Below are 55821 nucleotides of genomic sequence, written 5' to 3'. Positions count from 1 at the left end.
GACGCCCACGCCGATCACGCCCGCGAGGCCGCCGGAGAGGCGGGAGTCGGTGATGTCCTCGACGCCGTAGTCGGCGAGCGGGGAGTCCGCGGTGGCGTGTTCCTCGGCCTTCTTGTCGATGCCCTTGTCGTGGGCGACCTTCTCCAGGCCGTCGGGGTCGGCCGAGGCGTAGAAGCTGACGAAGCCCGCGAGGACGAGGGAGGCGACGATGCCCGCGATCCAGACCGGGCGGGTCGAGCGGGCGGCGGTGACCGGCACGGGGGCCGCGGCGGGCGCGGGCGCGTCCACCAGCTCTCCGCCGATCCGCAGCTGCAGCCGCTGCGTCAGGCCCCTGGCCCCGTACACCAGGTCCGGTCGTACGGCGATGACGGCGCCGACCGTGAGCGCGGTGATCGCGGCCTCGCCGATGCCGATGAGGATGTGGACGCCGACCATGGCGGTGGCGACCTTGCCGATGGAGACGTCGGTCGTACCACCGATGGCGTAGATGAGGGTGAAGGCGACCGCGGCGGCCGGCACGGACAGCAGCGCGGCGACGAAGGAGGCGACGGTGACGGAGCGGCGGCCGCGGGGCAGCACCTTCACCAGGCCGCGGAAGGCGAGGTAGGCGACGACGGTCGTGACGATCGCCATGTCGGAGATGTTCACGCCGAGCGCGGTCAGGCCGCCGTCCGCGAAGAGGACGCCCTGCATGAGCAGGACGACGGAGACGCAGAGGACGCCGGTGAAGGGGCCGACGAGGATCGCGGCGAGCGCGCCGCCGAGGAGATGTCCGCTGGTCCCGGCCGCGACGGGGAAGTTCAGCATCTGCACGGCGAAGATGAAGGCGGCGACGAGACCGGCGAGCGGCGCGGTGCGCTCGTCCAGTTCGCGCCGGGCGCCCTTGAGGCTGACGGCGACGGCGCCCGCCGCGACGACCCCGGCGGCGGCGGAGACCGGGACATCGATGAACCCGTCGGGGACATGCATGCGCGCGCTCCTGGGCAGGCGCCCTGACAGGGCGGAAGGCTCGTGAACCGTTCGATGCTCGTGAACCGTTCAATGATAGGGCCTTGTTGCAAACGGTTTGCAAGAGCGCGACTGTCCCGAATCGGCTACGCACCTCCGCGCGCCCCCACCGCGCCCGCCGCCGCGGCTGTCCACCCGCAACGAAATATCGTACATATGGGACATTGGTGAGGGAATGCCCGCAGGAATGAGGAGTCCAGCGATGCCCGCAGTAGAGCAGTACGCACGCGCCCACCTCGTCACGGACTCCTCCGAGGGCCACCGCGCCGTCCCCGTCGTCCTGCGCTACGACCCGGAGGCCGACCCGCACGCGGTACGGATCGACCTTCCCGACGCACCGCACCGCGTCTTCGCCCGGCAGCTCCTGGAGCGGGGACTGCGGGCCCCGGCCACCTCCGGCGGCGTACACGTATGGCCGTGCGGCCGGGTCCAGACGGTCGTGGAGTTCCACGAAGGCGACGGGGTGACGGTCGTGCAGTTCGACGCGTCGGCGCTGATCCGCTTCCTGCGTCGTACCCGCACGACCGCCACCCCGGTCACCCGCTGACAGTCAGCCGCTGACGGTCACCCGCTGACGTCACACCAGTTCAGACGCGGGTGAGCTCCCGCTCGGTGCCTGCGTCCTTCTCCGCCGCCGTCCGCAGCCCCTCACCCTCGACGTCGACGTTCGGCAGCGCGCGGTCCAGCCACCTCGGCAGCCACCACGCCTTCTTGCCGAGCAGCGCGAGGACCGCGGGCACCAGCGCCATGCGGACCACGAACGCGTCGAAGAAGACGGCGATCGCGAGACCGAAGCCGATCATCTTCACCATCTGCTCGCTGGAGCCGATGAAGCCCGCGAACACCGCGATCATGATGACGGCCGCCGCCGAGACCACGCGCGCCCCGTGCCGGAAGCCGGTCACGACCGCCTGGGCCGGGCGTTCCCCGTGGACGTACGCCTCGCGCATCCGCGTCACGAGGAAGACCTCGTAGTCCATCGCGAGGCCGAAGACGACGCCCACCATGAAGATCGGCATCATCGACATGATCGGGCCGGTCTGCTCGACGCCGAAGAGCGAGCCGAGCCAGCCCCACTGGAAGACCGCGACGACCGCGCCGAGGGCCGCGAGGACCGAGAGCAGGAAGCCGAGGGCCGCCTTGAGCGGGACCAGGACCGAGCGGAAGACGATGATCAGGAGCAGGAAGGCGAGGCCGACGACCAGGGCCAGATAGGGCAGCAGGGCGTCGTTGAGCTTCTGCGAGACGTCGATGTTCATGGCCGTGGTGCCGGTGACCATGATCTCGGCGCCGGAGTCGGACTTGATCTGCGCACCGGTGTCGCGGATCGAGTGGACCAGGTCCTCGGTCTCGATGCCGCTGGGCTTGGAGGACGGCACGACGCTGATGATCGCGGTGTCGCCGGCCTTGTTGACCATCGGCGGGGCGACGGTCAGCACGTCGTCGAGCTTGGAGATCGTCTTGCGGATCTCGCCCGCGGCGGCCTTGGGGTTCTCGGCGCCCTTCAGGTCTCCGACGACCATCAGCGGGCCGTTGAACCCGGGGCCGAACCCGTCGGAGACCAGGTCGTACGCCTTGCGCTGGGTCGTGGACGTCGGCTGCGCGCCGTCGTCCGGCAGGCCGAGTTCGAGCTGGGCGACCGGGATGGCGGCGGCGCCGAGGCCCACGATGCCGACGAGCAGCACGGCGACCGGGCGGCGGACCACGAAGCGGGCCCAGCGGGTGCCCATGTTCGGCTTCTCGCCGCCGTCGGAGTCGGCGGCCTTCTCGTTCGCGGCCTTCTCGTTCGCGGCCTTCTTCTTGGCGCCGCCGAACAGCCTGCTCTTCTCGCCCATGGGAAGGACGCGCTTGCCCGCGTACCCGAGCAGTGCAGGGATGAGCGTGAGGGCGATGAGGACGGCGATCACGACCGTGCCGGCCGCGGCGAAGCCCATCTTCGTGAGCATCGGGATGTTGACGACGGCGAGGCCGACCAGCGCGATGACCACGGTGAGTCCGGCGAAGACGACCGCCGAGCCCGCGGTGCCGACGGCCCGGCCCGCCGCCTCCTCGCGGTCGCGGCCCTCGGCGAGTTCGCCGCGGTAGCGCGAGACGATGAAGAGCGCGTAGTCGATGCCGACCGCGAGGCCGATCATCATGGCGAGCGTCGACGTGGTGGTGCCGAGGTCGAGCGCGTTGGCCAGCGCAGTGATCGTCGAGACGCCGATGCCCACGCCGATCAGCGCCGTGAGCAGCGGAAGTCCGGCCGCGATGAGCGAGCCGAAGGTGATGACGAGGACGACCGCCGCGACCGCGATGCCGATGATCTCGGTCGACCCGGTCTCCGGCATGGTCTGGAGGGCGTCGCCGCCGACCTCGACCGTGAGCCCGGACTCGCGCGCCTGGTCGGTGGTCTTCTCCAGCGCGTGCCGGTCGTCCTCGGTCAGCTCCATCGAGGTGACCTTGTACGAGACGGAGGAGTACGCCGTCGAGCCGTCCTTGCTGACCGTCTTGGTCGCGAAGGGGCTGTCCGCGCGGGCCACCTGGTCCGAGCCCGACTTGATGGCGGCGACGGTCTTCTCGATCTCGGCCTTGTTGGCCTTGTCGGTGACCTTCTCGCCGTCCGGCGCCTTGAAGACGACGCGGGCGCTCGCCCCGTCCGCGCTGGCCTCGGGGGCCCGCTTCTCCAGCAGGTCGAAGGCCTTCTGGGCCTCCGTGCCGGGTATGGAGAAGCTGCTGGAGGCGGCGGTGGGCGCCGAGGCCGCGCCGACTCCTGCGAGGGTCAGGAGCGCCACCCATATGAGGGCGGCGAAGTGGCGTCGCCGGAAGGCGAGTTTGCCGAGTTTGTAGAGGAAAGTGGCCACGGGGGCGTACTCCCGGTCAGGTCGTGTGTCCGGATGTGGGCAGGGGGGATCAGCCCGACGACGTGAGCGGTTGACGTCAGGTAGAGGGGGTGGGGAGGTAGGTGGGGAGGTCAGATGCCGAGAGCGGGGAGGATCACGGCATCGATGTACGAGGCGAGGAAGTCGCGGTCGACCGGGCGGTCCTCGATGAGGTCCCGGGCCACGAAGGCGCCGACCATCATGTGGACGGCGAACTTCAGCGCCGGATTGTCCGCGGCGATCTCGCCGCGGTCCACCGCTCTGCGCAACAGGTCGTTGAGGCCGGTGAGCTCCGGCTCGATGAGCAGGTTGCGCAGCGCCTGGTGGAGTTCGGGGTTGTCGTGGACGGCATGGAACAGGCCCCGCATCAGCGCGGCGTCCTTCTCCATCTGGCAGTCGTCCGAGCGGGCCACCATCTCGTACAGGTCGCCGCGGAGCGAACCGGTGTCGATCTCCGCCAGGGACGTCGGCTTGTTGTGCCGCAGCGCCTTGGCGATGAGCTCCGGCTTGCTCCCCCACTGGCGGTAGAGGGTGGCCTTGCTGGAGCGGGTGCGGGCGGCGACGGCGTCCATGGTGAGCGCGTCGTAGCCGACCTCGCGGAGCAGGTCGAGCACGGCCTCGTACAGCTCGGCCTCGCGCTCCGGTGTGATCCTGCTGCGCCGCGCCGGTGCCGCTTCAGTCATGATCTCCACCTCCTCCGGGTGCCCCGGTCCTCTCGTACGAAACTGTTTCGTACGCCATGACATGCGCTGACTGTACGCCCCTCGGCTAACGAAACGAAACCGTTTCGTACGTGTGCTGCATCACGTGCCCGGCTCGGCCCCGCGCGGCACATTCCGTGCCCGGCACAAGTTGCCGCGGCCCCCGGAGCGGAAAAGCATGGACAGGTGACCGACGCGCGCGAAGACACCCAGGACGACCACGCCTACCTGCGTTTTCCGCACCTCAGCGGCGACCGCCTCTGTTTCGTCGCCGAGGACGATCTGTGGGTGGCGCCCCTCAGCCCCGAGGGCACCCCCGCCGACCGGGCCTGGCGGCTCACCGTCGACCGGACCAAGGTGAGCCATCCCCGCTTCTCACCGGACGGCCGCCACATCGCGTACACGACCTGGCGCAGCCTCGACCCGGAGATCCATCTGGTCCCGGTGCGCGGCGGGCCCTCGCGCCGCCTCACCTACTGGGGCAGCACCGACACCCGGGTCTGCGGCTGGTCCCCCGACGGCGACATCCTCGCCGTCTCCTCGCACGGCGAGCCCTTCTCGCACCTGTGCTGGGCCTACAGCGTGCCCGTCGACGGCTCCCCGGGCGGCAAGCTGCCCTGGGGCCCGGTCTGGGACATCGCGGTCACCGACTCCCTCGCCGACCCCCTCGCCGACGGCGAATGCGACCGCAAGACGCTGCTCCTGACCGGCAAACCGCCGCACGAACCGGCCGCCTGGAAGCGGTACCGGGGCGGTGCGACGGGCCGCCTGTGGATGCACGGCCGACGCATCCTCGCCGACCTGGAAGGACACCTGGACGCGCCCATGTTCGTGGCCGGGCGCATCGCCTTCCTCTCCGACCACGAGGGCATCGGCAACCTCTACTCCTGTCTGCCCGACGGCTCCGACCTGCGGCGCCACACCGACCACGCCGACTTCTACGCCCGGCACGCGGCGAGCGACGGCACCCGCGTCGTCTACCAGTGCGCGGGCGACATCTGGCTGGTCGACGACCTCGCTGCGGACTCCGTGCCGCGCCGCCTCGACGTGCGGCTCGGCGGGCCGCGCGCCGGCCGGCGGGTCTATCAGGTGCCGGCCGCGCAGCACCTCGACGCGCTCTCCGTGGACGCGACGGGCCGGGCGAGCGCCGTCGTCGTCCGCGGCTCCCTCTACTGGCTCACCCACCGCGACGGCCCGGCCCGCACCATCACCGACACCCCGGGCGTGCGGGTCCGCCTTCCCGAGATGCTGGGCACCGGCGGGCAGGTCGCCTACGTCACCGACGCCGAGGGCGAGGACGCCATCGAGATCGCCTACCTGCCGCGGGCCAGCGGCGCCCGCGAGCCGCGCAGGCTGGCGAGCGGCCGGCTCGGCCGCGTCCAGGAGATGGTGGCCGACCGCGACGGCGGACGCCTCGCCATCGCGTCGCACGACGGCCGGCTGCTCCTCGTCGACACGTCGGAGGACTCCGAGGGCGAGGTCAGCGAGCTGATCCGGTCCGTCAACGGGCCCGTCCGCGACCTCGCCTTCTCCCCCGACGGCTGCTGGCTGACCTGGTCCCACCCCGGCATCGGCCGCTCCCTGCGCCAGATCAAGCTGGCCCGCATCGCCGGGCCGGGTGCCCGCACGATCGTCGACGTCACCAACGGCCGCTTCGAGGACGAGAACCCCGTCTTCACCCGCGACGGCCGCTACCTCGCCTTCCTCTCCTGGCGCGGCTTCGACCCGGTCTACGACGTCCACACCGGCGACCTGTCCTTCCCGCTGGGCTGCCGCCCCTACCTCGTACCGCTGTCGTCGGCGACCCCGTCCCCGTTCGCGCTGCTGCCCGACGGGCGCCCGGCGGCCGGCGGCCTCGACCCGGCCGAGGGTGCCGCGGGCGACGGCACCACGACGGTGGAGGTGGAGGGGCTCGCGGCCCGGGTCACGCCGTTCCCGGTCGCCGCGTCGAAGTACTCGGCACTGCACCCCGTCAGCGGCGGCGGCCTGGTCTGGCTGCGCTGGCCGATCTCGGGCGCGCTCGGCGAGACCTTCGTCAACCCGGCCGACACCTCGGGCCGCCCCACCCTCGAACACTTCAACATCACCAAGGCCAAGAAGTCCCAACTGGTCGACCACCTCGACTGGTTCGCGCTCAGCGGCGACGGCTCACGGCTCGTGGTCGTCGACGAGGGCGACCTGAGCGCCGTGCCCGCCACCGAGCAGGGCGACGGCGACACCACCGTCTGGATCGACCTGCGCCGCATCCTGCACGAGGCCGACCCGGCAGCCGAGTGGCGCCAGGCCTACGAGGAGGCGGGCCGGATCATCCGCGCCTACTTCTGGGACCCCGGGATGTCCGGCATCGACTGGGACGGGGTGCTCGCGCAGTACCGGCCCCTCGTCGAACGCGTCGCCTCCCCCGACGAGTTCGCCGACCTGCTCCGCGAGGTCCTCGGCGAACTGGGCACCTCGCACGCGTACGTCTCCGCCGCCCGCCGCAACGAGGGCCCGCCGCACTACCAGCGCGCCATGGGCCTGCTCGGCGCCAACCTCGTGCACCGCGACGGCGGCTGGACGATCCAGCGGATCCTGCCCGGCGAGTCCTCCGACTCCAAGGCGCGCTCACCGCTGGCCGGCGCGGGCATCAGGGAGGGCGCGATCCTCACCCACATCGACGGCCGCCCGGTCGACCCGGTCACCGGGCCCTTCCCCCTCCTCGCGGCGGCGGGCGGCACGACCGTCGAGCTCACCTTCGAACCCGCGGAGGGCGAGGGCCCGCCCCGCCGGGTCGCGATCGTCCCGCTCATCAACGAACGGCCCCTGCGCTACCAGGACTGGGTGGCCAAACGCCGGGAAGTCGTACGGGAGCTGAGCGGTGGCAAGTGCGGCTATCTGCACATCCCCGACATGGGCGGCTCGGGCTGGGCGCAGTTCAACCGCGACCTGCGCATGGAGGTGTCCCGGCCCGCCCTCATCGTCGACGTGCGCGGCAACGCGGGCGGCCACATCAGCGAACTCGTCGTGGAGAAGCTGACGCGCAAGATCCTCGGCTGGGACCTGACGCGGAACGCCCAGCCCGTTTCGTACGCCTCCAACGCGCCCCGCGGCCCGGTGGTGGCCCTCGCCGACGAGGCGACGTCCTCGGACGGCGACATGATCACGGCGGCCTTCAAGCTGCTCGGGCTCGGCCCGGTCGTCGGGCAGCGCACCTGGGGCGGTGTCGTCGGCATGACCGGACGGCACGCGCTCGGCGACGGCACGGTGATCACGGTGCCGATGAACGCGGGCTGGTTCGACGCGTACGGCTGGGGCGTCGAGAACCACGGCGTCAGCCCCGACCTCGAAGCCCTGCGGACGCCGCTGGACTGGGCGGAGGGGCGGTACGCCCAACTCGACGACGCGGTACGGCTCGCCCTGGACCTCCTGGAGCAGAACCCGGCGGTCACGCCCCCCGACTACTCGGACGTACCGGACCGCAGCCGGCCGCCCCTGCCGCCCCGCCCCTGACCTGGCTACATGATCGAAATGCGAAGTATGCCCGCCCATGTAAATCTGATCGAGGCCCCATCCCCCACCCAACAACGGGAGTGAACCGCATGGGCATCAAGGACCAGTTCCAGGACAAGGCTCGGGACCTCGCCGACAAGGCCCAGGACTCCACGGGCGGCGCCCGGGACAAGGCGCGCGACCGGGCCTCGCAGGCCCAGGACCAGGCGCGCGACCGAGCCTCGCAGGCTCCGGACGAGGCCCGTGAGGCCGCGCAGGAGCAAGAGGACAAGTTCAACCGGTAATACGACGCCTGACGTTGAGCTCGTACGGAGGCCCCCGGGACGCCGGGGGCCTCTTGCGTTCACAGTGCCGTCAACTCCCCGCGCGCGCCGCCTCGTCCGCCGAGCCGCCCGCCCCGACCAGCCCGGTCGACACGCTGCCGAGCCGCGGCTCGAACCGCCGCATCTCGCGCTGGCCCACCGACCCGATGACCGCGGGCAGATAGCCGCGGACGCCCTGCATGCCCCGCAGCCACCACTGCGCGTACACATGGCTTGAGCGCCGCTCGATGCCCGCCACGATCCGGTCCACGGCGGGACCCAGCGGATACGTCTTGTTGGACGGCCACGGCAGCCGCTGCCGCAGCTCCCGCATCACGTCGTCCTGGTCGGCGCCCCGCACCATGTCCGTGTCGGTCCAGGACAGATAGCCGACGCCGACCTTGACGCCCTTGTAGCCGACCTCGGCCCGCAGCGCGTGCGCGTACGCCTCGACGCCCGACTTCGACGCGCAGTACGCCGTCATCATCGGCGCCGGGGTGATCGCGGCGAGCGAGGCGATCTGCAGCAGATAGCCGCGGCTCTCCATCAGGACGGGCAGGAAGGCCCGGCCGGTCACCGCGCTGCCTATGAGATTGACCTCTATGACGCGCCGCCACGAGTCCGGGTCGGACTCCAGGAAGGGCCCGCCGCCGGCCACGCCCGCGTTGGCGACGACGATGTCTACCTTGCCGAAGTGCTCCTTGACCTCCTGCGCGACCCGCGCCATCGCCGCGTGGTCGGTGACGTCCGCGTACCAGTGCGCGGAGTCGGTGTGCAGCCGCTCCGACACCTGCTTCAGCTCGTCCGGCTCCAGGCCGACGAGCGCGACCTTCGCGCCGCGCGCCGACAGCTTGCGCGCAAGCAGCTCACCGACTCCGCGCGCGGCCCCCGTGACGACCGCGACCTGTCCTTCCAGGCTGACCCTGCTCATGCGCCCTCCTTGACCTGTACGTACGTGGTGACGAGCTCCTGGATCCGTCCCGTGACGGCCTCCGGCGCCTCGATGGGCGTCATGTGTCCGACCCCGGTCAGCTCGGTGAGCCCCAGGCTCTCGGGCAGCGCGGCCGCGATGCGCCGCGCGTGCACGACGGGCGTGAGCCGGTCGGCCGTACCGGCGATGACGGCGGTCGGTACCCGCAAGGCGCCGACTTCGGCGTCCAGTTCGAGCGCGTCCAGCACGTGCGACCACCCGAAGCGCACCGCTCGCGGGCAGGCGTGCACGATCCGCGCGCATGCCTCGACCTTTTCCGGCGCCGCGCCGGGGCCCATCGTCGCGTACTTGAGGACGCGCTTGGCCAGCGGCGTCACGGGGCCGAGCGGCGCCCGCGAGCCGAGCACCGACCGGGTGATCCGGGTCCGTACGCGGCCGGCCCGCAGCAGGGGCACCACCAGGGACTCCGCGACGAGGGACGAGCTTCCGGTGCTGCACAGCAGGACGGCCGCGGCGTGCTCGCGGAAGCCCTCACGGCCGCCCGCCGCCATGATCGTCATGCCGCCCATGGAGTGCCCCACGAGCACGGCCTTCTCGCCCGGCGCGAGCGTCGCCGCGAGAACCGCTTCGAGGTCGTCGGCGAGCGCCCGGGTGCTGTACCCGTCGGCGCCCTCCGGCGCGGCGCTGCGCCCGTGCCCCCGCTGGTCGTACGCGATGACGCGGTGGTCGGCGCCGAGTTCGCGTATCTGCTCGGCCCAGAAGGCCGTGGAGCAGGTCCAGCCGTGGGCGAGCACCACGGCGGGCGCTCCCTCGGGGCCGTGCACCTCGACGTGGACGCGGGCCCCGTCGGCGGAGACGGCGGTCAGTTCGCGCGGCAGGCTCATGCCCCTGCCTCGACCTTCTCCGTCTCGGACTTCTCATCCGTACGGGAATCGGGCACCGCCTGGAGCGGCTTCGGGGCGCGCAGCACCTCGTACTCGGAGAGGTCGACGCGTCGCGTGGCCGCCCGGAACTCGGTGGTGGTGCCGGGCCAGACGGTCGTGTTGACGCCGTTCTCGTCGAGGTACCAGCTGTTGCAGCCGCCGGTGTTCCACACGGTCCGCTTCATCCGCTGCTGGACCCGCTCGTTCCAGGCGCTCACGGCGGCGGGCCGCGCGGCGAGGGCGCCACGCCCGCCCAGGACGTCCAGCTGCCGCAGGTAGTCGGCCATGTAGTTCAGCTGGGACTCGATCATCAGGATCATGGAGGAGTTCCCGAGCCCGGTGTTGGGGCCGATGATCGTCATCCAGTTGGGGAAGCCGGCCGCGGTCGCGCCGCGCAGCGCGTTCATGCCGCCCTTCCAGCTCTCCATGAGCGTCTGTCCCTCGTCACCCACCACGCGCTCGGCGATCGGCATGTCCGTGACGTGGAAGCCGGTGCCGAAGATGATCGCGTCGACCTCGGCCTCCGTGCCGTCCGCGGCGACGACGGTGTTGCCGCGGATCTCGCTCAGACCGCTGGCGACGACGTCGACATTGGGCTTGGCGAGCGCCGGATAGTAGGTGTTGGAGAGCAGGATGCGCTTGCAGCCGATGCGGTACGTCGGGGTCAGCTTGGCCCGCAGCGCCGGGTCCTTGATGGCCCGGTACATGTTGCGCTTGGCGATCTGCTCGACCATGCCGAGCTCGTTGGGCCGCTTGGTGAACGCCTGGACCTGCAGCTCCCTGATGCCCCACAGGATGCCGCGCCGCGCCTGGGTGGTGAACGGCAGCTGCTTGTGCAGCCAGCGCTCGGCGCCGGTGATGGCGCGGTCGGCGCGCGGCATCACCCACGGGGGCGTGCGCTGGAAGAGGGTCAGCTTGCCGACCTTCTTCTGGATCTCGGGCACGATCTGGATGGCGGAGGCGCCGGTGCCGATCATGGCGACGCGCTTGCCGCGCAGGTCGTAGTCGTGGTCCCAGCGCGCGGAGTGGAAGACCTTGCCGGGGAAGGTGTCGATGCCCGGGATGTCGGGGGTCTTGGGGTCGGAGAGCGGTCCGGTGGCCGAGACGACGACGTCCGCGGTGTACGTCCCGTTGCTGGTCTCGATCAGCCAGTGCAGCCGGTCCGCGTCCCAGGTCATCAGCTTCACCTCGGTGTCGAGGCGGATGTGCGGGCGGAGCCGGAAGGTGTCGGCGACGTGCTCCAGGTACTCCTGGATGTGCTCCTGGCCGGAGAAGGTGCGCGGCCAGTCCGGGTTGGGCGCGAAGGAGAACGAGTACAGGTGCGAGGGCACGTCGCAGGCGCAGCCCGGGTAGCTGTTGTCGCGCCAGGTGCCGCCCACCGCGCCGGCCCGCTCCAGGACCACGAAGTCGGTGATGCCCTCCCGGCGCAGCCGCACGGCCGCGCCGAGTCCACCGAACCCGGATCCGATCACCGCCACCCGTACGTGCTCGTGCTCTGCCATTCCGCCGCCTCCCGGAAGTTCGCGAACCGTGCCAGTGGCTACTGGCGCAATTGGAGAGTAGGGCAGTTCCGTACTCATGGGTAGGGGTCGAGCGGATTCGGGCCCCGTAAGGGGCGCGGGGAACTGCGCGAGCAACCGACGACAAGCCGCACCCGCGGTGGAACCCGCCGCGGCAGACGCGACCGCGCCTCGGAGGAGGCCGAGCGCTCAGTTCCCCGCGCCCCCGCCGGGGCACGGCATAGGCTTCCCTCCGTGGCAGACGAACGTGAGACCGAACCCGGGGACGTACGCGAATACCGCATGGCCGAGCTGGCCGAGGCAGCCGGCATCACCGTGCGCACCGTCCGCTTCTACCGCGAGCGCGGCCTCATCCCGCCACCGCGCCGCGAGGGCCGCATCGCCTGGTACGACGAGCACCACCTGGCCAGGCTCCGCACCATCGCCGCCCTCCTGGAGCGCGGCCACACCCTCAACGGCATCGCGGAGCTCGCCGACGCCTTCGAGAAGGGCCGCGACGTCGGCGAACTCCTCGGCCTCGGCGCGCCGACCGAGGAGCAGCCGGTCCGCCTCACCCCCGAGGAGCTCGCCGACCACTTCGCGGGCGAGGTCACCCCGGAGAACCTCGTCGCCGCCCTGGACCTCGGCTACCTCGGCACCGACGGCGACGAACTCGTCCACATCAGCCGCCGTCTGCTCGACGCCTCCTCCACGTTCGTGCGCAAGGGAGTTCCGCTCGCGGCGGTCCTGGAGGCGGGGCAGCGGGTGCGCGAACACGCCGACGCGCTCGCGGAGTTGTTCATCACGGTCATGCGCACGCACACGCCCGATGCCGCGGACGTGGACATCGAGCAGCTGCGCCCGCTCGCCAAGAGCGTGGTGGAGGCCGAGCTGTCGATGGCCATGGACCGCCGCCTCAAGAAGCCGTGATCAGCGGCTCGTTCAGCGGGGCAGCCACCAACGCGCCTTGTAGATACCGCCGTTGACGAGCTTGTAGCTGCTCGCGGGTCGGTGCACGCTCACCGTCGTGGTCCACCAGGTCTCGTCGAGCCCGCTCTCCGGCACCGTGCTCACCACCTGCCCGGTGCGCGGATCGTCGCCGACCGCCTTCACGGACTTGCGGGAGATCTCCCCGGCCCCGGCGAAGTCCTGCCGGAAGGCCCCGCTGCTCACCTCGTACTGGAAGACGGCCGCGTTGGTCGTCACCCACAGCCGCCCGGGGCGCCCGGCGACCGGGAACAGGTCGTGCCCGCCCGGCGTCCGGCCCGGCGTCCCCACCGGCAGCCCCACCGCCGACCTCCGCGCCAGCGTGGGCCGCGCCGCCGTGCCGCCCACCTCGTACGCCACCAACTCGTCGTCGCCGACGGCCCACAGCACCCGGCGCGCCCCGTCCCAGTGCAGCCCGTGCGCGCCCTTGAGCCCGGCCTCCGCGTACCGCGTGGCCCGCGGCCCCAGCGACGCCGCGTACAGCCGCACCAGCGCGCCCGTGCTGCACGCCACGGCCACATTGCCGTCGGGCAGGATCTCGGCGCTGTGCGGGTTGAACAGATCGTCGCCGGGACCGAGCGCCGCGCCCCAGTACCGCCGGCCCGAGGGGTGCTCGACGACGGCCACGAAGCCGAACGACGCCGTCGTCAGGACGTACGCGCGCCGCCGGTGCACCCGTACCTTCGCCTCGCACGGGTACACCCAGCTCTCGTCCGGCCGCAGGTCCTGGTAGCGCGGGTCGCCGAGCGGCGAGAACTGCCAGCGCACGACGGACGGATCGGCGGCCGGGTCCCAGACGCGGCGCCGCGGGTCAAGCACGAGGAGGCGCCTGCTCGCCTGCTCGGTCAGCAGCACGGGCGGCGTACCGGCGGGGACCCCGCCACCGCCGCCCGTCGCATACGCCTGCGCGGCGGGCAGCGCCGCCGCGATCCCGGCACCCGCCGCGCCCAGCACGACGGCACGTCTCGATGGCACGGCGGAGATGGGCGCTGACGACATGAAGTCCCCCCGACAGCTCGGCAGTTGGTCATGTACGCGACCGCAATCTGCCATGCCGGGCGGACCCCGGACAGTCTTCTGCCGGACTTTGTGCCCGTGTCCCGCCGCCGACCACCCCGATGGCCGTCCCGGGGAGCCCGGGGAGCCCTACAGGTCGTAGACCACCGTCACGGGCGCGTGGTCGCTCCACCGCTCGGCGTGGGTCGCGGCCCGCTCCACGTACGCCTTCACCGCGCGCTCGGCGAGCCCGGCCGTCGCGACGTGGTAGTCGATGCGCCAGCCCGTGTCGTTGTCGAAGGCGCGCCCGCGGTACGACCACCACGAGTAGGGGCCCTCGACGCCCGGGTGCTGCGCCCGTACGACGTCCTCGTACTCCGCGAAGACCTCGTCCATCCAGGCGCGCTCCTCCGGCAGGAACCCGGAGTTCTTCTTGTTGCCCTTCCAGTTCTTGAGGTCGGCCTCCCGGTGGGCGATGTTCCAGTCGCCGCAGACGACGACATGCCGCCCCTCGGCGGCGGCCCGCACCTTGAGCTCCTTGAGGTAGTCGAGGAACTCCTTCATGAACCGGACCTTCTCGTCCTGCCGCTCGGTGCCGACCTCACCGGAGGGCAGATACAGGCTGGCCACCGTGACACCCGGCAGATCGGCCTCCACATAGCGGCCGCTGCCGTCGAACTCCGCCGACCCGAAACCGATCCGCACCCGGTCCGGCTCCCGGCGCGTGTACAGCGAGACACCGGCGCGCCCCTTGGCGGCCGCGGGCGCGTGCACGACGTGCCAGCCCTCGGGGGCCCGCACCTCGTCCGGCAGCTGATGCGCCTCGGCGCGCACCTCCTGAAGGCAGAGCACGTCGGCCGAGGTCCCGGCGAGCCACTCCACGAAGCCCTTCTTGGCGGCGGCGCGCAGGCCGTTCACATTCACGCTGGTCACAGTGAGCATCCCGGCACGATACCGGCACACTGGACGACACCACTCTCATCCGTTACGCATAGAAGTACGATGGAGCGCATGTCTATCCAAGCCCGTGACGCCGCCGCCCCCATACCCGCCCAGGGCCGCGACACCACCGCCCCCGCCCGTACCTCCGTCGAGCTGCGCACCGTGACCTTCGCGCACCCCGACGCGGTCCGGCTCAACGACCGCGTCCAGCTCGAGTACGCGGAGCGCTACGGCGACGACGGCGACCTCACCCATCTCGACCCCACCATGTTCGAGCCCCCACGCGGCCTCTACCTCATCGCGTACGACGACGAGGGCACCGCCCTTGCCACCGGCGGCTGGCGCGCCATGGACGAGAACGAGGAGAACTACCAGGACGGCGACGCCGAACTGAAGCGCATGTACGTGACCCCCGAAGCCCGGGGCCTGGGCCTCGCCCGCCGCATCCTCGCGGCCCTGGAGGCCGACGCGAAGGCGGCGGGCCGGACCCGCATGGTCCTGGAGACGGGCACGAAGCAGCCGGAGGCGATAGCCCTCTACACCTCCAGCGGCTACACGCCCGCCCCGGAGAAGTTCGGCTACTACCGCTTCGACGACCTGAGCCGCTGCTACGTAAAGCTCCTCTAGCCCGCCCGGCGGCGGGCTACTCCCGCACGGCCGACCCGAGATCGAACTCGGCCAACGCCCCGCCCCCGGCCGGATTGCCGAACCGCAGCCCCGCCCCGAGAACCCGCGCCTGCCCCTGCGCGATCGTCAGCCCGAGGCCGAGCCCCACGCCCTTCTCCCCGCACCCGCTCCGGAACCGCTGCGGCCCGCCGGACAGCAGGGACTCCGGAAAACCGCTCCCGGAGTCCCGCACCCGCACCAGCCCGCCGTCGACCTCCACCACCACCGGCGCGGCCCCGTGCCGCAGCGCGTTGCTGACGAGGTTGGCGACCACCCGCTCCACCCGCCGCGGATCCGTCACCACCTCCGCGTCCCGCACGACGTCCACCGTCACACCGGCCGCCCCCGCGGCCCCGACCGCCGCCGACCTCCGCACCAGCGCGCCCAGTCCGCACCGCTCTGCGGCGACCCGCTCCCCCGCCCCGTCGAGCCGCGCCACCTCGATGACGTCGTCGACGAGCTCCCGCAACCGCCCCGCAGACTCCCGCACCAGCTCGGACGGGCGCCCGGGCGGCAGCAGCCCGGCCGCCGTCACCATCCCGGCCACCGGCGTACGCAGCTCGTGCGCGATGTTGGCCGTCACCTCGCGCTCCGCCTGGAGCCGGGCGGCGAGCGCGTCGGCCATCGTGTTCACGGCGGCCGCGAGCCGGGTGATCTCGTCCTTGCCGTGCAGCGGGAGCCGCGCCGTCAGGTCCCCCTCCGCGATGCGCTGCGCCGCCCCGGCCTTCGCCCTGAGCCGCCGCCCGAGCCGCGTCGCCACGAGCAGCCCCGCCACACACGCGAGCGCCGTCCCGATGCCGCCGGAGATCCACAGCACCCGGTCCAGATCCCGTACGGTCTCCACTTCCCTGTCGTACGGGCGCTTCAGCGCGACGACCTCCTTGCCGTACTTGCTCGCCGCCCACAGCTGCGGCACCCGCCCGCTCCGGTCCAGATAGACGCCCCACCGCCCCTTCGCCACGGCGCCGGCGAGCGGTCCCGGCAGGTCGACGGGGTCGATGAGGGTGCGGTCCCCGTCGATCCCGGCCGCGTGGTCCTGCACGGCGGTCTGCAACCGGTCCCCGATCTGGCTGCGCGCGCCCGCGTACTGCGCCTCGACGGTGCGGTGATGCACGAGGAGCCCCATCACGACGGCCACCACGGCCGCGGTGGCCGCGATGGCGAGACCGATCTTGGCGCGCAGCCCCATCCCCATCGCCATCCCCATCCTCGCCCTCATGCCCTCAGAGGTCCGGAGCCGACAGCCGGATCCCCTGGAACTGCACGTTCACCGCCGCGGCGGGCAGTTCCTCCGGCTTCTCCGGCTCGACGGTGGCCCGCCGGTAGTACGCCACGCCCTCCGGCCGCTCCAGACCGCTGAGCGTCAGCGTCGCGTCGTACGGCTCGGCCCGGCATCCGGGGCGGCACCACGGGCCCGCGAGCTTCCCGGTGGCCCGCGCGGTCGGGCCGCCCCAGTCCCGCCAGCTCAGCTCGGAGACCACGACGGACTCGGTGAGCTCCACGGCGGTGGGCTGTTGCAGGGGCTGTCCGGACGCATCGGCCACGTAGACGGGCCCTGCCATCCTCGACGGCCGCAGCGCGGGCCCCTCCACCCGCAGCCCCCGCGGTTCGGCACACCCGCCCGCGAGCACGGCGGCCAGCACGGTGCCGCAGATCACAGCGACCCTCGTAGCCCTCAAAGGGGACAGCATGGATCAAATGTATCCAGCCACACATAAACCACACGCGGAGCGCGGCTTCCCGGAAGGCAACGCAAAGATCCCGCCCAGTTCGATGAACTGGACGGGATCTCATGTGCAGTGGACCTGTGGGGATTTGAACCCCAGACCCCCTCGATGCGAACGAGGTGCGCTACCAGACTGCGCCACAGGCCCTTGCAACGAGTGAAACTCTAGCATCCCGATCGGGGTGGTCGGAAATCCGGTCCTGGCTGGTCAGCCCGGACGACCTCACGGTCCTTCACTCGTTGGCCGCGCGCGGCCGGCCGCCGTCCTCGTACTGGTCGAAGAGCGGCGTGCGGCCGCGCTCGCGAGCCCGCCGCGCGGACGCCGCACGGCGCTTGTCGCTGCGGCCGCCGCCGGCGTCGGCGCCCTCGGCCCCGTCGATGTCCCCCGGGCCCGCGGCCGGTTGCTCCCGCCCGGCCGCGCGGTCCGCGGCCGGCTCCGCCGTGCTCGACCGCACGGAGCTCCAGACGTCGGGTGCGCCCAGGTCGACGCTGCCGGTGGCGCGCGGGGCGACCGGCGCGGTCACGTACGTCGGCAGCGGCACCGGGACCGGGTCCCAGCTGTCGCCGCGGCCCGGGCCGCGCTGCCGCTCGCGCTGCTGGTCGACCCACTCCGCGTGGTCGGTCTGCTCGACGAGGGCGCGGCGGTCCGCGGCGAGCGCGGAGAGACCGGTCTCCGTTCCGGGCGCCGCTCCCTCGTCCGCCGTGTCGTCGGCGGTGTGCTCCGCGCCCGCGGGCCTGCGGCGGGGCTGCCGCTCGCGCAGCCGCTGCGCCGCGACCTCGGCCCTGCGCCGGTCCATCGTGTACGTGAAGCGGCGCCGCTCCTGGCCGCGCAGATAGACGATGTACGCGCTGAGCAGCACCGCGGGGACGGCGGGCGCCCAGAGGAAGGCGAGCCCGCCGACCGCGGCGACGACCGTGCCGGCCGTGAAGGCGAGGAAGAGGAGCACCGTCGTGCGGCGGCGCCGGGCGAGCACCTTGACGCGGCGGGCGCGCGCGGCGGCCTCCGCCGACGCGGCGCGCTGTGCGGGCGTCGGCCTGGCCGGGGCGTGGGCGCGGGGCGCGGGTTCGGGTTCCCGCGTGCGTTCGGGTTCGGGTTCGCGCTCCGCCCGGTCGGCCCGGGACGCCGCCGTGTCGGTCAGGGGCGCGACGAAGGACCGGACGTCCACCGAGCCGGTGATGCCGTCCGGGTCGTCGAGCGACTCCCCTTCCTCGGGCGAGCGCGCTTGCAGGTCCTTGGCGTATCGGCGCTCCATGCCCGCCCGTCCGGACAGCAGCCGGATGGCGGTGCTGAAGCGTTCCGTCGGACGGGCTTCGTTCAGCTCGTCCTGCCTACGGAGCCACATCGGCACCAAGTAGGCGGCCCAGGCCCCGACGATGACTGCGTAGATGAGGCCGCTGCTGCTCACGCTCACACGGTAGAGGGGTTTGCGTGAGGCCATCTGCCAATTGCGCCGGTGTGTCGCACGATCTGGCTGATATCTCGAACTTTTTTTGTGACTGATGCGATCAACGAGGCGTCCAGAGGCGGAAATTTAATGCCTGAGACAAGTCTCATACGGACCTCGGACGGTCCATCACCGATCAATTTCGAACACTTATTTCATTTACGGGGATGGCGCCGGTCTAGGCCGTGTTCCGAGGTCGTGCCTGGTGCCAGCGGCGCAACAACCCTTCCGGGACCTCTTCGGTCGTGAGCGCGAAGACGAGATGATCCCGCCACGCGCCGTCGATGTGCAGATACCGCGGACGGAGCCCCTCCTCGCGGAATCCGAGTTTCTCCACGACCCGTCGACTCGGCGTGTTCTCGGGGCGAATACAGACCTCGATACGGTGCAGCCCGACCGAGCGGAAGCAGTGGTCGACGGCGAGCGCCACGGCGGTCGGCATGACCCCGCGGCCCGCGACGGACTCGTCGACCCAGTAGCCGACGTGCCCCGAACACATCGATCCCCAGGTGATCCCCGCGACCGTCAACTGCCCGACGAGACGCCCTTGGTACTCGATGACGAATGGCAGCATGCGGCCCGCGTTGGCCTCCGCGCGCAGGTGACGGACCATCTGGCGGTAGGTGGGGCGGTGCACGATCGGGCCGGTGGGGGTGGGCGGCGGGATCGTGGCCTCCCAGGGGCGCAGCCAGTCGCGGTTGCGCCGGTTGACCTCGCGCCAGGCCCGCTGGTCACGCATCTTTATGGGACGGAGGGCGATGTCGCCGTCCGTCAGCTCGACGGGCCAGGAGGAGCCGTTCAGCTCGCACCCCCGGGCGGACCGGGATGGTCGCCGCCCCGCAGCTGGTCGACGGCGTGCCTCAGCAGCGGCTCCAGGACAGCGAGTCCGTCGCGTACGCCTCCGGTGGAGCCAGGCAGGTTCACGATGAGCGTCCGGCCCGCGACCCCGGCGAGTCCCCGCGACAGCACGGCCGTGGGGACCTTGTCCCTGCCGTACGCGCGGATCGCCTCGCCGATGCCCGGCACCTCGTGGTCGATGACGCGGCGGGTGGCCTCGGGGGTGCGGTCGGTGGGCGAGATGCCGGTGCCGCCGGTGGTCAGGATGACGTCGTAGCCGGCCTCCGCGCCCGCGCGCAGGGCCTGTTCGACGGGCTCGCCGTCGGGGACGACCCGCGGACCGTCGACGGCGAATCCGAGCGCGGTAAGACCCTCGACGAGGATCGGGCCTCCGCGGTCGGCGTAGACGCCCGCGGCGGCGCGATTCGACGCGGTCACGACGAGCGCGCGGTACGGAGCGAGAAGGGCACCGCCGCACGACGGGTCCGGAGCTTGCGACGGTGCCTGCGCCCGCGCATGCGTCTGTCCGGCGGGCTGCGCCTGCCCGAAGGGCTCCGCCCCGGAGGGCTGCACCCCGGAGGGCTGCACCCCGGAGGACTGCGCCTGCCCGAAGGGCTGCACCCCGGAGGGCCGCGCCTGCCCGGAGGGCTGCGTCTGCTCGTCGCCGGGCTCGCTTCCGTCGCTCACGCCTGCGTCCCTTCACGGCTCCAGTCCCCGGACTTGCCGCCGGTCTTCTCCTCGACGCGTACGTCCGTGATGACGGCGCCCTTGTCGACGGCCTTCACCATGTCGACCACCGTGAGGGCGGCGACGCTCACCGCGGTGAGGGCCTCCATCTCGACGCCCGTGCGGTCCGTCGTCTTCACCGTGGCGAGGATCTCGACGGCGTCATCCGCCACGGAGAGGTCGAGCTTCACTCCGGAGACGGCCAGCGGGTGGCAGAGCGGGATCAGGTCCGGCGTGCGTTTGGCGCCCATGATCCCGGCGATCCGCGCGGTGGCCAGGGCGTCGCCCTTCGGCACGCCCTCGCCGCGCAGCAGCTCGATCACGCGCGGCGAGACCAGGACGCGGCCGCTGGCGCGGGCGGTGCGCGCGGTCACGTCCTTGGCGGACACGTCGACCATGCGGGCCGCGCCCGCCTCGTCGATGTGGGTCAGTCGCTGCTGGTCAGGGGCTCCGGGGGTGTCCCCCCGGGAAATCGCGGTCATGTGCTTGGCGCTCCCGGTCCGGGCTCCGCGCGGTGCGGCGCGCGGGCCTGTTGTGCGCGACACGGTACCGCGCGGACGGCCTGCTCAGCCGAGCAGGACCACCTCGACGTCCGCGCCCGGCTCCACCGACGTGGTGTCCTCGGGGACGACGATCAGCGCGTCCGCGTGCGCCAGTGCGGCGATCAGATGGGAGCCGGACCCGCCGACGGGCGTCACGGCGCCCGCCCCGGCGTCGTACCTCCCCCGGAGGAACTGGCGGCGCCCCTCGGGCGAGCGCAGCGGCTCGTCCGACTCCAGCTTCGCGCGCGTGGCGGGCCGGTGGACCTCCGGGAGGCCCATGAGGGTGCGGATCGCGGGGCGCACGAACAGCTCGAAGGAGACGTACGAGGAGACGGGATTGCCCGGCAGCGCGAGGAGCGGGGTGTGGTCGGGGCCGATGGAGCCGAAGCCCTGCGGCTTGCCGGGCTGCATGGCGATCTTACGGAACTCGACGCCGCTGCCCGCCCCGATGCCGTCCTCGGTGTCCGGGTCGCCGATGGAGGTCAGGGCCTCCTTCACGACGTCGTAGGCGCCCACGCTGACGCCGCCGGTGGTGACGACGAGGTCGGCGCGGATCAGCTGGTCCTCGATGGTGGAGCGCAGCGTCTCGGCGTCGTCGGCGACCGCGCCCACGCGGTAGGCGATGGCTCCGGCGTCGCGGGCGGCCGCGGTGAGGGCGAAGCTGTTGGAGTCGTAGATCTGGCCGGCCGCCAATTCCTCGCCGGGCTGGACCAGTTCGCTGCCGGTGGACATGACGACCACGCGCGGGCGGGGGCGGACCTTGACCGTGCCGCGGCCGATCGCGGCGAGCAGGGCGATCTGCGGGGGGCCGAGGACGGTCCCCGCGGACAGCGCCCGGTCGCCCGCCCGGACGTCGCTGCCCCGCTCGCGCACGTGCGCGCGTGCCTCGGCGGCGCGGTGCACGCGGACCTCTCCGGAGGCGCCCTCGGGGGCGGCGCTGTGGGCGCGCATTCCGGAGACGGGGCCTTCGCCCAGGCCGCCGTCGGTCCACTCCACGGGGACGACGGCCTCGGCGCCGGGCGGCAGCGGGGCGCCGGTCATGATGCGGGCGGCCTGGCCCGCGCCGACGGTGGGCTGCGCACCCGCGCCCGCGGCCACGTCGCCGATGACCGTCAGGACGGCGGGGAACTCCTCGCTCGCGCCCGCGACGTCGGCGACCCGCACCGCGTAACCGTCCATGGAGCTGTTGTCGAAGGGCGGCAGCGAGACGGGCACCGTGACGTCCTCGACCAGGACGCAGCCCTGGGCGTCGAGGAGTTGGAGCTCGATCGGTTCGAGCGGGCGGACGGTCGCGAGGATGTCGTCCAGATGCTCTTCCACCGACCAGAACTGGTCCCGGCCGGTGGTCGGTGTCGTCGTGCTGCTGCTCAAAGTGCTACATCTCCTCGGTGACGTAACTGCGAAGCCAGGACTGGAAGTCCGGTCCCAGATCTTCACGTTCGCACGCGAGTCTGACAATGGCACGCAGATAGTCACCGCGGTCACCGGTGTCATAGCGGCGGCCCTTGAAGACCACGCCGTGCACCGGACCGCCGATCTTCTCGTCGGCCGCGAGCTGCTGGAGGGCGTCGGTGAGCTGGATCTCGCCGCCGCGGCCCGGCTCCGTCGTGCGCAGGATGCCGAAGATGTTCGGGTCCAGGACATAGCGGCCGATGATCGCGTAGTTCGACGGGGCGTCCGCCGCGTCGGGCTTCTCGACCAGGTCGGTGACCTTGACGACGTCGCCGTCCTCGGTGGCCTCGACCGCCGCGCAGCCGTAGAGGTGGATCTGCTCGGGGGCCACCTCCATGAGGGCGATGACGCTGCCGCCGTGCCGCTCCTGGATCTCGACCATGCGGGCGAGGAGCGGGTCGCGCGGGTCGATGAGGTCGTCGCCGAGGAGGACGGCGAACGGCTCCTGGCCGACGTGCGGAGCGGCGCACAGGACGGCGTGACCGAGCCCCTTGGGGTCGCCCTGGCGGACGTAGTGCATCGTCGCGAGGTCGCTGGACTCCTGGACCTTGGCGAGCCGGGCCTCATCGCCCTTCTTCAGGAGGGCGGACTCCAGTTCGTAGTTGCGGTCGAAGTGGTCCTCCAGGGGACGCTTGTTGCGGCCCGTGATCATGAGGACGTCGTCGAGACCGGCGGACACGGCCTCCTCGACCACGTACTGGATCGCCGGCTTGTCGACGACCGGCAGCATCTCCTTGGGGGTCGCCTTGGTGGCCGGCAGGAAGCGCGTTCCAAGACCTGCGGCAGGGATGACCGCCTTGGTGATCCTGGCGTGGGGGGGGTGAGACTCAGTCATGGCGCCCACCCTATCCGGTGCGTATGTGCGGAATCTGTGGGTCCAGATAATTCATCGGCATATGCGCCGACGAGGAAGGATTTGTGAGATCTCTATGAGCCGAACCGGCGGAACCGGACCAGACGGCCAGCCAACCAAGCGCATGTTGCGGCGAGACTTCCTCGCGGTGAGAAGCGGGTTGACTGAGGATGACGTGCGGAAGGCCGCCGCGGTTCTCGCCGACCGCGCCCTGGAGCTGCCCGAGCTCGCCGACGCGCGGACCGTCGCGGCGTACGTCTCCGTGGGGAGCGAGCCCGGCACCCGCGCGCTCCTCGACGCCCTGCACGCGCGCGGGACTCGTGTCCTGCTGCCGGTGCTGCTGCCGGACAACGACCTGGACTGGGGCGTGTACGACGGGGAGGGCTCCCTCGTCCGCGTACAACACCTCGGGAAGATCGAGCTGTTGGAGCCCGCGGGGACACGGCTCGGGCCCGACGCCGTCCTGGAGGCGGACGCCGTGCTGCTGCCGGGGCTCGCCGTGGACACGCGCGGGATGCGGCTCGGGCGGGGCGGCGGATCGTACGACCGGGTCCTCACCCGCCTCGAACGCTCGACCGCCGACCCCGCTCTCGTGGTGCTCCTGTACGACTCCGAAGTGGTCGAACACCTCCCCGAAGAGGCGCACGACCGGCCGGTGCACGCCGTCGTGACGCCGATGGGGGCACGCCGCTTCCGCTGAGGCCTTCGAGGCTTTGGAGCAGCCGAAAGGGCCCTCCACGCGTGCGTGGAGGGCCCTTTCAGGAGGTGCCGTGCGCGGCCGTCAGGGACGCAGTACCAGCTTGTCGCTCGTACTGCCCTCGACCGCCTTGTCCGAGTAGGCCCACGGCAGGAGCTCGCCCTTGGACCACTTGTCGGTCTGGTCGGTGTAGTGGGCGTTGTACGCGTGCCCCGAGGCGCCGGTGAGGTTGATCCACTTGGACTTGTCGAAGTCCTTGAGGTTCACCACCATCCGCATCGACGGCACCCAGAGCACTCCGTAGCCGCCCGCCGCGTTCCAGCCGGTCGCGTTGACCGCGGCCTCGCCGCCGCCGAGCTTCCACGGGCCGCGGTTGAGCACGTACTGCAGCCAGCCGGGGCCTTCGGTGCCGAGTGTCTGGTTCTTCAGCGTGAGCCGGTGCAGGCGGCCCCAGCTCCAGGTGTCGATGTCCTTGCCGAGCTTGGCCGTCAGGTCCCAGCGCGCGTCCTCCAGGGCCCGCGCGAACAGCTGGTCGCGGGTCTTGGTCGCCTTGTCGGTGCGGGTCTTCGGCGACTTCCACCAGGCGTTGGTCTCGTCGTCGATGATCTTGCGGACCACCTCGTAGTAGCGGTCGCCACCGTCCGGCTGGGCCGTGTCCGCGTCACGCTCACCGCACTCGCGCACCTTCTTGCCCTCGTCGGCGGGACCGGTGTTGCCGGCCGGCTCGACGCTCAGGCACTGTCCCTTGACGCGCAGCTCCTTGGGGAGCTTGTTGCCGAAGGCCAGCTTGAGGATGTTGCGCCAGACCGAGTTGAAGTACGCGGCGGCCGCCGAGTCGGCGTCCTGGGTGTAGTCCCAGCCTTCGAGGAGCTTCTGCGCCTCGCGGACGTACTTGTCCTTGACGTCGATCTTCAGCAGCTTGGGCACGAGCAGCTTGGCGATCTCGCTGCTGTTGTCCATCTGCATGAGGCGCATGTCCTCGGTGGAGATCTTGCCGCCGTTCTTGATCTTCGACTGGATGAGGTCGTCGATCCGCTGGCTGCGCGCTCCGTAGCCCCAGTCCGAGGTGAGCTTGTACGGGTACTTGTCGCTGACCACGGCCTGGTTGGCGGTGACGATGTAGCCGCGCTTGGGGTTGTACTCGTAGGGCAGCGCGTCCTGCGGGATGTAGCCGTTCCAGCGGTAGTCGCGGTCCCAGCCGGGGGCCGGGAGCGAGCCGTCGCCCTTGCCGCGGGTGGGGATCTTGCCGGGCGCCTGGTAGCCGATGTTGCCCTCGGTGTCGGCGTAGATCAGGTTCTGGGACGGCACTTCAAAAGAAGCGGCCGCCTTGCGGAACTCCGTGAAGTTCTTCGCCCTGTTCAGCTCGAAGACGGCGTCCATGGACTTGCCGGGGGTCAGCGCGGTCCAGCGCAGCGCCACTCCGTAGCCGTCGCCCCGGTCGGGGGCCGCGGTGTCGACGTGGGCCTTCTTGCCGACCTTGACGAGCTCGTCGTTGCGGTCGGAGATCAGCGGGCCGTTGTTGGTCTCGCGGACGGTGATCTTCTTCTCCTTGCCGCCGGCGACCTTGATGGTCTCCTCGCGGGAGGTGAAGGGCAGCACCTTGCCGTCGTACTGGTAGCCGTCCCCGGTGAACTTCTCCAGGTACAGGTCCGTGACGTCGGCGCCGAGGTTCGTCATGCCCCAGGCGATGTCCTCGTTGTGGCCGATGACCACGCCCGGCATGCCGGAGAAGGTGTAGCCGGAGACGTCGTACCCGCACTTCTCGGAGACCGACCGGCAGTGCAGGCCCATCTGGTACCAGACGGAGGGCAGCTGCGGCGCCAGGTGCGGGTCGTTGGCGAGGAGCGGCTTTCCGGTGATGGTGTGCTTGCCGGAGACGACCCAGGAGTTCGAGCCGATGCCGTTGCCGTTCGGGCCGAGGATGGCCGGGACCTCGTCCAGGGCGCCGGAGAGGCCGTTGAGCTGCGACTGCAGCCCGTCGGGCGCCTCGGTGCCGCCCGCGAGGCCGGTGCCGGCAGCGCCGCCGGTGCCGGTGCCAGTGCCGGTGCCTGTGCCGGTACCCGTACCGGTGCCAGTGCCCGTACCGGTGCCCGTGCCCGTGCCGCCGGTCCCGGTCTGGGTGTCGGTGGGCGTGGCGTCGGGGTCGTACTCCTCGGTGACGCCGTTGTAGGCGCCCTCGCGGACGATCGGCTTGTTCCGCTTGTACGGGTACTTCGGGTACAGGTCCTTGATCTGCGACGGGCCGAGGCGGCTCGTCATCAGGGAGCGGTCGATCTCTTCCTGCATGTTGCCGCGCAGGTCCCAGGCCATGGCCTTGAGCCAGGCCACGGAGTCGACCGGGGTCCACTCCTGCGGCTTGTAGTCGTTCTTGAAGCCGAGCGCCGCGTACTCGACGGAGATGTCCTTGCCGTCCTTGCCGGCGAGGTAGGCGTTGACTCCCTTGGCGTACGCCTGGAGGTACTTCTTCGTCTCCGGCGAGAGCTTGGAGTCGTACTCCTTCTTCGCCACCCGGTGCCAGCCGAGCGTGCGCAGGAATTCATCGGTCTTGACCTGGCTCTTCCCGAACATCTCGGAGAGCCGCCCGGAGGTCATATGACGACGGACGTCCATCTCGTAGAAGCGGTCCTGCGCCTGGACGAAGCCCTGGGCCATGAAGAGGTCGGTGTCGGAGTCGGCGTAGATCTGCGGGATCCCGTTCCCGTCACGCTTCACCTCGACGTTGTCCGAGAGGCCGTCGAGCTTGATCGATCCCTTGGTCTGCGGGAAGGAGGCGCGCACGGTGCTGATGCTCCAGTACGCGCCGAAGCCGATGCCTCCGACGATGGCCAGGACCAGGACGATCACGACGAGTCGGGCTCGGCGCCCCTTCTTCTTGCCGGACTTATGACCGGAAGAGGCGGTGGTGTTGGAGGGCATCGCTGTCCTTGCTGTCCTTACGCGAGCGGCAGGGCGGGCTGTGCTGTCGACTGGGCGGCTCTGGGAGCGCAGGAGCAACCATAGGCGCAGGGCGTTGCGGCTCCGGACGCGGAGTCAGGAACCTGCACCCTAAAAGATCGAATAGCCATTCGACGGCGTCAAGGAAGCGTTAACAATTAGGTAAGGTAACGAAGTACTCCTACGTAGTGCACGACGTCCGCTACGTAGTGCACGAAGCACCCCCTACGTAGTGCTCGGCTCCGCGGCGGAAGGAACGGCCCCTGACTGTCCACCACCTCAACCAGCTCCTGCTCGTCTGCTCGCTCGTCCTGCTCGTCGCCGTCGCGGCGGTCCGCATCTCGTCGCGCAGCGGGCTCCCCAGCCTGCTGCTGTACCTGGGCATCGGCGTCGCCATCGGCCAGGACGGCATCGGCGACGTCCACTTCGACAATGCCGAACTGACGCAGGTCATCGGCTATGCGGCCCTGGTCGTGATCCTCGCCGAGGGCGGCCTCGGGACGAAGTGGAAAGAGATCAGACCGGCCCTCCCTGCGGCGGCTGTGCTCTCCACGGTCGGTGTCGCGGTGAGCGTCGGCATCACGGCCGCGGGAGCCCACTACCTCGTCGGGCTCGAGTGGCGGCAGGCGCTGATCATCGGCGCGGTGGTCTCGTCCACGGACGCGGCCGCGGTCTTCTCGGTGCTGCGGAAGGTACCGCTCCCCTCGCGCGTGACGGGCATCCTGGAAGCGGAGTCGGGGTTCAACGACGCCCCTGTGGTGATCCTCGTCGTGGCGTTCTCCACAGCGGGACCGGTGGACGACTGGTACGTACTGCTCGGCACGATCGCCCTGGAGCTGGCGATCGGAGCCGCGATCGGCATCGCGGTCGGCTGGCTCGGCGCCTACGGCCTGCGCCACGTGGCGCTGCCCGCTTCCGGCCTCTACCCCATCGCCGTCATGGCGATCGCCGTCACCGCGTACGCCGCGGGAGCCATGGCCCACGGCAGCGGCTTCCTCGCCGTCTACCTCGCCTCGATGGTGCTCGGAAACGCCAGGCTGCCGCACTGGCCCGCCACCCGCGGCTTCGCCGAAGGGCTCGGCTGGATCGCCCAGATCGGCATGTTCGTCCTGCTCGGGCTGCTCGTCACCCCGCACGACCTGCTCGACGACACCTGGCACGCGATCCTCATCGGCCTGGTCCTGACCGTGGTGGCACGCCCCCTGGAGGTCGTGCTCAGCCTGCTGCCGTTCCGCACGCCGTGGCAGGAGAAGGCGCTGCTGTCCTGGGCCGGACTGCGCGGCGCCGTGCCCATCATCCTGGCCACCATCCCGATGGTGAACGGCGTCGAGGACAGCCAGCGCATCTTCAACATCGTCTTCGTCCTGGTCGTCGTCTACACCCTCGTCCAGGGCCCCACACTGCCCTGGCTGGCCAGGAAGCTGCGGCTCGGCGACGCCTCGGAGGCCGCCGACCTCGGCATCGAGTCCGCGCCCCTGGAGCGGCTGCAGGGGCACCTCCTGTCGGTGGACATCCCCAAGAGCTCCCGCATGCACGGCGTCGAGGTGGGCGAGCTGCGGCTGCCCCAGGGCTCGGCGGTCACGCTCATCGTCCGCGAGGGCGAATCGTTCGTGCCGCTGCCCACGACGGTGCTGCGGCGCGGCGACGAGCTCCTGGTGGTGGCGACGGACCCGGTGCGGGACGCGGCCGAGAAGCGGCTGCGCGCGGTCGGACACGGCGGAAAGCTGGCCGGTTGGCTGGGAACCGACGGAGAAAAACACCAATCGTAGGTGGCGGGGGTCTCATCGGCTGCGAATACAGGGGCTGATGGGACGTTCCCCTGTACGATAAAGGCACCAGATCGAACCAACTCTGCCTGAAGCAGAGCTGGCGCGACCGTATGGCGGCCGTGGCACCCTCGCAGTGGCGCCCGGCATCTACCGCAGTTCCGCGCATGAGGACAGCTCTCGGCGCCGTCCCCCTGAAGAAAAGGGGGCCGCGCTACCAGGCGGCAGAAAGGCACGGGCCGTGGCATCCACGGTCACCGAATCCCGCCCCGGCTACGGACAGCTCCTGCGCACACCCCGCGCCTGGACGTTCCTGCTGCCCGGCTTCGCGGCACGACAGCCATTCGCGATGCTGACCATCTCCATCGTCCTGCTGGTGCAGCACACCACCGGCTCGTACGGTGCCGCGGGCGCCGTCTCGGCCGCCACCGGCGTCTCCATGGCGCTCTTCGCCCCCTTCAGCGGCAAGCTCGCCGACCGGTTCGGGCAGCGCGCCGTCCTCCTGCCCGGTGTGCTCGTCCACTCCGCGTCCGTCGTCACGCTGACGGTGCTCGCGCTCTCCGACGCCCCCTTGTGGGCGCTTTTCGTGGCCGCCGTGCCCGCGGGCGCCTCGACGCCGCAGATCGGCCCCATGGTGCGGGCCCGCTGGGGCGTCAAGCTCCAGGGCTCACCCCTGGCCACCACCGCGGCCGCCTTCGAGTCGGTCACCGACGAGCTGACCTTCGTCCTCGGCCCGCTCCTCGCCACCGCCCTGTGCACCGGCATCTCCCCCTCCGCCGGACTCCTCACCGAGGCCGGACTCACCCTGGTCGGCGGTCTGCTGTTCGCCGCGCAGAAGGGCACCCAGCCGAAGCCGTCCGCGCACGACGACGCCCACGCGCGCGTGGAGCACGTCTCGGCGCTCCGCATCCCCGGAGTGCGGGTCCTGATCGTCACGTTCCTCGGGATCGGCGCCGTCTTCGGCGGCATGCAGGTCTCGCTGGCCGCCTTCACCGAGTCGATCGGCGAGCCCGGCCTGAACGGTGTCCTGTACGGCACGTTCGCGGCGGGCAACATGCTCTCCGGTGTCGCCTGCGGCGCCATCGCCTGGAAGATCTCGCCGCAGCGCCGGCTCCTCGTCGGGTACGCGGCACTGACCCTGATGGCGTCCGGCCTGTGGGCCGCGCACTCCGTGCCGCTGCTCGCCGGGCTCGGCCTGCTGGTCGGTGTCTGCATCGCGCCCGCCCTGATCACCGGCTACACGCTGGTCGACAAGCTGGTCGCGCCGAGCGGCCGCACGGAGGCCTTCACCTGGCTGACCGGCGCGGTCGCCCTCGGCCAGGCGGCGGCCGTCACGGTCGCCGGACAGCTGGAGGACCGCCTCTGGGACGGGGCCGGATTCCTGGTCCCGCTGGGCGGCACGGCACTGGCCCTCGTGGTCCTCGTGACGCTGCGCTCGCGGCTCGCCCCCAAGGCCCCGGGCCGCACCGTGGCACGTGGCGTCGGTCACCGCGTGCCGGTGTCAGTGGACTGATCCCGCGGAATACGTCACTATGGACCGTCGTTAGCACTCATCGAGTGAGAGTGCCAGGAGGAAGCAAGTGCCGACGTACCAGTACCAGTGCACCGAGTGCGGCGAGGGCCTCGAGGCGGTGCAGAAGTTCACCGATGACGCCCTGACCGTATGCCCCAACTGCGACGGACGCCTCAAGAAGGTGTTCTCGGCGGTCGGCATCGTCTTCAAGGGCTCCGGCTTCTACCGCAATGACAGCCGCGGTTCGTCGTCGAGCAGCACCCCGGCGAACGCGTCGTCGAAGTCGTCGGCCTCGTCCTCCTCGGACTCCTCGGCCCCGAAGGCTTCGTCCTCGTCGTCGGATTCCAAGTCGACCAGCTCGTCCTCGACGTCCACGTCGTCGAGCTCGGCCGCCTAGGACCTCCCGCAGGCTCTTCCACAGCTCTTCCGTGTGACCCCGCCGTCCTGGACGGCGGGGTCGTCGGCGTGTTCCGCCCCGGCTACTGTGCGGGCCATGGTGAACACGGCGAAGGTGAACGACGCGCGGGCCGACATCGGCGTGATCGGCGGCTCCGGCTTCTACTCCTTCCTCGACCACGTCACCGAGACGCAGGTCGACACCCCCTACGGAGCCCCGAGCGACTCCCTCTTCCTCGGTGACGTCGCCGGGCGGCGGGTCGCCTTCCTGCCCCGGCACGGCCGCGGCCACCACCTTCCGCCGCACCGCATCAACTACCGCGCCAATCTCTGGGCCCTGCGCTCCGTCGGCGTACGACAGGTCCTCGGACCGTGCGCGGTCGGCGGGCTGCGCCCCGAGTACGGGCCCAGCACTCTGCTGGTGCCCGACCAGCTCATGGACCGCACCCAGACACGGGCGCAGACGTACTTCGACGGCGTACCCCTGCCCGACGGCGGCGTGCCGAACGTCGTGCACGTCTCGCTCGCCGACCCCTACTGCCCCGTGGGCCGCGCGGCGGCGCTGAAGGCCGCCCGCGGCCGCGACTGGGAGCCGGTGGACGGCGGGACGCTCGTCGTCGTCGAGGGGCCGCGCTTCTCGACCCGGGCGGAGTCGCGCTGGTACGCGGAGCAGGGCTGGTCGGTGGTGGGCATGACCGGACACCCCGAGGCGGCGCTCGCCCGGGAACTGGAGCTCTGCTACACGTCGCTGAACCTGGTCACGGACCTGGACGCGGGCGCGGAGAGCGGCGAGGGCGTCTCGCACGACGAGGTCCTGCGGGTCTTCGCCGCCAATGTGGACCGGCTCCGGGGCGTCCTGTTCGACGCGGTGGCGGGGCTGCCGCAGGGGGATGCGGCGCGGGAGTGCGGGTGTGCGGGGGCGCTGGGCGGGATGGATCCGGGGATCGCGCTGCCGTGAGAGGCCGCTGACCTGCTGGAACTTCCCCTTCGGGTGAGGGAGTTGTCCACAACCGGTGAGTAGTCCACCGGCCTCAGCGGGAATCGGCGCGAGCCTGCATCGTGAGAGCGGAAGCCCAGCTCCTCGCACCGCAGGCGGTGGTTGTCGTGACGCACGTACCCCCTCAGACCCGGCCGGCAGACGGCTGCCCGGTCCCCCACTTCCCGCCCGTGCGGGTGCGCGGCGGACACCCGCGGCTGCGCCGGCTGCTGCGGCACAGACGCCGGGCGATGGCTGTCGGCCTCGCGATGACCGCCGCCGCTCTGGCGGTCACGGCACCGGGCGACGTGGAGCGACCGCAGGGCATCGCGTCCGCGGCTGAGTCGGCAGAAGCGGCGGGGGCGGCGGAAGCGGCTGAAGCGGTGGAGACGGCGGCCGTGGCGGCGCCCGTGCGGATCGCGGACGCGGAGGCGGCGCGCCTGCTGCGCCCCGGCGACCGGGTCGACGTGATCGCGGCCGAAGGCACGTCGCCGGGCGGCGCGAAGCCGCGGGTGGTGGCGGCCGGGGCGCGCGTCTCCGAGGTGCCCGAGCCGGGGGAACCGGGGGAAGGAGCCGCCGAAAGCGGCGCGCTGGTGGTGTTCTCCGTGCCGAGGGACACGGCGGCACGGCTGGCCGGAGCAGGGGCGAGCTCACGTCTTGCGGTGACCCTGCGATGAAGCGGAACGTTCACGATCGCACTGACAGCCTGTCAAGTAGCTCGTTCGTGCGGGACGATTGGACAGGTCCGCCATGGCCTCACGTAGGTTGCGAAGTTGTTTGTTCAGCAGCCCGCACATGCAACGAAAGGCCTCGTGGTGAGCGAGAAGAAGGAACCGGGCATCTGGGAGGGCTTCAAGGCTTTCCTGATGCGCGGCAATGTCGTCGACCTGGCGGTCGCGGTGGTCATCGGCGCCGCGTTCACGAACATCGTGAACTCGGTGGTCAAGGGTGTCATCAACCCGCTCGTCGGCGCCTTCGGGACGAAGGACCTCGATCACTACAGCTCGTGCCTGAAGGCCCCGTGCGAGATGAACGGCGCGGGCGAGGTCGTCAAGGGGATCCCGATCATGTGGGGTTCCGTGCTCAGCGCGGTCCTCAGCTTCGTGATCACCGCGGCCGTCGTGTACTTCCTGATGGTGCTGCCGATGGCCAAGTACCTCGCGCGGGTCGCGGCCAGGCGGGCCGAGAAGGAGGGCACGAAGGAGGTCATGGAGATCACCGAGCTGGAGGTGCTCAAGGAGATCCGCGACGCCCTGGTGGCCCAGCGCGGCTCCGCGCCCGGCGAGGGGCAGCCCGGACAGTCGCGCGAGGGCTAGCCCGGGTTCAGAGGTGGTGGGGCGGCTTCTCGTCGAGGAAGCGTGCCAGGTCGGCGGTGCTGTCGCCGCCGCTCTCGGCCCGCTCGCCCCACCCTCGGTCCGTGTCGTCCGAAGACTGCTGCGACAGCGGATCGTCGAAGACCAGCTTGTTCTTCGCCTTGGGCTTCGGCTCGTCCGGATCACGCGGTTCGGGGGCGGGGGCGGTGCTCATACCTCCAGAGTACGTCGGCGGGGGCCGGTCGCCGGGGGGCCGGTGCGGCGGAGGCGCAGGGCACCGGCCGGCCGGGCCAGGGACCGAAGAGGTACGCGGGCCAGGGGCCGAAGAGGTGCGAGGGCCAGGGGCCGAAGAGGTGCGAGGGACTCCGGGCCCGGTGCGCTGCGGCGCCCGGGTGGCGCCGCCGGGCCGCTCGGCGCCGCGGTCCCGGTTCGGCGTACCCGCTCTGCTCTTGTGGAGGCATGACGTCCACTTCCGCTTCTCCTCCGCCGCGCCCCAGGCCCGCCACCACGCCGAAGCCGCTGCGGCCGCTGGTCTCCCGCGGACGTGCCGAGGAGCACCGCGCCGCGACACCCCTCGAGCTCTTCTTCGACCTGTGCTTCGTCGTGGCGGTCGCGCAGGCCGGTGCCGAGCTGGTGCACGCCGTCGCGGAGGGGCATGCGGGCGAGGGTGTCCTGAACTACGCGATGGTGTTCTTCGCGATGTTCTGGGCGTGGGTCAACTTCTCGTGGTTCGCCTCGGCGTACGACAACGACGACGTGCTGTACCGCGTGGTCACGCTGATCCAGATCGCCGGTGTCCTCGTCTTCGCCGCCGGGGTCTCCAGGGCCTTCGAGGAGCACGACTTCCTCCTGGTCTGGCTCGGCTACCTGATCATGCGGATCGCGCTCTCCTCGCAGTGGCTGCGGGTGGCCAGGTCGGCGACGGGTGCCGAGCGCGGCACGGCCCTGCGGTACGCGGGCGGGGTGCTGCTCTGCCAGATCGGCTGGTCCGGGCTGCTGTTCCTGCCGGAGGGCGCCCGGCCCTGGCTGTTCCTGGTGATGGCGGTCGCGGAGCTGTGCGTGCCGGTGATCGCGGAGCGCGCGTACACGACGGCCTGGCACCCGCACCACATCTCGGAGCGGTACGGCCTGTTCACCATCATCGTGCTCGGCGAGACCATCGCGGCGGCGACCGTCGCCGTGAAGTCGGGCATCGAGGAGAACGACGCGCTCGACGAGCTGCTGCCCATCGCGGCGGGCGGCCTCCTCATCGTCTTCGCCGCGTGGTGGATCTACTTCGTGGTGCCCATCCACGGGCGGCTGGCCGGCAACCGTCAGGCGTTCCTGTGGGGTTACGGCCATTACGTGATCCTCGGCTCGGCCGCGGCGATCGGTGCCGGGATCGAGGTGGCGGTCGAGCAGGCCGTCGGCAAGGCGCACATCTCCACGCTGGCGGCGTCGGCCGCGGTGACCGTGCCGACGGCGCTCTATCTGTTCACCGTGTGGGCGCTGCACTCCCGTTACTACAAGGTGGGGACGGCGCAGCAACTGGTGTTGCCGGTCGCCACGTTGGCGGTGCTTGCGAGCACGTTCGCGGGGCGCTGGGCGGTGCTCGTGGCGGGCCTCGTGACGGCGGTGACGGTCGCGACGGGAGTGACGCTCACGGCACGCACGGCCCGGCGCGGGTGACCCTCACCACGCCTACGGAGTGGCACTCATGAGGGGAGGCGCATGGTACGCATCGACGCATGACTACTGACTCCCTGACCGATGTCGCGGGTCTCCGCGTCGGGCATGCCACGCGGGTGGGCGACGGATGGCTGACGGGCACCACCGTGGTCCTCGCTCCCGAGGGCGGGGCCGTCGCCGCCGTGGACGTGCGCGGCGGCGGGCCCGGCACCCGGGAGACGGACGCTCTCGACCCGCGCAACCTGGTGCAGCGCGTCGAGGCCGTCGTCCTCACCGGCGGCAGCGCGTACGGCCTGGACGCCGCGTCCGGGGTGGTGGCGTGGCTGGCGGAGCGGGGCCGGGGCGTGCGGGTGGGCGCCGACCCCTCCCACGTGGTCCCCGTCGTACCGGCCGCCTGCGTCTTCGACCTGGGCCGGGGCGGCGACTTCGCGGCGCGCCCGGACGCGGTGACCGGCCGGGCCGCCATCGAGGACGCCGCGCGCACCGAGCCGTTCACGCCCGTCGTGGAGGGGAACGTGGGGGCGGGCACCGGTGCGGTGGTCGGCCAGTTCAAGGGCGGCATCGGCAGTGCGAGTGTCCGCCTCGACTCAGGGATCACGGTCGCCGCGCTGGTCGTGGCGAACGCGGCGGGGGCGGGGGTGGATCCGGGGACGGGGGTGCTGTACGGGGGGTATTTCAGGGGTGAGCGGGTGAGTTACCCCGCGTCCGAGGTGCATGAGGAGGCGAAGCGGCGGCTCGCCGAGGTCGCCGCGGGGAACGGTCCCGCGCCGTTGAACACCACGCTGGCCGTGGTCGCCACCGACGCCGAACTCACCAAGGCACAGGCGCAGAAGCTGGCCGGTACCTCGCACGACGGGATGGCGCGGGCCGTGCGGCCCGTGCACCTCCTCAACGACGGCGACACGGTGTTCGCCCTCGCCACCGGGGAACACGCCTTGGCCGCCGAGAATCCGCTCGCCCTCAACGAGATCCTCGCCGCGGGCGCGGACGTGGTGACGGAGGCGATCGTGCGGGCGATGCTGGCGGCCGACTCGGTGCGGACGCCGGGCGGCACCTTCCCCGCGTACCGCGACCTCTACAAGCCCCCCGGGACCTAGGCCAAAGTCCACCAAATCAGCCCATACGCCTGCCTGTTGGGCTCTCCGAGTGTGCTCACACTCACACCGCCGGGGGGAACCTATCCGCGCACAGGAACGCTCTTAACCCGTACTGGATCAGAACACCTAACTGGATCAGAACACGTACTTGGAGCAGCCCGTGACAAGGTCGGTCATAGTCAACCCCCGGCGCCGTGCCCTGCTGGCCGCCACCGCGCTCGCCGCTGTGGGCGCGCTGACCCTGACGGCCTGCGGCGGCGACGCCGACGCCAAGGACGACAAGAAGGGCGGCGCCTCCGCCGCCAAGGGTGCGGACATCACCATCTCCTCGAAGGACGGCGCCACCGACGCCTCGATCAACGCCACCGGCGTCAAGGTCAAGAACGGCAAGCTGACCAGCGTGAAGATGACGTCGGTGACGTCCGGCGCCGCGGTCGAGGGCACCATCTCGGACAACGGCACCACCTGGAAGCCGAAGGCCCAGCTGGAGCGCGGCACGAAGTACAAGGTCACCGCCAACGCCAAGGACCCCAAGGGCAACGCGGCGACCGAGAACGCGACGTTCACCACGGTCTCCACGGCCAACAGCTTCATCGGCAGCTACACGCCGGACGGCGGCACCACCGTCGGCGTCGGCATGCCGGTCTCCTTCAACTTCGACAAGCCGATCACGGAGAAGAAGGACGTCCAGTCCAACATCACGGTGACGTCGAGCAGCGGCCAGAAGGTCGTCGGCCACTGGTTCGGCAACCAGCGCCTGGACTTCCGGCCCCAGGAGTACTGGAAGGCCGGTTCCAAGGTCACCATGAAGATCAACCTGGACGGCGTGAAGGGCGGGAACGGCATCACCGGCGTGCAGCACAAGACGGTCACCTTCACCGTCGGCCGCGCGCAGGTCTCCACCGTCGACGTCAAGGCCAAGAAGATGACGGTCGAGCGGGACGGCAAGGTCATCAAGACCATTCCGATCTCCGCGGGCAGCCCGTCGAACCCGACGTACAACGGCAAGATGGTGATCTCCGAGAAGTTCACCCAGACCCGGATGAACGGTGACACGGTCGGCTTCGGCGGTGAGTACGACATCAAGGACGTGCCGCACGCCATGCGGCTGTCCACGTCGGGCACCTTCATCCACGGCAACTACTGGGGCTCGCCGTCGATCTTCGGCAGCGCCAACACCAGCCACGGCTGTGTCGGCCTCCAGGACGCGCGCGGCGCGGGCGACCCGAACACCATGGGCGCCTGGTTCTACAACAACTCCCTGATCGGAGACGTCGTGTCGGTCACGGGCTCCCCCGACAAGACGATCGCCCCGGACAACGGCCTCAACGGCTGGAACATGTCCTGGAGCGAGTGGACGGCGGGCAGCGCGAGCTGACGCACCCACAGCTGACACACCCACAACTGGGCGGGCCACGCGGGAACTTCTCCGCGTGGCCCGCGCGTTTTCCTGTTCCCGGGCATCTTGCCCGCGCGTTTTCGCGTTCCCGGGCATGATGTCGGACCCAGGGGCTACGGTATGCACTCACCAGGTGACATGTAGCAACGCCGGGAGCAAGCCTTGAGCGTTCCGTACGACACTGCGTACGAGCCACCCGAGTCGCCCGAGCCACACTCTCCGGAGGAGCATCTCGAGCGACTCCTCGGCCGTGCCCTGAACTCCTTCGACCTGCCGGACGAGGTGCTGACCCGGCTCGGCTCAGCCCTCGCCCACGACAGCTCCCTGCACTCCGCGCACCACAGTGCGGGCCTGCACCGCGAGACGTACAGACACACCTGGCTGCTCGCCGACGCCTCCGTGCTCACGCTCTGGGAGCTCGTCCACAACACCGCGCCGGGCAGCGCCCCGACGCACGAGGTCTACGCGGACGAGGAGGAGGCGGGCGTCGCCACCTCACGGCTGCCGCTGCCGCCCGACCCGCCGGCGTGCGGGCGGCCCGTCGTGCTGCAGTTCCCGGCCGACCCCGAGCCCCGCCACGCGTACGTGCCGGACGACTCCGCGGACCACGCGCGCCGGCTCCTGCGCCGCGCGGAGAACCCGGACGGCGACCGCCCGGACGAGAGTGTCGCGCGCCTGCTGCGCGCCGCGTTCGCGCACCAGATCACCCAGGCCTTCGGCCGCCCCTGCCTGCCCGGTGAAATACGCACGTGCTTCTCGCTCTACGAGCACGCGTTCCTGCTCTTCGACGGTGGCGAGATCAGCCTGTGGGAGGTCGAGCACACGCTGACGCCCGACCGCCGGCACATGTGCGAGGTGTACGACTCCGAGGAGGCGGCCCGCGCCGCGATGGAGCGCAGGGCCCGCGACTGGACGGCGCGGAGCCGGAACAGTCCGAGGTCGCAGGGCTGAGGGAGCGGCTCGGGGGTGTCTCAAGTGGGTGCCCCAGGGGGCGGGTCGGCGGCGGCCCTGCTCAGGAGCGGCCGTCGCCGAACTGCCGTACGAGACCGGCGAAGGCGGCCCGCTCGTCCGGCGTGAGCTCCACGGTCTCCGCGCGCGGCGGGCCCGGCTGGGCGACGATGGTGAGCGACGGGACCGGACGCGACGCCTCCGCGTCATGGCGCGCGGCCACGTCGAAGCGCGTCTCCACATCGAAGCGCGCCTCCGCGTCGAGGCGGTCCCTGCGCATCGTCCGCACCAGGCCGACGGCCCAGACGACGGTCGCCAGGGCGAGCACGGCCACGCCTATCTGCTGAACGAGCGAGACATCCTGGAACATGCGGCCCAGTAGACAACAGGGCTGGGGCCTTCCGACAGGGGGTAATAGGACTTAGGTCCCGAAGTGACGCAAGTCGCACACTCCGTCCCAGACCGCCACCCGGGCTGCCTCAGACCGCCACCCGCGATTCCTTGCTGTCGGCCACGTCCATCACCGGCGTCTCACCGGGCACCGTCTTCCTCGCCCCCTTGAGCAGGACGACCACGGCCGTCGAGACGCAGACGCCGGCGGCGATCGCCACCAGGTAGAGCAGGGGGCTGCCGATCAGCGGCACCACGAACACACCGCCGTGCGGGGCGCGCAGGGTGCAGCCGAAGGCCATCGACAGGGCTCCGGCGACCGCGCCGCCCGCCATGGACGCGGGGATGACGCGCAACGGATCGGCCGCCGCGAACGGAATCGCGCCTTCCGTGATGAAGGAGGCGCCGAGGAACCAGGCCGCCTTGCCGTTCTCCCGCTCGGTCTTGGTGAAGAGCCGCCCGCGGACCGTCGTGGCGAGCGCCATGGCGAGCGGCGGGACCATGCCGGCCGCCATCGCCGCGGCCATGACCTTGAGGCTTCCGTCGGTGGGGTGGGTGAGGCCGCCGATCGCGAAGGCGTAGGCCACCTTGTTCAGCGGGCCGCCGAGGTCGAAGCACATCATCAGGCCGAGGATGACGCCGAGGATGATCGCGTTGGCTCCGGAGAGGCCCTCCAGCCAGTCCGTCAGCGCGCTCTGCAGCGAGGCGATGGGCTTGCCGACGACGAGGAACATCAGGAAGCCGACCACCGCCGAGGAGATCAGCGGGATCACCACGACCGGCATGATGCCGCGCAGCACGGCGGGGATGCGCAGCCGTTGGATGCCCATGACGACGGCGCCCGCGATCAGTCCTGCGGCGAGACCGCCGAGGAAGCCCGCGTCGATGGTGACGGCGACCGAACCGCCGACGAAGCCGGGGACCAGGCCGGGCCGGTCGGCCATGCCGTACGCGATGTAGCCCGCGAGGACCGGGACCAGGAAGGCGAAGGCGAGGCCGCCGATCTGGAAGAGCAGCGCGGCCCAGCTGGTGTGGTCCGTCCAGACGAAGTGGTCCGCGACGGACGGGGCCTTGTCGATCTTCCAGCCGCCGATGGCGAAGCCGAGGGCGATCAGGAGGCCGCCCGCGGCGACGAAGGGGACCATGTAACTGACGCCGGACATCAGCCACTTGCGGAGCTTGGTGGCGTATCCGTCGTCGCCGTCGCCTGCGTTGTCGACGGGGCTGGGTGCGGATCCGGAAGCGGCTCCGGCTCCGGCTCCGGAGGTGGTCTCGCCGCGGGCCGCCTTCTCCCGTACATCCGTGATGAGTTCGGCCGGGCGGTTGATGCCGGCCTTCACGTTCACGTCGACCGTGGGTTTGCCCGCGAAGCGGGCCTTGTCCCGTACCGGGACGTCGTGGGCGAAGATCACGCCGTCCGCTGCGGCGATGACGGCCGGGTCGAGACGGGTGAAACCGGCGGAGCCCTGCGTCTCCACCACCAGTTCCACGCCTGCCTCGCGGGCCGCGTTCTCGAGGGACTCCGCCGCCATGTAGGTGTGGGCGATGCCTGTGGGGCAGGAGGTGACGGCGACGATACGGAACGGCTCCGCAGGGGTGGGGTCGGGGTCGTCGTCCGGCCGCGGGCCGGTGGGCTGTTCCGCCGCGCCGGTCGCGGCGGGCTCCTCCGCCACCCGCCCGTGGCTGATCAGCGCCGCCGCCGAGGCCGGGTCGTCCACGGCGCGGAGGGCGTCCGTGAACTCCGCGTCCATCAGCTGCCGCGCCAGCGACGACAGGATGGTCAGGTGGGCGTCGTCCGCGCCCGCCGGGGCCGCGATCAGGAAGATCAGGTCGGCGGGGCCGTCCGGCGCACCGAAGTCGATGCCGCGCGCCGAGCGCCCGAAGGCGAGGGTCGGCTCGACGACGTGCGCGCTGCGGCAGTGCGGGATGCCGATGCCGCCGTCAAGGCCGGTCGGCATCTGCGCCTCGCGGGCCGCGACATCGGCCAGGAACCCCTCGAGGTCGCTCACGCGCCCGAGCCCCACCATGCGCTCGGCAAGGGAGCGGGCCGCGGCTTCCTTGGTTTCGGCGGACAGGTCGAGCTGGAGATCGACCAGATCCGCGGTGATCATCTCGGTCATCTCGGTCATCGCGGGCTCCTTCGCACGCGTGTGGCCCGTATCGCCGGGTGGGCGGGGGCGGGCGTGGGGATGGGGGTGGGGACGGGGGGTGTGGGGGTGCGGGGGGTCATGCGAGGGGTTCCGTCGGGGCGGAGTCGGCCGGTAGGAGGTCCGGCGGAACTTCGTCCGCCGCGGTGGGCGGGGCTGCCGGGGAGTCCACCGGGGGGCGGTGAAGGCTCGGGGCGGAGGGCGTCATCCGGCGGGCTCCGTCGGTGCGGAGTCGGCCGGACCGGAGTTCGCCGGAGCCGGACCGGCCGGGAGTGAGTCGGTCAATGGGCGGGGCTGCCGGGGAGTCCACCGGGGGGCGGTGGAGGCTCGGGGCGGAGGGCGTCATCCGGCGGGCTCCGTCGGTGCGGAGTCAGCCGGGCCGGAGTTCGCCGGAGCCGAGTCGGCCGGGCCGGGGTTCGTCGGAGCCGAGTCGGCCGGGGACGAGTCGGTCAGTGGGCGGGTCAGGGGGATGTCGTCCGTGACGGTGACCGCCGTGGGGACGAGGTCTGCCGGGGACGGCATCGCGCTGCCCGGGAGCTGGACCGCGGCCGCGCCGTGGGCCACGGCGGACGCGAGCGCGTGGGGGCCGGTGCCGCCGGCGATGAGGAAGCCGGCGAGGGAGGAGTCGCCGGCGCCGACGTTGCTGCGCACCGTGTCGACGGGGGCGCTCGCGAAGTACGCGCCCGTCGCGTCGACCAGGAGCTGCCCGTCCGCACCGAGGCTGGCGAGGACGGCGCGGGCGCCCGCAGCCCGCAGCTCCTCCGCCGCCTCGACCGCGTCGCCGACCGTCGCCAGCGGGCGGCCCACGGCCTCGGCGAGCTCATCGACGTTCGGCTTGACCACGTCGGGGCGTTCGGCGAGCGCGGCGAGCAGGGCGGGGCCCGAGGTGTCCAGGGCGATCCTGGCTCCCGCCGCGTGCGCGCGGGCCACCAACTCCGCGTACCAGGAGGGCTTCAGGCCGCGCGGCAGGCTGCCGCAGCAGGCGATCCAGTCGGCGCCCGCCGACCGTTCGGCGATGGTGGCGAGCAGCAACTCCTGCTCTCGCACCGACAGTTCGGGGCCGGGAGCGTTGATCTTCGTGAGCGTGCCGTCCGGCTCCGCCACCGCGATGTTGGAACGCGTCTGTCCGGCCACCGGCACCGGCGCCGCCTCGATGCCCTGCTCGTCGAGGAGTTGGGCGACGAGCGCGCCCGGCGCTCCGCCGAGCGGCAGCACGGCGACCGTCCGTACGCCCGCGGCCGCGACGGCCCGCGAGACGTTGACGCCCTTGCCGCCCGGGTCCATGCGGTCGCCGGTGGCGCGGACGACCTCGCCGCGGTCGAGCGACGGCACCTCGTAGGTGCGGTCGAGGGAGGGGTTGGGGGTGACGGTGAGGATCATGCGGGTGCCGGCTGCTTCCTTGGCCGTGGTCATGCGGGTGGCGGGTTCCGTACTCATGCGCGTACTACTTCCGTGCCGCCGCGCTCGATCGCGGTCGCGTCGTCGTCGGACAGACCGGTGTCCGTGATCAGCATGTCCACGTCCGTGAGGTCACCGAAGCGGGCGAAGTGCTCCTGGCCGTGCTTGGCGGAGTCCGCGAGCAGCACCACGCGGCGGGCCGCGGCGACAGCCGCCCGCTTCACCGCGGCCTCGGCGAGGTCGGGCGTCGTGAGGCCGCTCTCCGCGGAGAATCCGTTGGCGGCGAGGAAGACGGTGTCGGCGCGGATCTCCCCGTACGCCCGAAGAGCCCACGCGTCGACGGCCGCGCGCGTCCGCTGCCGGACCCGGCCGCCGATGAGGTGGAGCTGGATGCCGGGGTGGTCGGCGAGGCGGGCGGCGGTCGGCAGGCTGTGCGTGACGACGGTGAGCGTCGACTCCAGCGGGAGCGCCGCCGCGACCCGCGCGACGGTCGACCCCGCGTCGAGGATGACGCTCCCCTCGGCGGGCAGTTCGGCGAGGGCGGCGCGGGCGATGCGGTCCTTCTCGTCGGCGGCGGTGCCCTCGCGCTCCGCGAGGTCGGGCTCGAAGTCGAGCCGCCCGGCCGGGATGGCGCCACCGTGCACGCGGCGGACGAGACCGGCCCGGTCGAGCGCCTTCAGGTCGCGCCGGATGGTCTCGGCGGTGACCTGGAACTCTTCGGCCAGCGACAGGACGTCGACCCGCCCGCCGTCCCGCGCGAGCCGCAGGATCTCCTGCTGCCGCTCCGGTGCGTACATGTCCGTTTGCCTCCGCCGAATGCCCGAGCTTGTGGTTTCAGTGGCAGAGTACGGCCGGGTTTCCGGAAAGTAAACAGGTTCGGGCGCAAGTCAGACACAAACAGACACAGGCGGGGGCGCAGGCGCAGATGGATGCCGCCGGGCGAGCACGTCCTCTGCGGCTACGGCCAGGGAAACGCGTCCAGCGCCGTCAGGCAGCGCGCCGCGAGCGCCGCCGGACCGTCCGAGGCGTCCGCCGGTGCGGCGCCCGCGGCCCAGGCCTCGACGGCCACCCGCACCGCCGCGCTCGCGACGGCCGCCGCAAGACGCAGGTCCAGGCCCGGACCTGCCGAGTCCTGTCCGCCGGCCCTCTCCACGAGCACCGCCAGCAACGTCTGCTCCGACGCATGACACGCGTCCGCCCACACCGACCGCAGCGCCGCGCTCTCCGCCGACATCCGCAGCAGCGCCCGCACCCAGTCCAGGGACTCCACCGCACCGGCGTCACCGGCGCCGAGCGCGTCCGTGACCGCGTGCCGCAGCGCGTCCGGAACGGACAACTCCGCCGGTGCCCGGCGTACCGCCTCCGCCCACTGCTGCGCGCCCGCCGCGAAGAGCGGCGCGACCGACTCCTCCTTCGTCGCGAAGTAGCGGTAGAAGGTGCGCGGCGCGACGCCCGCCGCGCGGGCGATGTCCTCGGCGCGGGTGGCCCGCAGCCCGTCCGCGACGAAGAGCGCCGCGGCGGTGCGGGCGATGTCGAGACGGGTCTCGGTCTTACGACGCTCCGTCAGCGAGGGCCGTGACGGCTGCGACGGCTGCGATGGCTGCGAACCAGTGGGCATGACAGGCAGGTTATGTCAGCCCATCCCAGGGCCGTGGGAGTCACGAACTGTCCCTGTGGCAGAATCTGCCACCACGAAAGCTACGGAACCGGCCGACAGGCCCCGGCCCCCGTAGAACCGCAGAGGCAAAAGGTGGCAGACAGCGGTGCGTCGTCGGCAGTTCCTTCTCCACACGGCCGGTCTCACCGGCGCCACCGCGCTCGGCACCGCCGGCCTGAGCGCCTGTTCCGCGGAGACCGACTCCCCGCTCAAGCTCCTCGTGGCCAGCTACGACAAGAGCGTGGGCTCCTCGATCGGCGACCAGTGGGGCAGCCTCATCGGCGCCTTCAAGAAGGCCCATCCGGACATCGACGTCGCCCTCGAACGCGTCCCGTTCGCCAAGCTCGACCAGACACTGGCCCGGCGCGTGAAGGACGGCGACGCCCCCGACATCGCGCAGTCCAACTTCTTCGCCCCCTACGCCGAGGACGGCAAGCTCTACGGCGCCGACGACCTCTTCGACGTACGCACCGAGGGCGACTTCATCCGCTCCTACGCGGAGGCGGGCATGGTCGACCGCGTCCAGTACGGCCTGCCCTTCCTCGCCAGCACCCCGCGCCTCTTCTACAACAAGGCCCTCTTCAAGCAGGCCCGCGTCAAGGCGCCCCGCTCCTGGGCCGAACTGCGGGCCGCCGCCGAGGCGTTGAAGGCGATCGGCGTCCCCACCCCGTACGGTCTGCAGCTCGGCCCCGAGGCCGCCGAGGACGAGGCGCTCGCCTGGCTCCTCGCCGACGGCGGCGGCTACGCCGGCCTCACCGGCTACGACTTCGCCACCGCCGGCAACATCGACAGCCTCACCTGGCTGCGCGACAACCTCGTGACGCGCGGCCTGGCCGGCACCGACCCCGGGTCGCTGACGAGGACGGAGGCGTACGCCCAGTTCCTGCGCGGCAGGATCGGCATGATGATCGCCCACCCGGTCCTGATGGGCGCCGCGGACCAGGCCAAGTTCCCTTATGCACACGCCCCGTTCCCCAAGAAGCTCGGCGGCGCGGCGCCGCCCGTGGGGCTCAACGACTGGCTGATGGCGTTCAAGCAGAACGGGCGGCGCGAGCAGTGCGGGACGTTCCTGACCTACCTGTACGGGCGTAAGTCCGCGTTGGCGTACGGCGGTAGTCAGTCCGCCCTGCCCGTGACGAGCTCGGCGTCGAACGCCCTGCGCAAGGACCCGAAGCAGCGGCCGCTGTGGGACTTCATCGACCAGATGCCGCAGGCGCAGTTCCAGCCGACGAACCTCGCGTCGTGGCCGGAGGTCCGGAGTGCGGTGCGACGCCGTATCGGCGAGGCGGTCGTCAAGGGCGGCAGTCCCAAGGCGGTACTGGAGTCCTTGGACGAGGCGGCCACCCAAGCGGAGCTTTAGCGCTCCGCTGGGTGGGGCGGCTTGGTGGTCGGGCGGCTGCGGTTCCGTTGTGGCTGGTCGCGCAGTTCCTCGCGCCCCTGGGCTACCCGGCGCAAGGTAAACCGTACGACCACCCATCACTACGTCAGCGCCGGTTCCTTCACCGCAGCGTCTGCGGTCGCCGCGCTCTCGTCCCCGCCGCCCTCGACATGCTGCTTCGGCTTCGCCGGCAGGGCGAACATCACCAGGAAGATGACGGCGAGCACGCCCGTCACCCACCACAGCGCGTTCTGGAACCCGTCCGCGAACTCCGTGGGGATCCGGTCCCGCGGGACCCGCTCGTCGATCACTCCGAAGAAGACCACCGAGACCAGGCCGAGGCCGAGCGCGGTGCCCATCTGCTGCACGGTGTTGATGAGGCCGGAGGCCGAACCCGCGTGCTCCTTCGGGACCTCCGAGAGGACCGCGTCCGTCAGCGGGGCCACGATCAGGCCCATGCCGACGCCCATCACGACCAGCGGGAGCGCCATCTGCCAGGGGGCGATGTCCGCGCCGTACCGGCCGGCCTCCCAGATGTAGAGGAGTACGCCCGCGGCCATCGCCAGGGCGCCCGCCTGCAGCACCTTGCGGCCGAAGCGCGGTACGAGCTGCTGCACGGAGAGGCCGGCCGCCGCCGAGACGGCGATCGAGAACGGCACCCCGGTCAGTCCGGCGCGCAGCGCGGTCCAGCCGAGGCCGACCTGCATGTAGAGCGTCCAGACCAGGAAGAAGATGCCCATCGTGACGCCGAAGACGGTCTGCACGGCGATGCCCGCGGCGAAGCTCTTCACCTTGAACAGCGACAGCTCGACGAGCGGCGAACCGTCCTTGGCGGCCTTCCTCTTCTCGTACGCGACGAGGGCGCCGAAGACGACGAGGGAGCCCGCCATCATGAGGTGGCCCCACACCGGCCAGCCCAGCTCGCGCCCGCGGGTGAGCGGGTACAGCAGCATCAGCAGGCCGCCGGTGACCAGGACGACGCCGACGAGGTCCAGCTTGAGGGCGCGCGGCGCCTTGGACTCGGTGATGAACTTCTGTCCGAGGACGAGCGCCGCGATGCCGACCGGCAGGTTGATGAGGAAGATCGGGCGCCATTCGAGGCCGAGGATGTTCCACTCGGTGAGCAGTGCGCCGAGCAGCGGTCCGGAGACCGCGCCGAGGCCGACGATCATGCCGAAGAGGCCGAAGACCTTGCCGCGTTCGTGGGCCGGGAAGGTCGCGTGCACGATGGACAGCACCTGCGGCACCATCAGCGCGGCCATGCCGCCCTGGAGGATGCGCGACGCGACCAGCATCTCCGGGTTCACCGCGAAGCCGCAGAGCGCGGAGGCGAGGGTGAATCCGGCGACGCCTATCAGGAAGAGCCGCTTGCGGCCGTGGATGTCACCGAGCCGGCCGCCGGTGATGAGGCCGGCGGCGAAGGCGAGGGCGTACCCCGCGGTGATCCACTGGATCTGGCTGTACGTGGCGCCCTCGTCCCGCTGGATGGCCGGGATGGCGATGTTGACGATCGTGACGTCGACGAGGTCCATGAACGCGGCGGTCATCACGATGGCGAGGGCGAACCAACGCCGACGGTCGCCGGCGGCCGCCGGGATTCCGGGGGCGGAAACGGTGCTGGGTGAAGTCATGCCGCAAGGCTAGAGACCATATAGGCCAGGACGTGACCTAGTTCCCCGGCATGCTGTACGGCATGACAACGGACGGCAGCACGACAAGGACAGGCACGCCAAGGACAGTCACGCGCACCACGAAGACAAGGCGGGCGGCATGACAACCGACGGTACGGCTGCCGGCACGGACACCCCGGCTCGCCTCTTCCAGCTCCTCTCCCTGCTCCAGACGCCCCGCGAGTGGCCTGGTGCCGAGCTGTCCGAGCGGCTCGGGGTCAGCAGGCGGACGGTGCGGCGCGACATCGACCGGCTGCGGGACCTCGGATATCCCGTGCGGGCCAGCCAGGGTGCGGCCGGCGGCTACCGCCTCGTCGCGGGCAAGGCCATGCCGCCGCTCGTCCTGGACGACGAGGAGGCCGTGGCCATCGCGGTCGGGCTGCGGGCCGGGGCGGGGCACGCGGTGGAGGGCGTGGAGGAGGCGTCGGTGCGGGCGCTCGCCAAGCTGGAGCAGGTGCTGCCGGGTCGGCTGCGCCACCGGGTCTCCGCGTTGCAGACCGCGACGACGGCACTGACCAGCGGGGACGGGGCGAGCATCGCGCCGGAGACGCTGACGGTGATGGCGTCGGCGGCGGCCGGCCACGAGCGGCTGCGGTTCGCCTACCGCGCGGGCGACGGCACGGAGTCGCGTCGCCTCACCGAGCCGTACCGGCTGGTGTCGACGGGGCGGCGCTGGTACCTCGTGGCGTTCGACATCGACCGCGAGGACTGGCGGACCTTCCGGGTGGACCGGGTGTCCGAGCCGTTCGCGACGGGCGCGCGGTTCGTGCCGCGGGAGCTGCCGGAGGGGGACGCCGCGGAATACATCCGGCAGTCGATGTGGCGGGGCAGCCGGAGCTACGACCTGGACGTGACGTTCGCCGCGCCCGCGGAGTTCATCACCGCGCGGCTCCCCGCGCACATGGGCCCGGTGGAGCCCCTGGACGACCACACCTGCCGCCTGCGCTGCGCGGCCTCGGACTCCGTCGAGTGGATGGCGGTCCGCCTGGCGCTACTGGACCGCGACTTCACGGTCCAGGGCCCCGACGAGCTGGTGGACTGCATCAGAGCCATGAACGACCGCCTGACCCGCGCGCTCCCGGAAAAAGGGCGGGCGGGCGGGGAAAACGCGCGAAGCGCGACGCCCGAGGAAGACGGCGCAGGACGATAAGGCAACCGCTTAAGGCCGGCCGCCTAGGCCGCCGCGTCGAAGCCCGTGTCCCGAGCCAGCTTCTTCAGCTCGAGCAGCGCGTGCTTCTCGATCTGGCGGATCCGCTCCCGGGTCAGCCCGTGCTCCTTGCCGACCTCCGTCAGCGTGCGCTCGCGGCCGTCGTCTATGCCGTACCGCATCTTGATGATGGAGGCGGTGCGCTGGTCGAGGCGGCCGAGCAGGCTGTCGAGCTCCTCGCTGCGGAGCAGCGAGAGGACGGACTGCTCGGGCGAGACCGCCGAGGTGTCCTCCAGGAGGTCGCCGAACTGGGTGTCGCCCTCGTCGTCCACGCCCATGTTCAGCGAGACGGGGTCGCGGGCCCAGTCCAGGACGTCGATGACGCGCTCGGGCGTCGAGGAGAGCTCCGCGGCGATCTCCGCGGGCTCGGGATCCCGGCCGTTCTCACGGTTGAACTCGCGCTGGACGCGGCGGATCCGGCCCAGCTCCTCCACCAGGTGGACGGGGAGGCGGATGGTGCGGGACTGGTCGGCGATGGAGCGGGTGATGGCCTGGCGGATCCACCACGTGGCGTACGTGGAGAACTTGAATCCCTTGGCGTAGTCGAACTTCTCGACGGCGCGCACCAGGCCGGCGTTCCCCTCCTGGATCAGGTCGAGGAGGGGGAGGCCGCTGCGCGGATAGCGGCGGGCGACCGCGACGACCAGGCGGAGGTTCGACCGGATGAAGACGTCCTTGGCGCGCTCGCCGTCGGCCACGAGGGCTTCGAGCTCCTCGCGGTCGGCGCTGACCTTGCTGTCCTCGACCTCGCCGTCCAGGATCTTCTGGGCGTACACACCCGCCTCGATGACCTGGGAGAGCTCCACTTCCTTGGCGGCGTCGAGCAGCGGCGTGCGCGCTATCTCGTCCAGGTACATGCCGACCAGGTCGCGGTCGGCGATCTCCCCGCCTACGGCGCGAACACTGCGTGCCGCGTCGGTCCCACCGGAGGCGGCGGACTTGCGACGGGCGACGGCACGGGTTGCCATGCGTGCTCCCTTGCGATGGTGGTCCTGGTCGGCCCTTACTGGGGCCTCTGTGGTGGATGGCACACCCTCGGGTGCCCTGCATCCGATGGAAACAACGACTGGAATCCGGACAGAATTCCCATGCCGCGCATCTTTTTTCCCGGCGGTGCAGTACCCTGTGGCGCCACGCAGGGAGGCCAGATGTCGACGGAACGTACAGAGGTCCAGGTCAGGCCAGGCGTCGAGGCTGATCTCGAAGCCCTCACGGACCTCTACAACCACTACGTACGTGAGACGGCCGTCACCTTCGACACCGTCGCCTTCCTGCCGGAAGAGCGCCGCCCTTGGCTGCTCTCCCACCCTGAAGACGGCCCGCACCGCCTCTTGGTTGCCCAGGAGCGGGATTCCGGCCCCGCCTCCCACACCCGTCCCGGCCGGGTGCTCGGATACGTGACGAGTAGTCCTCTCCGCCCCAAGCCCGCCTACTCCACTTCCGTGGAAGTCAGCGTGTACTGCGCCCCGGACGCGGCGGGCCGCGGCATCGGCACGCTCCTCTACAAGGCGCTCCTCGAAGCCCTGGAGGGCGAGGACCTGCACCGCGCCTACGCCGGGATCGCCCTGCCGAACGAGGCCTCGATCCGCCTGCACGAGCGCTTCGGGTTCCGGCACGTGGGGACGTACGAGGAAGTGGGCAGGAAGTTCGGGCGGTACTGGGACGTCGCCTGGTACGAGCTGCCGCTCGGTCCCCGGACCTAGGCCCCGCGCCCGTTACGCACCGGCGGGCCTGCGCCCTACCGTCCCCGCATGGACGACACCGAAGGCACCTCCGACGCCACGAGCACCTCCGCCACGAAGGGCGCCCCCGACACGAAGGGAGCCCCCGACACCACGGGCATCCTCGACGAAGCCCTGCAGCGGCTGCACGCCTCGGGTCCCGAGCGGCTCGGGCGGCTCACCAACCACGCTCCGATGGCCGTCGAGGCGCTCGCCGCGCGCGGGCAGGCCCGGGCCGTCCACCGGTGGCTCGATCTTTACGCTCCCAAATTGGAGGAGTTTCCCGCCCCGGTCGAGCCGGTCACCGACGGGAACTGGCGCGCCGCCCTGGGCGACCCGCGCCGCGCCGCCGACTGGATCGCGTACTTCGGCCGGGAGACCGAGGCCCGGCCCTGGCGCGACGTGCTCGCCGAGTGGTGGCCGCGGCTGCTGCCCGGTCTGTACGGCGGTGCGGCGCATCCGGCGATCCGGGTGGGCCACGCCGTGCGCACCCTGGAGGAGGGCGAGGAGGGCGTCGCGGCCGGGCCCCGGCTGGCCGAGCTCGCGCACGGGCTCGGCTACTGGGCCGCCCGCCACCACCCCCTCGCCGGTGTCGCCGTGTTGCCGGGCGCCGACAGCGCGGCGCGGGCGCTGGACGCGGTGCCGCCCATCGCGAACCGGAAGGACGGCGGCTTCCCGACGCGGCTCGGCCGGGTCGAGGGGCTGCCGGCGTGGGCGGCCGCGGTGACCGACCCGGACGAAGCGCGGCGCCGGCTGACGGAGCTGGTGCGCGCGGCCACCCACCGGTACGCCACCCACGGCCACGGCGAGGCGACGATGCTGGTGCACGCGGCGACCGCGCCCAACGCGGTGCTGCGCGCCCTGCCCGCGCTCCCCCGCGACCTGTGGGCGCCGAGCCTGCGGGCGGCGTGGGCGGCGTCGGCGGCGATCACCGCCATGTACGCGCCGGACGAGGCGGTGGCGTACGTGGCGCCGGGCGCGTTCGCCGCGGAGGAGGTCTTTGAGCGGGCGCTTGCGCACGGCGACGAGCACGTGATCAAGCTGACGGACACAGCGCTGGACGTCGGTGACGGTCAGGCTTTGGCGGCGGCCCTGCGGGCCGTGGAGCTCAGCGTGCCGCTGGCGTAGGGGGGTGCTTTTTCGGCTGCGGGCGCGTTGTGGCTGGTCGCGCAGTTCCCCGCGCCCCTAAAAGCCCCCCGGCGCCTCTGTCAAGCCCCTCCGGCGCCTCAGCCCGAGAAGCCCCCCGGCCTCTCAGCCCGAAAAGCCCTCCGCCCTCACCCGAACTGCACCGACCTCTTCGCGAGCCCCATCCAGAAGCCGTCGATCACGCTCCGCTGTCCGCCGAGGTCGCCCGACGCCTCGGCCGCGCCGAGCGTGACGAAGAGCGGGGCGAAGTGCTCGGTGCGTGGGTGGGCGAGGTGGCCGGCGGGGGACTTGTGTCCGAAGTCGAGCAGGGCGTCCACGTCGCCCGCCTCCAGGGCCTCGTGCCCCCACGCGTCGAACTCGGCCGACCAGCCGGGCACGCCGCCGTGCCGCAGCGCCGCCAGATTGTGGGTGAAGAAGCCGCTGCCGACGATCAGCACGCCCTCGTCGCGCAGCGGCGCCAGCCTGCGGCCGATGTCCATGAGGCGGCGCGGATCGAGGGTCGGCAGGGAGATCTGGAGTACGGGGACGTCCGCGTCCGGGTACATCTCGACGAGCGGGACGTACGCGCCGTGGTCGAGCCCGCGGTCCGGCACGTCCTGCACGGGCATACCGGGCGCGTGCAGCAACTTGCGTACGGAGGCGGCGAGTCCGGGGGCGCCCGGCGCGGCGTACGTCACCCGGTAGTAGTGCTCGGGGAAGCCCCAGAAGTCGTACACGAGGGGCAGCGTCTCGGTGGCGGAGAGCGCGAGCGGTGCCTCCTCCCAGTGGGCTGAGACCATGAGGATCGCCGTGGGGCGCGGCAGCTCCGCGGACCAGGCGGCCAGCTCGCCGGGCCAGACGGGGTCGTCGGCGAGCGGCGGGGCGCCATGGCTGAGGTACAGGGCGGGCATGCGGTTCGTCATCGCGCACCTCCGGGCGGGCTGAGTACTCGGAAGAGCATGTACTTGAAAGCTCAAGCTTACTCCGGCATAACCGTACGTCCCATTTGTTCAAACTTCAAGAAAGCGCCTCGTACAGTGGAGTACATGGATATGGCAGCGACCCCTCCCCCGGCCGGCGAGCCGCACTGGCTGGACGGCGACGAGCAGCGCGTCTGGCGGGTCTATCTCCAGGCGACGACTCTTCTCGACGACTTCCTCGACCGGCAGCTCCAGCGCGACGCGGGCATGCCGCACATGTATTACGGCCTGCTGGTACAGCTCTCCGACGCCCCCCGGCGGCGGCTGCGGATGACCGAGCTGGCCAAGACCATGAAGATCACCCGGTCCCGCCTCTCGCACGCGGTCGCCCGCCTGGAGAAGAGCGGCTGGGTGCGCCGCGAGGACTGCCCCTCCGACAAGCGCGGGCAGCTGGCGATCCTCACCGACGAGGGCTTCGAGGTGCTGCGCAGGACCGCCCCCGGCCATGTCACCGCCGTCCGCCAGGCCCTCTTCGACCGGCTCACCCCGGAACAGCAGAAGTCCCTCGGCGAGATCATGACGATCGTCGCCGAGGGACTTCAGCCGAAGGAGGCCGGTGCGGACCTCCCCTGGCTCCGCTAGGTGCTCACTGAGGGGGTCAGTGGGCCATCACCGGGACCTTCATCTCGTCCTCGGCGCCGTCCGCCGAGCCGCCGGCGGCCGAAGTGCCGCCCTGGTGGCCGGTGTTGATGAACGTCGCCGCGATCAGCGCGGAGACGACCAGGATGCCGACCGCCCACCAGATGGCGCTGGTGTAGCCCTCGACCATGGCCTGCGCCTGGACGAGCTTCGGGTTGGCGGCGCCGGCCGCGTGGTCCGCGATGTACGCGGAGGTCGCGGAGGCGGCGATGGTGTTCAGGAGCGCCGTGCCGATGGCGCCGCCGACCTGCTGCGAGGTGTTGACCATCGCGGAGGCCACACCGGCGTCACGGGCCTCGACGCCGTGCGTGGCGAGCGACATGGCGGGCATGAACGCCGTACCCATGCCGAGGCCGAGCATCAGCTGCGCCGGCATGATCAGCCCGGTGTACGAGGAGCCGACCTCCAGCTGCGTCAGGAGCAGCATGCCGACGGCGGCGAGCAGGAAGCCCGGACCCATCAGCAGCCGCGGCGGGACGCGCGTCATCAGGCGGGCGCCGATCTGCGTGGAGCCCACGATCATGCCCGCGATCATCGGCAGGAAGGCGAAGCCGGTCTTGACCGGCGAGTAGCCCTCGACGATCTGCAGGTAGTACGTGAGGAACAGGAACAGGCCGAACATCGCGATGACGGCGAGGCCGAGCGAGAGGTAGACGCCACCGCGGTTGCGCTCGGTCAGGACGCGCAGCGGGAGCAGCGGCGACTTGACCTTGGCCTCGGTGAGGACGAACGCGGCGAGCAGCACGACCGACGCCACGAACATGGTGACCGTCACGGAGTCCGACCAGCCCTCGGACTCGGCGCGCGTGAAGCCGTAGACGAGCGCGACCAGGCCCAGGGTGGAGAGGACCACGCCGGGGATGTCGAGCGGCGAGCGGTTGCGGCCGCCGGCCGGCTCACGGATGACGAAGTAAGCGCCCAGCGCGGCGATCACCGCGAACGGGATGTTGACGAAGAAGGTCCAGCGCCAGTTCAGGTACTCGGTGAGGAAGCCGCCGAGGATGAGGCCGACGGCGCCGCCGCCACCGGCGATCGCACCGTAGATGCCGAAGGCCTTGGCGCGCTCCTTGGCGTCGGTGAACATCACCGCGAGCAGCGAGAGGGCGGCGGGCGCGAGCAGCGCGCCGAACACACCCTGGAGGGCGCGGGCGCCCAGCATCATGGCCTCGCCCGTCGCGGCGCCGCCGAGCGCGGAGGCCGCGGCGAAACCGATGAGGCCGGTCACGAAGGTGCGCTTACGGCCCCACAGGTCGGAGATGCGGCCACCGAAGAGGAGCAGGCCACCGAAGGCGAGCGCGTAGGCCGTGATGACCCACTGGCGGTTGCCGTCGGATATGCCGAGGTCCTCCTGGGCGGAGGGCAGCGCGATGTTCACGATCGTCGCGTCGAGCACGACCATGAGCTGCGCGAGAGCGATGAAGACCAGCGCTTTCCAGCGGTTGGCGTCGGGCCCGGCATCGGGCTTGAGGGCTGTTTGGGACATCGGTAGCCACCTAGCGGTACGGAGTGGTGAAAACAGTGATGAAGACAGTGGTGAAGACAGGGGTGGAGACAGCGGTGATACGGCGGCGGTCAGTTCTGACGGAGGTCCTCCAGAGTCGCCGCCACCCCCGGGAGCTCTGACCGGGCGGGCGTCATCAGGCCGTCCAGGAACAGCTGCAGATGACGGTGGATGAAGCTGTCCATGCTCACGCAGGCCGTGCCCGGCAGCGGGCGGGTGAGCTGGGAGAGGGCGACCATCAGGTCACCGACGGCGATGTCGGTGCGCAGCTCCCCCGCCGCGCGGGCCCGCTCCATGAGGCCTTCGATGGCCTGCTCCATCCGGAGCCGGGAGTCGAGCAGATCGGGGTGGAAGGGGTCGAAGTCGGGAGAGAGGATCGGGCACATGGCGCCGATCCGCTCGTCGACCGCGGCGTGCACGAAGGTGCGCAGCGCCCCGAAGGCGGTGCTCTCACCGGTGTCCGTCGCGGCGATGCCCTGCTCGGCGAGGTCGGCGACGCGGTGCGTCACCGTGCTGACGACCTCGCGCACCAGATCCGCGCGCTCGGCGAAGTTGCGGTAGACCGTGGCGTTGCCGACGCCGGCCCGGCGCGCGACCTCGTCGAGGGGTACGTCGGCTCCGTACTCCACGAACATCTCGCGTGCGGCGGCGACGATCCGCTCCCGGTTGCGCAGGGCGTCGGCCCGCGGGCGGGTGACGCGGCGCTTCGGGGCGGTGGCGGTGTCCACGGCTGCTCCCTTGTTGGTCGGAGGGTCTTCGTAGTCCGACGTTCCCGATGCGGGGAGTAAGTCCCCGCTTCGTGCGGACACCCATCTAAACGGGGAGACAGTCCCCGGATATTTCCGCCTCGCCGGAACTATTCCTGTGACCTGAATCACACCTTTTTCGCCGGGAAACCCTCGATCGGTCGCACCCGACGAGCGCCCGCGCACCCCCCGGCACAGGCTGACCGGACAGGGTGCAGCCAGGACCGGCGGCTGCCGCGGAGTGGAGGGCCCACGCATGCAGCAGCCGACCTGGCGCCGGATACGCCCTGCCCGCCCCGTCCGCCGCGGCGTCGCCCTCGCCTCCGTCACCGCGCTCGCCCTCGCGGTCACCACGTCGGCGAGCACCGGACGCCTGATGGCGGACCCGCCGAGCGCGCCCGGCCCGGTCTCCGTGGCCCGGAGCGCCGCCCTCGGCCCATGCATGATCAGCGGCACACTGGGCGTGCAGATGTCGGAGGGCGTGCCCACACCGCCCGGCTACTCCCGCTCCACCGGCACCGTCCGGGCCCTGAACCTCATGGTCGACTTCTCCGACGCGCCGGGCCAGGGCAGTGCGATGGACCGCCTCGCGGAGTTCTTCCCGCAGACCTCCCAGTGGTTCCGCACCAGTTCGTACGGGCGCCTCGACTACCGCCCGGAATCCCCCGTACCGGCCTGGCTGCGGATGCCGAAGACGTTCAAGGAGTACGGGATAGAGCGCGGCGCCCCCTTCGACCCCGGCTACCGCAGGCTCGTCGAGGACATCGTGGCGGCCGCCGACCCGGACGTGGACTTCCGGACGTACGACCTCGTGAACATCCTGATCACCCCGAACGCGGGCCCCTCCGCCCTCGACACCGTCCTGTCGGTGACCTTCGCCGGCAACCACGAGGCGCCGGTCGCGGACGGCGTCCCTGTCTCCAACGCGTCCTTCGTCTACAGCCGCCAGGACGACGGCTCGGGCAGCTACCACGAGACGGGCTACCGCGTCCTGCCGCACGAGAACGGCCACGTCTTCGGCCTGCCCGACCTGTACACGCAGGACGGCGGCGGCGCGGTCGGCCACTGGGACATCATGAGCGAGGACTGGGGGGCCAACAACGACCTGCTGGCCTGGCACAAGTGGAAGCTGGGCTGGCTCGACGACGACCAGATCGGCTGCGCCGCGGAATCCGGCACGACCGAGCACGTGCTCTCCCCGCTGGCCCGCTCCGGCGGCACGAAGCTGGCGTTCGCCCCGCTGGGCGAGAAGACGGGGTACGCGGTCGAGGCCCGCACCCGCGCCGGCAACGACGAGGCGGTCTGCAAGCCGGGTGTCCTCGTCTACCGCGTGGACGCGGAAGTCGACACCGGCCAGGGTCCGGTCACGGTCTCCGACGCGGCACCCGACAGCGGCGGCTGCACCCGGCGCCCCAACGTCCACGCGGAGCTGTCCGACGCGACCTACGGCATCGGCGAGACCTTCACCGACCGGAAGACGGGGGTGCGGGTGACGGTGGCGGGGGTGACGGGGGACGGTGACTATCGCGTGCGGGTGACGCGGCCGTAGCGTCCGTAGCGCCATCGCGACGGCACGTCGTTCCTGTGCCCCCGGCACGTCACTCCCGCACCCCAGGCACGGTCTGCCGCACCTGCCGCAGGAAGGCGGCGTTGTCCGGGGTCTTCTTGA

At 71.5% G+C, this 55821-nt stretch carries 51 protein-coding genes and 1 tRNA gene (2 of these 52 running past the window's edge); 22 read left to right on the top strand and 30 right to left on the bottom strand.

Annotated elements, in window-relative coordinates:
* Positions 1-969, bottom strand: partial view of an energy-coupling factor ABC transporter permease gene (locus ACI2L3_RS09500; protein ID WP_404751730.1) — the 5' portion only. It extends 132 nt beyond the left edge of the window; 969 of the gene's 1101 nt are visible here — the first part of the coding sequence; its start codon is at positions 967-969; its stop codon lies beyond the left edge, outside the window.
* Positions 970-1210: 241 nt separating this feature from the next.
* Here ACI2L3_RS09500 and ACI2L3_RS09495 point away from each other — a divergent pair, with 241 nt between their 5' ends.
* Entirely contained in the window at positions 1211-1555 is a 345-nt protein-coding gene (locus ACI2L3_RS09495) for an SsgA family sporulation/cell division regulator (protein ID WP_404751729.1), read from the top strand.
* Positions 1556-1595: 40 nt separating this feature from the next.
* Here the strand turns inward: ACI2L3_RS09495 and ACI2L3_RS09490 are convergent, their stop codons facing one another.
* The gene (locus tag ACI2L3_RS09490) at positions 1596-3851 is read right to left on the bottom strand and encodes an MMPL family transporter (protein ID WP_404751728.1); all 2256 of its coding nucleotides are present in this window, start codon (positions 3849-3851) and stop codon (positions 1596-1598) included.
* 110 nt (positions 3852-3961) lie between these two features.
* Positions 3962-4552, bottom strand: a complete 591-nt coding sequence (locus ACI2L3_RS09485) for a TetR/AcrR family transcriptional regulator (RefSeq protein WP_404751727.1) — start codon at positions 4550-4552, stop codon at positions 3962-3964.
* 204 nt (positions 4553-4756) lie between these two features.
* Here ACI2L3_RS09485 and ACI2L3_RS09480 point away from each other — a divergent pair, with 204 nt between their 5' ends.
* Together ACI2L3_RS09480 and ACI2L3_RS09475 are read left to right on the top strand one after the other, a co-directional pair.
* A complete protein-coding gene (locus ACI2L3_RS09480) occupies positions 4757-8059 on the top strand; it encodes a S41 family peptidase (RefSeq protein WP_404751726.1) in 3303 nt (1100 codons plus the stop codon).
* Positions 8060-8148: 89 nt separating this feature from the next.
* The gene (locus tag ACI2L3_RS09475; RefSeq protein WP_404751725.1) at positions 8149-8343 is read left to right on the top strand and encodes a hypothetical protein; all 195 of its coding nucleotides are present in this window, start codon (positions 8149-8151) and stop codon (positions 8341-8343) included.
* A 70-nt stretch (positions 8344-8413) separates the two neighbouring features.
* Here the strand turns inward: ACI2L3_RS09475 and ACI2L3_RS09470 are convergent, their stop codons facing one another.
* Genes ACI2L3_RS09470 through ACI2L3_RS09460 form a run of 3 tightly spaced genes read right to left on the bottom strand, consistent with a single transcriptional unit; the run spans position 8414 to position 11717 of the window.
* Positions 8414-9292: an SDR family oxidoreductase gene (locus ACI2L3_RS09470; protein ID WP_404751724.1), complete on the bottom strand. Its 879-nt coding sequence runs from the start codon at positions 9290-9292 to the stop codon at positions 8414-8416.
* Entirely contained in the window at positions 9289-10176 is an 888-nt protein-coding gene (locus ACI2L3_RS09465; RefSeq protein WP_404751723.1) for an alpha/beta fold hydrolase, read from the bottom strand. The genes ACI2L3_RS09470 and ACI2L3_RS09465 overlap by 4 nt, the downstream gene beginning before the upstream one ends.
* Positions 10173-11717, bottom strand: coding sequence for a flavin-containing monooxygenase (locus ACI2L3_RS09460; RefSeq protein ID WP_404751722.1), 1545 nt, complete (start codon positions 11715-11717; stop codon positions 10173-10175). The genes ACI2L3_RS09465 and ACI2L3_RS09460 overlap by 4 nt, the downstream gene beginning before the upstream one ends.
* Positions 11718-12017: 300 nt before the next feature.
* Here ACI2L3_RS09460 and ACI2L3_RS09455 point away from each other — a divergent pair, with 300 nt between their 5' ends.
* Positions 12018-12644 (top strand): MerR family transcriptional regulator, encoded by a 627-nt coding sequence (locus ACI2L3_RS09455; protein WP_404751931.1) that lies wholly within the window; start codon positions 12018-12020, stop codon positions 12642-12644.
* Positions 12645-12656: 12 nt separating this feature from the next.
* On the opposite strand, the gene ACI2L3_RS09450 is transcribed toward ACI2L3_RS09455, so the two are convergent.
* Together ACI2L3_RS09450 and ACI2L3_RS09445 are read right to left on the bottom strand one after the other, a co-directional pair.
* On the bottom strand, positions 12657-13676 hold the full coding sequence (locus tag ACI2L3_RS09450) for a DUF6528 family protein (protein WP_404751721.1): 1020 nt from the start codon (positions 13674-13676) through the stop codon (positions 12657-12659).
* Positions 13677-13847: 171 nt separating this feature from the next.
* Positions 13848-14639, bottom strand: a complete 792-nt coding sequence (locus tag ACI2L3_RS09445) for an exodeoxyribonuclease III (RefSeq protein WP_404751720.1) — start codon at positions 14637-14639, stop codon at positions 13848-13850.
* A 69-nt stretch (positions 14640-14708) separates the two neighbouring features.
* On the opposite strand from ACI2L3_RS09445, the gene ACI2L3_RS09440 reads away from it, so the two are divergent.
* Positions 14709-15266, top strand: coding sequence for a GNAT family N-acetyltransferase (locus ACI2L3_RS09440; RefSeq protein ID WP_404751719.1), 558 nt, complete (start codon positions 14709-14711; stop codon positions 15264-15266).
* A 16-nt stretch (positions 15267-15282) separates the two neighbouring features.
* On the opposite strand, the gene ACI2L3_RS09435 is transcribed toward ACI2L3_RS09440, so the two are convergent.
* The 9 genes from ACI2L3_RS09435 to galU all read right to left on the bottom strand — a co-directional run bounded on the left by ACI2L3_RS09435 (position 15283) and on the right by galU (position 22868).
* Positions 15283-16506, bottom strand: coding sequence for a HAMP domain-containing protein (locus ACI2L3_RS09435; RefSeq protein ID WP_404751718.1), 1224 nt, complete (start codon positions 16504-16506; stop codon positions 15283-15285).
* A 22-nt stretch (positions 16507-16528) separates the two neighbouring features.
* Positions 16529-16996, bottom strand: coding sequence for a hypothetical protein (locus tag ACI2L3_RS09430; protein ID WP_404751717.1), 468 nt, complete (start codon positions 16994-16996; stop codon positions 16529-16531).
* A 109-nt stretch (positions 16997-17105) separates the two neighbouring features.
* A tRNA-Ala gene (locus ACI2L3_RS09425) sits at positions 17106-17179 on the bottom strand.
* An 85-nt stretch (positions 17180-17264) separates the two neighbouring features.
* Complete coding sequence (gene glpR, locus ACI2L3_RS09420) at positions 17265-18437, bottom strand: gephyrin-like molybdotransferase receptor GlpR (protein ID WP_404751716.1); 1173 nt, start codon at positions 18435-18437, stop codon at positions 17265-17267.
* A gap of 217 nt (positions 18438-18654) precedes the next feature.
* Entirely contained in the window at positions 18655-19278 is a 624-nt protein-coding gene (locus ACI2L3_RS09415; protein WP_404751930.1) for a GNAT family N-acetyltransferase, read from the bottom strand.
* Entirely contained in the window at positions 19275-19886 is a 612-nt protein-coding gene (locus ACI2L3_RS09410) for a molybdenum cofactor biosynthesis protein B (RefSeq protein WP_404751929.1), read from the bottom strand. Before ACI2L3_RS09410 ends, ACI2L3_RS09415 begins: the two co-directional genes overlap by 4 nt.
* A 110-nt stretch (positions 19887-19996) precedes the next feature.
* A complete protein-coding gene (moaC, locus tag ACI2L3_RS09405; protein WP_404751715.1) occupies positions 19997-20521 on the bottom strand; it encodes a cyclic pyranopterin monophosphate synthase MoaC in 525 nt (174 codons plus the stop codon).
* A gap of 84 nt (positions 20522-20605) precedes the next feature.
* On the bottom strand, positions 20606-21952 hold the full coding sequence (gene glp / locus ACI2L3_RS09400; protein ID WP_404751714.1) for a gephyrin-like molybdotransferase Glp: 1347 nt from the start codon (positions 21950-21952) through the stop codon (positions 20606-20608).
* Positions 21953-21956: 4 nt separating this feature from the next.
* Positions 21957-22868: a UTP--glucose-1-phosphate uridylyltransferase GalU gene (gene galU, locus ACI2L3_RS09395; protein WP_404751713.1), complete on the bottom strand. Its 912-nt coding sequence runs from the start codon at positions 22866-22868 to the stop codon at positions 21957-21959.
* Between the two features lie 94 nt (positions 22869-22962).
* On the opposite strand from galU, the gene ACI2L3_RS09390 reads away from it, so the two are divergent.
* Positions 22963-23586: a 5-formyltetrahydrofolate cyclo-ligase gene (locus ACI2L3_RS09390; protein ID WP_404751712.1), complete on the top strand. Its 624-nt coding sequence runs from the start codon at positions 22963-22965 to the stop codon at positions 23584-23586.
* An 81-nt stretch (positions 23587-23667) separates the two neighbouring features.
* On the opposite strand, the gene ACI2L3_RS09385 is transcribed toward ACI2L3_RS09390, so the two are convergent.
* Positions 23668-26499 carry a penicillin acylase family protein gene (locus ACI2L3_RS09385; RefSeq protein WP_404751711.1) on the bottom strand — a complete coding sequence of 944 codons (2832 nt, stop codon included), beginning with the start codon at positions 26497-26499 and terminating at the stop codon, positions 23668-23670.
* 281 nt (positions 26500-26780) lie between these two features.
* Between ACI2L3_RS09385 and ACI2L3_RS09380 the strand changes: the two genes are divergently transcribed.
* The 6 genes from ACI2L3_RS09380 (at position 26781) to mscL (ending at position 32484) form a co-directional block, all read left to right on the top strand.
* Complete coding sequence (locus tag ACI2L3_RS09380) at positions 26781-28286, top strand: potassium/proton antiporter (RefSeq protein WP_404751928.1); 1506 nt, start codon at positions 26781-26783, stop codon at positions 28284-28286.
* Positions 28287-28524: 238 nt separating this feature from the next.
* The gene (locus ACI2L3_RS09375) at positions 28525-29796 is read left to right on the top strand and encodes an MFS transporter (protein WP_404751710.1); all 1272 of its coding nucleotides are present in this window, start codon (positions 28525-28527) and stop codon (positions 29794-29796) included.
* A 67-nt stretch (positions 29797-29863) separates the two neighbouring features.
* Positions 29864-30193, top strand: coding sequence for an FmdB family zinc ribbon protein (locus tag ACI2L3_RS09370; RefSeq protein ID WP_404751709.1), 330 nt, complete (start codon positions 29864-29866; stop codon positions 30191-30193).
* 96 nt (positions 30194-30289) lie between these two features.
* Positions 30290-31150, top strand: coding sequence for an S-methyl-5'-thioadenosine phosphorylase (locus ACI2L3_RS09365; protein ID WP_404751708.1), 861 nt, complete (start codon positions 30290-30292; stop codon positions 31148-31150).
* A gap of 146 nt (positions 31151-31296) precedes the next feature.
* Complete coding sequence (locus ACI2L3_RS09360) at positions 31297-31845, top strand: RcpC/CpaB family pilus assembly protein (protein WP_404751707.1); 549 nt, start codon at positions 31297-31299, stop codon at positions 31843-31845.
* Between the two features lie 135 nt (positions 31846-31980).
* Positions 31981-32484: a large conductance mechanosensitive channel protein MscL gene (mscL, locus tag ACI2L3_RS09355; protein WP_404751706.1), complete on the top strand. Its 504-nt coding sequence runs from the start codon at positions 31981-31983 to the stop codon at positions 32482-32484.
* Positions 32485-32491: 7 nt separating this feature from the next.
* On the opposite strand, the gene ACI2L3_RS09350 is transcribed toward mscL, so the two are convergent.
* Positions 32492-32695, bottom strand: coding sequence for a hypothetical protein (locus tag ACI2L3_RS09350; RefSeq protein WP_404751705.1), 204 nt, complete (start codon positions 32693-32695; stop codon positions 32492-32494).
* A 245-nt stretch (positions 32696-32940) separates the two neighbouring features.
* Between ACI2L3_RS09350 and ACI2L3_RS09345 the strand changes: the two genes are divergently transcribed.
* From ACI2L3_RS09345 to ACI2L3_RS09330, 4 genes are all read left to right on the top strand, one after another.
* Entirely contained in the window at positions 32941-34149 is a 1209-nt protein-coding gene (locus ACI2L3_RS09345; RefSeq protein WP_404751704.1) for a low temperature requirement protein A, read from the top strand.
* A gap of 59 nt (positions 34150-34208) precedes the next feature.
* Complete coding sequence (locus tag ACI2L3_RS09340) at positions 34209-35246, top strand: P1 family peptidase (protein WP_404751703.1); 1038 nt, start codon at positions 34209-34211, stop codon at positions 35244-35246.
* 148 nt (positions 35247-35394) lie between these two features.
* Positions 35395-36624 (top strand): Ig-like domain-containing protein, encoded by a 1230-nt coding sequence (locus ACI2L3_RS09335; RefSeq protein WP_404751702.1) that lies wholly within the window; start codon positions 35395-35397, stop codon positions 36622-36624.
* A 183-nt stretch (positions 36625-36807) separates the two neighbouring features.
* A complete protein-coding gene (locus ACI2L3_RS09330) occupies positions 36808-37596 on the top strand; it encodes a DUF6227 family protein (RefSeq protein ID WP_404751701.1) in 789 nt (262 codons plus the stop codon).
* Positions 37597-37657: 61 nt separating this feature from the next.
* Here ACI2L3_RS09330 and ACI2L3_RS09325 read toward each other — a convergent pair whose 3' ends face one another.
* The 5 genes from ACI2L3_RS09325 to ACI2L3_RS09305 all read right to left on the bottom strand — a co-directional run bounded on the left by ACI2L3_RS09325 (position 37658) and on the right by ACI2L3_RS09305 (position 43146).
* The gene (locus ACI2L3_RS09325; protein WP_404751700.1) at positions 37658-37963 is read right to left on the bottom strand and encodes a hypothetical protein; all 306 of its coding nucleotides are present in this window, start codon (positions 37961-37963) and stop codon (positions 37658-37660) included.
* Positions 37964-38072: 109 nt separating this feature from the next.
* A complete protein-coding gene (locus tag ACI2L3_RS09320) occupies positions 38073-40103 on the bottom strand; it encodes a fructose-specific PTS transporter subunit EIIC (RefSeq protein ID WP_404751927.1) in 2031 nt (676 codons plus the stop codon).
* A gap of 369 nt (positions 40104-40472) precedes the next feature.
* Positions 40473-41510, bottom strand: coding sequence for a 1-phosphofructokinase (gene pfkB, locus ACI2L3_RS09315; RefSeq protein WP_404751926.1), 1038 nt, complete (start codon positions 41508-41510; stop codon positions 40473-40475).
* A 53-nt stretch (positions 41511-41563) separates the two neighbouring features.
* Complete coding sequence (locus tag ACI2L3_RS09310; RefSeq protein ID WP_404751699.1) at positions 41564-42325, bottom strand: DeoR/GlpR family DNA-binding transcription regulator; 762 nt, start codon at positions 42323-42325, stop codon at positions 41564-41566.
* Between the two features lie 161 nt (positions 42326-42486).
* A complete protein-coding gene (locus ACI2L3_RS09305; protein ID WP_404751698.1) occupies positions 42487-43146 on the bottom strand; it encodes a TetR/AcrR family transcriptional regulator in 660 nt (219 codons plus the stop codon).
* Positions 43147-43291: 145 nt separating this feature from the next.
* On the opposite strand from ACI2L3_RS09305, the gene ACI2L3_RS09300 reads away from it, so the two are divergent.
* Positions 43292-44545 (top strand): extracellular solute-binding protein, encoded by a 1254-nt coding sequence (locus ACI2L3_RS09300; RefSeq protein ID WP_404751697.1) that lies wholly within the window; start codon positions 43292-43294, stop codon positions 44543-44545.
* Positions 44546-44664: 119 nt separating this feature from the next.
* Here the strand turns inward: ACI2L3_RS09300 and ACI2L3_RS09295 are convergent, their stop codons facing one another.
* Positions 44665-46194 (bottom strand): MFS transporter, encoded by a 1530-nt coding sequence (locus ACI2L3_RS09295; protein ID WP_404751696.1) that lies wholly within the window; start codon positions 46192-46194, stop codon positions 44665-44667.
* A 139-nt stretch (positions 46195-46333) separates the two neighbouring features.
* Here ACI2L3_RS09295 and ACI2L3_RS09290 point away from each other — a divergent pair, with 139 nt between their 5' ends.
* Positions 46334-47383 (top strand): helix-turn-helix transcriptional regulator, encoded by a 1050-nt coding sequence (locus ACI2L3_RS09290; RefSeq protein WP_404751695.1) that lies wholly within the window; start codon positions 46334-46336, stop codon positions 47381-47383.
* A gap of 23 nt (positions 47384-47406) precedes the next feature.
* Here ACI2L3_RS09290 and ACI2L3_RS09285 read toward each other — a convergent pair whose 3' ends face one another.
* On the bottom strand, positions 47407-48408 hold the full coding sequence (locus ACI2L3_RS09285) for an RNA polymerase sigma factor RpoD/SigA (protein WP_404751694.1): 1002 nt from the start codon (positions 48406-48408) through the stop codon (positions 47407-47409).
* A gap of 180 nt (positions 48409-48588) precedes the next feature.
* Between ACI2L3_RS09285 and ACI2L3_RS09280 the strand changes: the two genes are divergently transcribed.
* Positions 48589-49143: a GNAT family N-acetyltransferase gene (locus tag ACI2L3_RS09280; RefSeq protein ID WP_404751693.1), complete on the top strand. Its 555-nt coding sequence runs from the start codon at positions 48589-48591 to the stop codon at positions 49141-49143.
* 48 nt (positions 49144-49191) lie between these two features.
* Complete coding sequence (locus ACI2L3_RS09275; RefSeq protein ID WP_404751692.1) at positions 49192-50289, top strand: questin oxidase family protein; 1098 nt, start codon at positions 49192-49194, stop codon at positions 50287-50289.
* Positions 50290-50435: 146 nt separating this feature from the next.
* On the opposite strand, the gene ACI2L3_RS09270 is transcribed toward ACI2L3_RS09275, so the two are convergent.
* Complete coding sequence (locus ACI2L3_RS09270) at positions 50436-51209, bottom strand: dioxygenase (RefSeq protein WP_404751691.1); 774 nt, start codon at positions 51207-51209, stop codon at positions 50436-50438.
* Positions 51210-51332: 123 nt separating this feature from the next.
* On the opposite strand from ACI2L3_RS09270, the gene ACI2L3_RS09265 reads away from it, so the two are divergent.
* Positions 51333-51848: a MarR family winged helix-turn-helix transcriptional regulator gene (locus ACI2L3_RS09265; RefSeq protein ID WP_404751690.1), complete on the top strand. Its 516-nt coding sequence runs from the start codon at positions 51333-51335 to the stop codon at positions 51846-51848.
* Positions 51849-51864: 16 nt separating this feature from the next.
* Here ACI2L3_RS09265 and ACI2L3_RS09260 read toward each other — a convergent pair whose 3' ends face one another.
* Both ACI2L3_RS09260 and ACI2L3_RS09255 read right to left on the bottom strand, forming a co-directional pair.
* The gene (locus ACI2L3_RS09260; RefSeq protein ID WP_404751689.1) at positions 51865-53388 is read right to left on the bottom strand and encodes an MFS transporter; all 1524 of its coding nucleotides are present in this window, start codon (positions 53386-53388) and stop codon (positions 51865-51867) included.
* 89 nt (positions 53389-53477) lie between these two features.
* Positions 53478-54134 carry a TetR/AcrR family transcriptional regulator gene (locus ACI2L3_RS09255; protein ID WP_404751688.1) on the bottom strand — a complete coding sequence of 219 codons (657 nt, stop codon included), beginning with the start codon at positions 54132-54134 and terminating at the stop codon, positions 53478-53480.
* A gap of 274 nt (positions 54135-54408) precedes the next feature.
* On the opposite strand from ACI2L3_RS09255, the gene ACI2L3_RS09250 reads away from it, so the two are divergent.
* Positions 54409-55701, top strand: coding sequence for a M6 family metalloprotease domain-containing protein (locus ACI2L3_RS09250; protein ID WP_404751687.1), 1293 nt, complete (start codon positions 54409-54411; stop codon positions 55699-55701).
* A 49-nt stretch (positions 55702-55750) separates the two neighbouring features.
* Here the strand turns inward: ACI2L3_RS09250 and rho are convergent, their stop codons facing one another.
* A protein-coding gene (rho, locus tag ACI2L3_RS09245; RefSeq protein WP_404751686.1) for a transcription termination factor Rho crosses the window boundary here: on the bottom strand, positions 55751-55821 show its final stretch. The gene runs 1093 nt beyond the window's last position; 71 of the gene's 1164 nt are visible here — the last part of the coding sequence; the start codon falls outside the window, past its right edge; it ends in the stop codon at positions 55751-55753.

This window comes from Streptomyces sp. NPDC029674, assembly GCF_044903205.1.
Classification (GTDB): Bacteria; Actinomycetota; Actinomycetes; order Streptomycetales; family Streptomycetaceae; genus Streptomyces.
Note: the sequence above shows the minus strand (reverse complement) of the source record. Positions and strands in the feature narration are given on the sequence as shown.

What these genes read in the sequence shown, in the direction of transcription:
- ACI2L3_RS09345 (WP_404751704.1), top strand. Translation starts at nt 32,941, where the DNA reads ATGACGTCCACTTCCGCTTCTCCTCCGCCGCGCCCCAGGCCCGCCACC.
- ACI2L3_RS09465 (WP_404751723.1), bottom strand. Translation starts at nt 10,176, where the DNA reads ATGAGCCTGCCGCGCGAACTGACCGCCGTCTCCGCCGACGGGGCCCGC.
- ACI2L3_RS09460 (WP_404751722.1), bottom strand. Translation starts at nt 11,717, where the DNA reads ATGGCAGAGCACGAGCACGTACGGGTGGCGGTGATCGGATCCGGGTTC.
- ACI2L3_RS09385 (WP_404751711.1), bottom strand. Translation starts at nt 26,499, where the DNA reads ATGCCCTCCAACACCACCGCCTCTTCCGGTCATAAGTCCGGCAAGAAG.
- pfkB (WP_404751926.1), bottom strand. Translation starts at nt 41,510, where the DNA reads ATGATCCTCACCGTCACCCCCAACCCCTCCCTCGACCGCACCTACGAG.
- ACI2L3_RS09320 (WP_404751927.1), bottom strand. Translation starts at nt 40,103, where the DNA reads ATGACCGAGATGATCACCGCGGATCTGGTCGATCTCCAGCTCGACCTG.
- ACI2L3_RS09310 (WP_404751699.1), bottom strand. Translation starts at nt 42,325, where the DNA reads ATGTACGCACCGGAGCGGCAGCAGGAGATCCTGCGGCTCGCGCGGGAC.
- ACI2L3_RS09270 (WP_404751691.1), bottom strand. Translation starts at nt 51,209, where the DNA reads ATGACGAACCGCATGCCCGCCCTGTACCTCAGCCATGGCGCCCCGCCG.
- ACI2L3_RS09430 (WP_404751717.1), bottom strand. Translation starts at nt 16,996, where the DNA reads ATGCTGTCCCCTTTGAGGGCTACGAGGGTCGCTGTGATCTGCGGCACC.
- ACI2L3_RS09305 (WP_404751698.1), bottom strand. Translation starts at nt 43,146, where the DNA reads ATGCCCACTGGTTCGCAGCCATCGCAGCCGTCGCAGCCGTCACGGCCC.
- ACI2L3_RS09365 (WP_404751708.1), top strand. Translation starts at nt 30,290, where the DNA reads ATGGTGAACACGGCGAAGGTGAACGACGCGCGGGCCGACATCGGCGTG.
- ACI2L3_RS09440 (WP_404751719.1), top strand. Translation starts at nt 14,709, where the DNA reads ATGTCTATCCAAGCCCGTGACGCCGCCGCCCCCATACCCGCCCAGGGC.
- ACI2L3_RS09390 (WP_404751712.1), top strand. Translation starts at nt 22,963, where the DNA reads ATGAGCCGAACCGGCGGAACCGGACCAGACGGCCAGCCAACCAAGCGC.
- ACI2L3_RS09350 (WP_404751705.1), bottom strand. Translation starts at nt 32,695, where the DNA reads ATGAGCACCGCCCCCGCCCCCGAACCGCGTGATCCGGACGAGCCGAAG.
- ACI2L3_RS09295 (WP_404751696.1), bottom strand. Translation starts at nt 46,194, where the DNA reads ATGACTTCACCCAGCACCGTTTCCGCCCCCGGAATCCCGGCGGCCGCC.
- ACI2L3_RS09475 (WP_404751725.1), top strand. Translation starts at nt 8,149, where the DNA reads ATGGGCATCAAGGACCAGTTCCAGGACAAGGCTCGGGACCTCGCCGAC.
- moaC (WP_404751715.1), bottom strand. Translation starts at nt 20,521, where the DNA reads ATGACCGCGATTTCCCGGGGGGACACCCCCGGAGCCCCTGACCAGCAG.
- ACI2L3_RS09455 (WP_404751931.1), top strand. Translation starts at nt 12,018, where the DNA reads ATGGCCGAGCTGGCCGAGGCAGCCGGCATCACCGTGCGCACCGTCCGC.
- ACI2L3_RS09435 (WP_404751718.1), bottom strand. Translation starts at nt 16,506, where the DNA reads ATGGCGATGGGGATGGGGCTGCGCGCCAAGATCGGTCTCGCCATCGCG.
- ACI2L3_RS09250 (WP_404751687.1), top strand. Translation starts at nt 54,409, where the DNA reads ATGCAGCAGCCGACCTGGCGCCGGATACGCCCTGCCCGCCCCGTCCGC.
- galU (WP_404751713.1), bottom strand. Translation starts at nt 22,868, where the DNA reads ATGACTGAGTCTCACCCCCCCCACGCCAGGATCACCAAGGCGGTCATC.
- ACI2L3_RS09265 (WP_404751690.1), top strand. Translation starts at nt 51,333, where the DNA reads ATGGATATGGCAGCGACCCCTCCCCCGGCCGGCGAGCCGCACTGGCTG.
- ACI2L3_RS09445 (WP_404751720.1), bottom strand. Translation starts at nt 14,639, where the DNA reads ATGCTCACTGTGACCAGCGTGAATGTGAACGGCCTGCGCGCCGCCGCC.
- ACI2L3_RS09325 (WP_404751700.1), bottom strand. Translation starts at nt 37,963, where the DNA reads ATGTTCCAGGATGTCTCGCTCGTTCAGCAGATAGGCGTGGCCGTGCTC.
- ACI2L3_RS09285 (WP_404751694.1), bottom strand. Translation starts at nt 48,408, where the DNA reads ATGGCAACCCGTGCCGTCGCCCGTCGCAAGTCCGCCGCCTCCGGTGGG.
- ACI2L3_RS09275 (WP_404751692.1), top strand. Translation starts at nt 49,192, where the DNA reads ATGGACGACACCGAAGGCACCTCCGACGCCACGAGCACCTCCGCCACG.
- ACI2L3_RS09290 (WP_404751695.1), top strand. Translation starts at nt 46,334, where the DNA reads ATGACAACCGACGGTACGGCTGCCGGCACGGACACCCCGGCTCGCCTC.
- ACI2L3_RS09485 (WP_404751727.1), bottom strand. Translation starts at nt 4,552, where the DNA reads ATGACTGAAGCGGCACCGGCGCGGCGCAGCAGGATCACACCGGAGCGC.
- ACI2L3_RS09280 (WP_404751693.1), top strand. Translation starts at nt 48,589, where the DNA reads ATGTCGACGGAACGTACAGAGGTCCAGGTCAGGCCAGGCGTCGAGGCT.
- ACI2L3_RS09495 (WP_404751729.1), top strand. Translation starts at nt 1,211, where the DNA reads ATGCCCGCAGTAGAGCAGTACGCACGCGCCCACCTCGTCACGGACTCC.
- ACI2L3_RS09340 (WP_404751703.1), top strand. Translation starts at nt 34,209, where the DNA reads ATGACTACTGACTCCCTGACCGATGTCGCGGGTCTCCGCGTCGGGCAT.
- ACI2L3_RS09470 (WP_404751724.1), bottom strand. Translation starts at nt 9,292, where the DNA reads ATGAGCAGGGTCAGCCTGGAAGGACAGGTCGCGGTCGTCACGGGGGCC.
- ACI2L3_RS09260 (WP_404751689.1), bottom strand. Translation starts at nt 53,388, where the DNA reads ATGTCCCAAACAGCCCTCAAGCCCGATGCCGGGCCCGACGCCAACCGC.